This window comes from Mycobacterium sp. (genome assembly GCF_046330795.1).
GTDB lineage: Bacteria > Actinomycetota > Actinomycetes > Mycobacteriales > Mycobacteriaceae > Mycobacterium.
On sequence record NZ_JAXLSA010000002.1, the window covers coordinates 169720 to 226782 of the forward strand.

A 57063-nucleotide genomic window follows, 5' to 3' on the forward strand; every position below is an offset into this window, starting at 1 on the left:
CACACAACCAACACCAAACCCCCGGGCAGGCGGAGCACAGTAGTGAGGACAACGCCACGAACGACGGGATCGTGATGACCGGCAAACCTGGCTCCACCGCTCTGACCCGGCGCGGGTTTCTCGCTGCCAGCGTGCTCGGTGGTGCGGCCCTGGTCGCCTGCAGCCGCTCGACCACCGCCACCGCGCCCAACGGGAGCGGACCGGCCGATCCCATCGCCGCAGCCGAAGCCGCCCGCCCACACCGGAAAGACCGTCACCGCACGCCCTGGCCCCCGGCCCGGCCGACATCGACCTCGGAGGCACCCGGGCGCAGACCCTGGCCTACAACAACGCCGTTCCCGGCCCGATGATCCGCGCCAACGTCGGCGATGACATTGCGGTCACCGTCGACAACGGCCTGGACCACCCGACGTCGATGCACTGGCACGGACTGGCGGTCCGCAACGACATGGACGGCGCCGCACCCGCCACCCCAACGTTGATCCTGGAAAGTCGTTCACCTACCGGTTCAGCTCGCCCTACCCGGGCACCTACTGGGCCACCCGCACACCGGGCTGGACACCGACTACGGCCTGTACGTGCCGGTCATCATCGACGACCCGGCCGAACCAGGCCACTACGACGCCGAGTGGATCGTCATGCTCGACGACTGGACCTCCGGAGTCGGCAGCAGCCCCGAACAGATCTTCAACGGCCTGAAGTCCATGGGCGGCATGGGCGGCATGGGACACATGCCCGGCATGGGTGGCATGGGCGATATGGGACACATGCCCGGCATAGGTGGCATGGGTCAGATGCCCGGGATGGGCGGCATGGGGTCGATGCCCGGCACCCCAGGCGTGGAGCGGCCACGTCCACCAGCCCCCTGCTCGGCGGCGACGGCGACGTCACCTACCCCTACTACCGCGGCCGCATCCCCTCGGCGGCAACCACATTCACCGCCAAACCCGGTCAGCGGATCCGTATCCGCATCATCAACGCCGGCGCGGACACCGCGTTCCGGAGTGGCCGGCCGGTCGCCGCATGACCGCCACCCACACCGACGGATTCCCCGTCGTCCCCACCGATGTCGACGCCCTGCTGCTCGGCATGGGAGAGCGCTACGACGTCATTGTGACCGCCAAAGACGGGGTGTTCCCCCTGGTCGCCTCAGCCGAAGGCAAGAACGCCGTGGCCCGCGCTGTTGTCCGCACGCCGCCGGCAGCGCACCCGACCCGACGTTCCGGCCGACGGAGTTGACCGGGCTGGTGGGCACCGTGGACACCTTCTCCGCCACCCCGCAGGTCAGCTGCCCACCACCAGCGACCTGGACCTGCAAGCCAGGCTGACCGGCACGATGATGGCCTACGACTGGATGATCAACGGCCGGCCCTTCGATCAGACCAAGCCCCTGACCATCCACGAAGGCCAACACGCCACGCTCACCTTCACCAACAACACGATGATGTGGCATCCCATGCACTTGCACGGCCACACCTTCCAGGTCATCAAAGCCGACGGCACCCCGGGCCCGCGCAAGGACACCGTGATCGTCACACCGATGCAAACCGTGGCGGTCAGGCTGGTCACCGACAACCCCGGAATCTGGATGTTGCCTGCCACAACGCCTATCACATGGACGCCGGGATGATGACCACCCTCAACTACACCGGCTCCCACAGCTCACAGAGAGAACGAAGGAGAAGTTCCCGATGTTCCAGTCCGACCCGCATTGCGAGCGGATGAGGATACGCAGGCATGGTTATCGGAATGGTCTTGTTCTGGGCCCTCATCATCGTCGGCATCATCGCCCTCATCGATACCCGCCAGCGCACCCAAAGCGCAAGACGTCATGACCGGGTGCCGCCCTACCGCATTCTGAGTCACCCGAGCAGATGCTGGCGGCCAAGGTCGCCCGCGGGGAGATCGACGAGACCGAATACCGCCACCGCCTCGACGTTCTGCGGGCCACCGCACCGTGACCGCTCGGGCAGGGCAGCCGCGACGCACGAATCCTCGCCTACACCACCGTGCTGCGGCGCCCAGTGCGCCGCCACCGACCGCGTGCTGTCCACCAGCGACACCGATGGGCATCCGCCTCCGCGGAAATGACCTGGTCACCCTCGGTTCGGTCATGTACGTCATGACCGGCATACCTACTAAAAGCGCAGCATCGCCGCCAATGCAGCCTGCTCTACCTGGTGATTCCGGTGCCCGCAAGCTGCTATGGCCGATCCCGCCCGCGACGATCCAGCTGCGCGGCAGCGCGATCAATCCGCGACTGGACCGACACCGAGGGCACCGATCGCTACCAGCTTCCTGCTGGGCCGCCCGAATTTCTTCCGCGAGCTCCGCGACCGCGGCGAATCCACATCTGCTTCCTGCGGATCGAACTGGATCCGGTCATCCGCACCTACCTGCTCGTACCCCGATCTGGCGGGCTCGCCCGTCCGGCAGCGCCAGAGCAATTCGCCCGTGACGCCGCGCGCTCTCTCATCCGAGCGAATCTTCACAAAACCAATACGCAACCTGCCGCCACACGGGCGCGGGGTGGAGTCGAGCCCGCCACGAGGGCGGGACACAGGCAGTGTAAGGCCAACGCCGACTGTTCGAACGAACGCACCGGCCCAATTGCAGGAGGGAACAGCACAATGACCGAATCCCCAGAAGCCGCAACGATTGTCTCGCCGGTGGCCCCACCGAGGATGTCCACCGCAACGGTCGGCTCTACCGCGCCCTGGCATGGGGTCAGGATCGTTGCGGGCATTGTCTTCATCATCGCTGTAGTCTTTTTCTCCGGATTCTTCGCGGCCCGCGCGTCAAGCGGCTACGGGTGGCATCAGGGCTTACAGAGCGGCCAGATGCAGCCCGGCAGCCCCATGGGCCGCGGTGCCCGATGATGCAAATGCAGCAGGAGGCATGGGACAAGGCAGCATGGGCCCCGGAATGATGCCCGGCGGCATGGGTCAGGGCGGCGTGGGACCGGGAGGCATGAGGCGCGACCCCGAGCCCGACCACCCGACACCACCACAGGCCGGCCAGCGCTAAAGCTATTCAGCCGGCTTTGCTTCGCCGCGTAACGCTCTTGGACGTCCGTAGCCGGTAGGACTCCGTGCCCGTTTCAGGATGTGGGCGTTGAAAGTGATGCGGTCGACGATGGCGGCGACCCGAGGCGGGGGTCGGAGAACACCGCTCCCCATTCACTAAAGGGCAAATTGCTCGCCAGCGCGATACTGGCTCTTTCCTCCGTTCGGTGATGATGAAGGCAATTCCATCCGCGGTGGTCGATTTGGACGTACCCGACCTCGTCGAACAGCAGCAGATCCAGCCGGCCGTAGCGGGCCACCACCCGGGACAGGACACGTTCATCAGCGGCCTCGACGAGTTCGTTGACCAGCTGAGCACAGGTGATGTAGCGCACCCGACGGCGGCCTGCTCGCAGGCCGCAAGCCCCAGCCCGATGAGCAGATGGGTTTTGCCGGTGATGCCCACTGCACCGAGCAGGACCACCGGCTCGCCTGCACTCATGTAGTGTCCAGCTGCCAGGGTGGCCAGCTGGGCGGGCTGGATGGTTTTGACCGCGTCGACGTTGAACTCCGACAGACGTTTCGGGCGGGGGAATTTCGCGTCCGCGATGCGGCGGGCGCGGCGTCGCTCCGGTCCGCTCATCGACCTCGGCGGCCAACAACTCCGACAGGAAGACCAGGTATGACTGGTGTTCGCGGGTGGCGATCTCGGCTATTCGCGCCACCTCGGCGCAATGCTGGGCAGGCGGAGTTCCCTGGCGGCGGCTACGTCGCCGCCAGAGCGGCTTCATCACTGCGGGTAGTCATCGACAGGTCATCCCTCGCCAGTTAACAAGACGTCATAGCCGTGCGGCCAGAGTCGAACCCGGACGGTCATAACGCGTGCCCACCCCGATCCGGTACCGCACCAGCGGACCGGTCCTCGCCGTAGCTGTGGCGGCGTGCCTCGATGACCACCACTTGCGGATCGCATATCCCGGAACAGCCGCGGTGTTCATCGCCTCCTGGAGGAAGAGCGGGCAAGCTGCGATGGGCCAGCAGGACCTCGATCAACGCTCGTGTTCCGCGGCGTCCCCGCGGGAACGGCTTGAGCAACATCCCAAAAGCGTTGATGCCGATGTAAACGCCCCGCTATTTTTGGCCTGGGCCAGAGCCGTGGCCCAGGAAGGCTCCTGGTTTGACCGCGAGCACCTCCAGGTAGTGATCAACGCCAACACCTCGACATGCCGGCCGGCTGGGTCATGGGCTGCAACAAGTTTGGCGCCGTCATAGGCCTCCACCGTGGTGGCGCTGAGTCGTACGGTCACCCGTCGCCCTGCGTAGCGGCGGGCACCGAGTAGTAGCGGCGAACCGAGATCCGCGGCGTAGATCCACCCGCGCCCGCAACACCAGGGCGGGATCGAACTCCTCGACCGGAAGATCCTGCAGCTGAGCACTTCGGGCTAAACGCCTCGGCGATCAGCAGGGCCGGCCGGTGATCACACGGGTGTCATCGAGGAGATCGCGGCGGCGATGAATCGGTTCAGCTCAGCCAGCGAGGGCGACGTCAGCAGGTACCAGTACCAGGTGACGGCAGCGGAACCGACCGATCTCGCCTTCCACACCGCCCTTCTCGTGGGCGCCATCACCGCCCGGTCGACAAAGAAGCTTGTCGAAGCCGTAGTGGCTGCACCGTGCAGTGGCTTTCCTGATCCGACTCGGTGCAGTTCCGGCCCTTGAGCACCTTCACCGGCGGGCTTGAGATTGTCATATCGGATCCGGGCCGGCACTCCGCCGATGTGGTTGAACGCCAACACATGTCCCTGTAGGAAAGCTTCCTGGGCCTGGAGGTGGTGAACGCGACGTGGAAATACCCGCCCGGAGCACGAGAGCCGCATCACGAACATCCAGCACTTGATGAGTTCCCCGTGCGGGCCCAGAACTCCCCGAAATCCACCTCGGCCTCCGCGCCAGGCTCATGGTCACAGGGCACCGCAACCTCTACCCGCCGCATCCCCAACTCGCCGCGGCGGCCAGCCACCACCGGCGACACCGTCACCTCCGAACACGATGCGCCGTGTTCGGTGACCAGCCGCTGCCAAGATCCGCCGGGCTGTGTGACGCTGTTTGACCGGCGCGGTTTGATCGGCCGTCAGCCAGGTGTCGATGATCGCGGCATAGGGGTCGATCGCCGGGCGCGACCGCGACGGGTATTGCTTACGCGCCGGCGGCACCGCCGATGCCAACGCCTGGCGCACGGTGCGCCGATGCACCCCATGGCGATTCGCCAACTCCCGAATCGACAGCCCCTCGATTCGCCGATCCCGACGGATCTGCTCGAACACTTCCACCCGCGACCTCGCCACGCCCCGACCTCCGCATCACCAATTACCGACACGAAGATCGCAACCAGGGTGGGGCCAACATTGATGACGACACGCCGCCCCCACAAGCGGACTAGATCACCACCCCGGGGTGGGGCCGACATTCATGACGACAACCACCTCAACCGGGGCCAAGACAGGTGACCACACTCACTGGCAGGCAGATCACCCGTTGGCGGCAATCTTCGCAACCGCTGGCAGAGTGCTGGGAACAGTTCTACCGTGAGCAATTGGGGGTTGCTTTGTACCTCGTCAGAGCCGGTCCGCGGTCCAGGGCGACAGACTGGCCGGCGCCGAGGGGGAAGTAATGATTCGAAATCGAGTAATGGCGGCGTTCGCGATCGCCGTCGCAGTAATGGGGCTCACCGTCGCCGTGACGATGCCGGTGTCCCACGCCGACGTGCTGCCCAATGGGTACGACGTGTCCTGCAAGAAGGCCAATGATTCCCAGGTGGTGTGCACGATTGGAGGCTGCCCGCGGGTTTACGAGGACTATGCCGGGGACGTGGTGCACACCAGGGTCAACGCCCTCCCGCAGAGCGAGATCGGAAAGTCGTGCGGCGCGACCATAACCCAGACCGTCAACATGTCGTCCGGGTTCAACTACGCCGTCCAGGGCTGCCGCAAGCACATGACGAGCGGTGACGACTGTGGTGCGTGGTCGGACTACACGTACACCGCGCCGGCTGTCGCCGCGCCGCCTCCTGCAGCGCCGGCTCCGCCACCTCCGGCGCCTGCGCAGACGAAGCAATGTCCGGACGGTGGCCCCGTGATCCCGGTCAACGACGCCTGCCCGGTCAAGAAGGCCGCTCCTACCAACGCTGTGACGATGAACGTCCAGAGGGCCGGTCTGCAGGTGAACGTCACCGTGGGGAACACCTCCGATCTTGCGGCTCAGTGCACCTACGATGCGACCGAGGTCAATGGGTTGGGCTTGCCGGTCCATCGCGACTTCAGTCTTGCTGCCAGAGGAAGTACGACCCTGACCTTCCCCGCTCCGCTCATCGGCCAATCGTGGCGACTCGTGGCGGCCTGTACCGCTCCCTTCGACGGGCAGACTGTCGAGATCGGTCGTGCCACTGGGAACGCCTGATCGGCATCGGTGACCGTTCCCAACACGGCCGATCGGCACCGGTGGAAGTCCTGCGGCCGACTCAATGACGATGTGCGGCAAGGGATGTCATGACCGTGTCCTGGCTCTCTGAATCCGTTCGTTAGTCTGCAGCGATGGTGACAGCCATCGAAGCTCGTCCGTTCGTGGACGGAATCGTGTTCGGCGAAGGACCCCGGTGGCGATCCGGGCGGCTGTGGTTCACCGACAGTCCCGCGGGCACGGTGTACTCGGTCGGTGAGATTGGTGACCTCGCCACCGAGGTCGAGGTCGAGCGGCCGTCCGGCCTGGGTTGGCTGCCCGACGGGACATTGGTGGTGTCGAGCTTGTTCGCGCCGACGGTCCACTTCGTCGATGCCGGCGGAACAGTGATCGACACGGTGGACGTGAGTGACGCCGCGTGGTCGACGAACGATCTTGTCGTCACCGCGGACGGTCGGATCTTCGTCGACCTGTACCAGCACTACGGAACGGCGATGGGTGGTGGTATCGGCCTCCTTCAGCGCAACGGTGACCTGCGCGTGGTCGCGACGGATCTTGCGGTGCCCAACGGTCTCGGGGTGCTGCCCGATGGCTTGACGCTTGTGGTGAACGAGACCAACGGCTCACGGGTTCTTGCGTATTCGTTTCTATCCGACGGCGGACTGGGCGAGCAGCGGGTGTTCGCGGACCTACCGGGGGACTGTCATCCGGACGGGCTGTGCGTCGACGCCGAAGGAGCGGTCTGGGTCGGGTGTTATGACACCGGTGAGTTTCTCCGGGTCCGCGCCGGTGGCGAAGTAACCCATCGCATTTCGGTCGATCAGGGTTGGGCGGTCGCGCCATGCCTTGGTGGCGCCGATGGGCGCACCCTGTACATGGCGGTCAACGACACCACCCATGAGGGGCTGATGGCAGGCACGTCGACGGGGTGGATCATGCAGGCGCGCGTTGATGTGCCCGGTGCAGGATCGCCGTAGGACGAGCCGTCTGCGAGGACTGTTGCGATCGCCGTCGGCGCGTGCTTCGCCACCCGTAGCGCGTCGCGTCAGAAGGTGTTCACCAGGGCGCGCTCCTCGACCATCTGTCGCGACATCGAGTAGTGGTGGTAGTGCATCGCGCACTTGATAACGCAGATGAACAACACGGCGGGATCCGGTCGGCGGCGCAGTATGGTCGCCATCTCGCGGCGGTAGATCCGGCGCAGGTGCGGCTCCGGGATGGTCGTCATGAGCCGCAGGAACAACCCGGCCGCGCGCAGCGCGTCGAGGGATTTCGCCCGCCGCCTGTGCCAGCGGTGCCGCTTCCAGTATTCGGCGCGGGCCCGGGAGAAATTGAACTTCCTTGTGAGATAGAGATTTTCGAGACGCTCGAAATAGAAGTTCGGTTCGTAGAGATCGCGCATCAGTGCGACGTACCCGTCACGCAGCTGTTCGCGGGACATGCCGAGCGGGATCACGTTGGTGCCGAAGGGCTGCAGGTCCTCGAGATCGAGCCGGCCCTCGTCGTGCAGCCGGGCGTGCAGGGGCGTCTTGGGGATGGCCGAGAGCATGCCGACCATCGCATGCATGATGTCGGTCTGACGCATGAATTCGCGCTGGGCGGCGAAGATCTGGGTATCGTCGTGGTCGAATCCGACGATCATTCCGCACCACACCTCGAGTCCCGCGTCCTGGATCCGGCGGACCCGATCGACGGCGGTGTCCCCCTTGTGGACGTTCTGGTACTTCTTCGTCTCGCGCAGCGATTCCTCGTTCGGGCTCTCGATCCCGATGAACACGACCTGGATGTTGGCCGCGTCCATCAGGGCCATCAGTTCGTCGTCCTCGGCGAGGTTCAGCGACGCCTCGGTGAAGAACGAGAACGGATAACCCTCGGCTTCCTGCCAGGCCGCGATGTCCCGCAGCAGCACCTTCACCGCGGCCTTGTTGCCGATCAGGTTGTCGTCGACGATGAATGCGATGGTCAGATGTTGGCGGCGCAGCGCCTCGAGCTCGGCGATCACCTGCGCGCTGGTCTTGAGCCGCGGCCGGCGGCCGAACGTGACGATGATGTCGCAGAACTCGCACTGGAACGGGCACCCGCGGGAGAACTGGATGCTGCCGAACAGATATTCGCCGGCGTTCAGCAGGTCGTAGCGGGGTACGGGGACCTGCGTCATGTCCGTCCGTTCGGACTGCTCGTACCGCGGCTGATGGGCGCCGGCTGCCCAGTCCTCGAGGAACCGGGGCCAGGTGGTCTCGGCCTCGCCGACGAAGATCGCATCGACCAGGCCGTCGAAGTAGTCCTCCTGCACGCTCACCCACGGGCCGCCGACGACCGTGAAGGTCCCGCGGGACTTCAGTTCGCCCAGGATCTCCCGCATCCGGGCGCGCTGGACGGTCATTCCGGTGAGCCCGACGACGTCGGCCCGCGCGACGCGGTCATAGTCGATGGGCTCGACGTTCTCGTCGATGATCGTCACCCGGTGACCCGGCGGCGTCAGCGCGGCCAACAGTGGCAGGCATGCCGTCGGCAGATTGCACTTCTTGCCGACCAACGGCAGCGCTCGCTCGAGGCCCCAGTAGGACAACTCGAATCGCGGGTTGATGAGCACGATGTCGGCCATGATCGTCCGTTCGCTCGGATCGGTGGCCACGGTGCAATGGGCCGGATGGCCGCGTTCGTCACCTGGATCGTAGCCCTCGACGAGGCGGCCCGGCAGGGTGTTTTGGTCGTGCGCCCGAGGCCCCGCCCGTACGATTGGCGGCATGACGCAGGCCGCGGGGAGCGTAACGGCTCAGGATGTTCGCGAGGTCGTTCTCCCGAAGACGCCGGTGGGCAGGAGGGGGTACGACGAGAAGTCGGTCAACGACTTCCTGCAGCTGGTCGCCCGCCGGCTCGACGGCCGTGGTCACCTCAGCGCCGCCGACGTCCGTGGCATCAGATTCCCCAGGTCGTCGGTGCTCAAGCGTGGCTACGACATCGCGTCCGTCGATGAGTTGCTGACCCGGGTGGCGGCCGCGGTCGACGCGCTGCCCAGCTCGTAGTGATGTCCAATGGCGTTGGGGGACATCAGAATCCGTGACGGGAGGACGACGAGGTGGCCGAGTGGATAACCGCGCGTGCCGCCGAACTGTCGAACCTGTCGGTGTTCGCGGACTGCTTCCCCGCTGATCTGTATCCGCTGGCGGCGCTGCTCGAGCCGTTGCGCGCCGGTGACGGTGAGGTGCTCATGCGGCAGGGGGAGACGGCGCACTCGTTCCTGATCATCGCCACCGGCAGCGGCCTCGTCGAGCGCATCAACGCCGACGGCCAGACCCTGCGGATGACGATCGAGGCCGGTCAGCTGATCGGCGAGATCGCGCTGTTGCGGCGCGGACCGCGGGTCGCGACGGTCCTGGCGGCCGGTGAGGTCACGGGCTGGGTCGGCCGCGATGACGCCTTCGACACGCTGATCGAGCTTCCCGGTGTCCTCAACACGTTGGTGCGGACGGCGCGCCAGCGAATGGCCGCGTTCATCAATCCGATCCCGATCCATCTCGCCGATGGCACCATATTGCTGCTGCGTCCGGTGCTGCCCGGCGACAGTGCGCGGGCCGAGCGGGGCGCGGTCGAGTTCTCGGCGGAAACGGTGTTCCGCCGGTTCATGTCGCCGCGCGAATTGTCCTCGTCGCTCAAGGCGTATCTGTTCGAGGTCGACTATGTGAACCACTTCGCCTGGGTGCTCTGCGATCTCGAGGACGGTATGGTCGGTGACGTCCGCTTCGTCCGCGACGAAGACGATCGCACGGCCGCCGAGATCGCCTTCATCGTCGGGGACGAATACCAGGGCCGCGGCGTCGGTTCCTTCCTGATGAAGGCGCTGATGCTGGCCGCGAGCGTCGCGGGTATCGAGAAGTTCACTGCGCGTGTGCTTTCCGACAACCTGCCGATGCGCGCGATCCTGGACAAGTACGGTGCGAAGTGGGAGCGGGAGGACATCGGTGTGGTGACGACGGTGATCGAGGTGCAGGAGGTTCGCGAGGTCAGACTGCCCGCCGACCTCAAGGACCGCATCCGCGATGCCGCGCGGCAGGTGTACGGGGCGCTGAGCTGAAATGGGCCGACCCCCGCTGAACAAGGACACGACGTTGTGCATCTCGCTGGCCGCCCGGCCCAGCAACATCGGCACCCGGTTCCACAACTATCTCTACGACCAGCTCGGTCTGGACTTCATCTACAAGGCGTTCACCACCACCGACATCGCGGCCGCCATCGGCGGTGTGCGGGCGCTGGGTATTCGCGGGTGTTCGGTGTCCATGCCGTTCAAGGAGGCCGTGCTCGATCTGGTCGACGAGGTGGAGCGCTCGGCGCTGGCGATCCGTTCGGTGAACACGGTCGTCAATGACGGCGGCGTGCTGTCGGCGTCGAACACCGACTACATCGCGGTGCAGCGCCTCATCGTCGAACACCATCTCGATCCCGCTCGATCGGTTCTGATCCACGGTAGCGGCGGAATGGCCAAGGCGGTTGGTGCGGCCTTCCGGGACAACGGATTTCACGACGGCGTCGTGGTCGCCCGCAACCCGACCGCCGGTCCCGAACTGGCCGACCAGCTCGGCTATCACTGGCGGCCGCACGCCGGGGGTGCGGCGGCGTCGATCCTGGTGAATGTGACGCCGGTCGGAATGGCCGGTGGCCCAGAGGAATTCGACAGCCCATTTTCCGATGAGGCTGTGTCGCAAGCGGACACGGTGTTCGACGTCGTGGCGATGCCGGCCGAGACCCCGCTGATCGTGGCGGCCCGCCGGGCCGGCAAGCAGGTGATCACCGGAGCGGAAGTGATCGCGTTACAGGCGGCCGAACAATTCGAGCGCTATACCGGGGTGCGCCCCACCGCCGAGCAGGTCGCCGAGGCGTCGGCGTACTCGCGGGCCTGATCGACAGCGGGGCCGCTCCGTCAGGGGGTGATCTTGGTCTGCTTGTCGATGACGGTGGTGCCGTCCATCAGGACGGGCATGTCGCTCTCGAGGCCCTCGGCGTTCAGCTGGAACACGTACACGCCGCCGTCGGTCGGAATGACCGTGGTCTTCTGGGCCACCAGCCATGAGTCGCCGTTCTTGACGTAGCTGCCGCCGACCTGGGAAGCCTTGAACCCGCTCAGCTGGGCGTCACCGGGCGAGCCCAGCGCCTGGAAGTTCGGGAGACTCTTCAGTGCGGCCGGTGCCAGCTCCAGCACTTTTGCCTCGTCCACGTTGCCGGTGAGCTTGTAGAGGCTGGCCCGGATCCGCGGCGGCTTGTCCTTGCTGACCGCTCCGCTGTAGACCAGGCCGCCGTACGGGTCGTCGTCGCTGGGTTCGGCGACGGCCCAGCCCTGCGGGGTGGGCAGGTCGATCGTCGGGCCCGGTTCCCCGCGCCGGATGACGGTCTTCTGGATCCCGTTCTTGGCGATGTAGTCGTCGAGGGTCTCCCCGGCGGCGGCCGGAGCGCCCGATGTGGGCGCCGGGGACGTGGACTCGGGCGCGGGTGAGGGTGCGGATGTCGCCGACTCGGCGGACGTCGTGGAGGTCGCCTTCTCCTCGGTCTTGGTGTCCGAGCCGCAGGCGGCCAGGGTCAGCGTGAGGGCGACCGCAGCAATGCCTGCCCCGGACACCGCGGTGATTCGCATCATTCGGAACGTGTCTCCTTCCGGCGCACGCCTGGCGCGGGCGTTCGTGCCGCGAAGTCGCAGCCAGATGACAGTAACCGAATCCGTCGAGAGCCGGTTGGGCAAGCCACCCGGGAATCGCGCCCGGTGGGTATCGTGGGCCGTGTGCGCCGCACCTGCGCAAACTGTGGAAGGTTCCGATTCAGTTGGTGTCCTACGCCACGATATGTATAAAGTGCACGGAGTCTTGTCTTGCAGAATCGGAGTCCTGCGCCGAATCTGCGGTTGCCGGCAAACGCGCCGGTGCCGGACATCGAGTGGGGTGGAGGTCAGTCGAATGGTCGGTAAGGCATCGCGTGCCCTGATCGTCAACGGATTCGTGGGGACGTCGGTCATGGCGCTCATGTGGGCGCCGCCGGCCGCGGTCGGCGTCGGGCTCATGGGCACGACGGCGCTGATCATGGGTGGTACCGGACAGCCGTTCGTGAACCCCTACGTTCGGGATGCCGACGTCGACGGCCTGCCCAGCTACCCGTTCGCACAGTGGGGTCTGACCGACAGCAACGGTCAGCCCGCCGGCTACGTCAAGGACGTTCTCGACCACTACATCATCCCCAACCTGCCCGAGGGCGATGATGGCCTCACCACCAAGGTGGTGTGGAACCCCAACGAGATCTGGCCGTTCATCGGCAGCCGCACCTTCGATGCCTCCGTCGCGACCGGCGCCGCGCAGTTGACCAACTGCCTGACCAGCCCGTCGACCTGCGTCTCGCACATCTACCCCGACGGCGAGGCCGGCGACTCGAACAGCTTCTCGGTCTTCGGGTACTCGCAGAGCGCCACCGCCGCCTCGCAGGTGAAGGCCGCGCTGATCGAGAAGTACAAGGACAACCCCGAGTCCGCCCCGCAGGACATCAACTTCACGTTCATCGGTAACCCCAACCGGCCCAACGGCGGTCTGCTGGAGCGGTTCACCCCCTGGTACTTCCCGATCGCCAACATCAGCTTCAACGGGTCCAGCCCCACCGACAGCCCGGTCGTCGGCGACAAGTTCCTCTATCCCACCGCCGACATCGCCCGTCAGTACGACTTCTTCGCCGATTTCCCGAAGTACCCGCTGAACCTGCTGGCGGACTACAACGCCCTGATGGGCCTGCTGTTCCTGCACCTGGACTACTTCAACACGTCCGACGCCGGCACCGGCTACCTGGACCAGGGGCAGACCGGTGACACCCACTACTACATGATCTCGACGCCGGTCCTGCCGATGCTGATCCCGCTCGAGCTGTTCGTCCCGCTGCCGCTGCTGAAGGTCATCGACGCGCCGCTGCGCGTGCTGGTCGAGCTCGGCTACGACCGCGAGACCGACGCGGGCACGCCCACCACCGGCCAGATCTTCGGGCCGAACATCGACCTGTTCAAGGTCGCCGGCAACCTGATCAGCTCCGTCTTCGTCGGCATGGACGACGGCATCTCCACGCTGTTCAACAACCCCAACTTCCGGCCGTTCGGCACCACCGCCAACACGTTCGGTGCGGGCGGCATCACGCTCCCGACCGTGGACGTCGCGACGCCGGCAGTGCCGCAGACCACCAGCGATCTAACGGCGACGGCGAAGAGCTTCTCGCTGACATCCACCGACGAGAGCAGCGACTCCGCGCTTGCCGATAAGGCCGCCGCAGTGGCCTCGTCGCTGGTGGACACACCCACCACGGATGCCACCGCGGCTGCGGCCACCGAGACGCCGGCCGCCAGCACCGCGGCGCCCACCACTCCGGCCGCGTCCACCACCACGGATACGACGACGACCACCGACGACACCACGAAGGTCGACGACACGACCAAGACGGACGACACCACCACGTCTGACGACACGACCAAGTCCGACGACACGACGAAGTCTGACGACACCACGAAGTCCGACGACACCACGAAGTCCGACGACACGACGAAAACGGACGACACCACCACGTCTGACGACACGACGAAGGCCGCCGATCAGTCGACCACGGACAAGAGCGCTTCCACTCCGTCGTCATCCAGCAGCTCGAGCTCCACGTCCAGCAGCTCCAGCTCCTCGTCGAGCAGCAGCTCCAGCTCGGGCGCGTCCGCTGCGGCGTAGCCGGAGTTTCGCCGCAGCCGGATGCGGGTAGTGGTCGCACCATGCGCGCGTCCACGTTGATCGCAACGTCACTGGCCACCGCTGCTGCCGCCGTCGTCGGGAGCGTCAGCAGCGCCCAAGGTGTCAAGACCTGGTATCCGTCGCTGGTCAAACCGGGCTACGTACCGCCCGATGCCGTGTTCCCGGTGGCATGGACGGCGCTGTACGCCACCATCGCCACCACCTCGGCCGGCACGCTGGATCGGTTGGCGGACAACGGCGATGACGACGAACGTCGCCGCTACGGCGTGGCCCTGGGAACCAATCTCGCCCTCAACGCCTCCTGGAGCTGGCTGTTCTTCAAGGCGCACAAGCTCGGCCCGTCGACCGTCGCCGCGGCCGCGTTGGCACTCAGCAGCGCCGATCTGGCCCGGCGTACCGCACGCGCCAATCCTGTTGCGGGACTGGCACTTACCCCGTATCCGGCCTGGTGCACCTTTGCGACCGTCATGACCGCCGATATCTGGCGGCTCAACCGCCGCCGCAGCTCCGTCCGGTAGATTTGCTGCGTGCCCAGATCCGCAATGTTGCTCGCCGTCACCGCGGCGGCACTGTTGGCTGCCTGCTCGTCGGACGAGCAGACCGCCGACATCACCAAACTGTCCGACCTGAAGTCCTTCTTCGGTCCGCAATACCGCATCAGTGACATCCCGAAGTCCGGGATCGATCCCAAGACCATGACCGGGCAGAAGCTGCCGGACGGCATGACGATCGATCCCGCCAACTGCAGTGACTACGTCAAGACCCCACAGGTGCCCTCCGACGCCAAGGGCAACATGACCGCGGTCACCGCGGAAGGTGACGGGAACCGGTTCATCACCATCGCGATCGAGACCAATGAACCGCTGCCGGTCGTCGAACCCAGTGACGACTGCAAGAAGATCACCTTCACCGGCAACGGGATGAACGGTGTCGTCGAGACGGTGCCCACCCCGCATATCGAGGGTGCGCAGACCTTGGGCGTTCACCGGACCGTGAACATCCAACGCGACGGGCAGAACCAGACCGGCGAGCTGTACAGCTATCGCGCGTACTTCGGCAAGTTCCAGGTGATGGTGACCGCCAACCCCGTGCTGGCACCCAATCAGCCGGTGGCGCCGGTGGATTTCAAGCGCGCCGAAGACCTGCTGGTGGCCGCGGTGGACGCCATCCGCGGCAAGTCCTAACGCACGCCGCGCGGGCGGAACTGGATGCTGATCCGCGGCCCGCTGGGCCGCGCCGTCTTCGGGATCGCGTGCTCCCAGGTGCGCTGGCAGGAACCGCCCATCACCAGCAGGTCGCCGTGATGGTGGCGGATCCGCAGGGCCGTGCCGCCGCCCCGCGGCCGCAGCGCGAACGTGCGGGTGGCGCCCAGGCTCAGCACGGCCACCATGGTGTCCTCGACGGCGGATCGGCCGATGGTGTCGCCGTGCCAGGCCACGCTGTCGTTGCCGTCGCGGTACAGGCACAGCCCGGCGGTGGTGAACGGCTCGCCCAATTCGCCGGCGTAGATGTCGTTGAGCCGGCGGCGGATCTGCTTGAGCGCCGGATGCGGGGCCTCGTCGCGCAGCAGGTCGTGAAAGCTGACCAGCCGGGGGACGTCGAGCACCCGGTCGTACATCTGCCGACGCTCCGCGCGCCACGGGATGGCGGCCAGCAGTTCGTCGAACAGGGTCGGTGTCGTCAGCCAGCCGGAGCGCACGTCCACCCAGGCCCCGTGCCTGAGGTGGCGACGCTCGGAGTGGTCGAACAGCGACTCCTGGACCGGAAGCGACACACCCCACAGCTTATCGCACAGACGTTCGATTCCAAGGGGAGGAACGCGGTCACGCTACGGTGCTAGCTGTGACTGCTGAGCTGGGTGTGGATTCGGAGGTCGGTCGGCTGCGGGTGGCGATCCTGCACCGACCCGGTCCGGAATTGCAGCGGCTGACCCCGCGCAACAACGACCGGCTGCTCTTCGACGGTCTGCCGTGGGTGGCGCGCGCGCAGGAAGAACACGACAACTTCGCCGCACTGCTGCGCTCCCGGGGGGTCGAGGTCCTGCTGCTCGGCGATCTGGTGGCCGAAGCGCTGCACAGCGGCGCGGCCCGGATGCACGGCATTTCCGCGGCGGTGGACAGCCACCGGCTGGGACCGCCGCTGGCGCAGGAACTGTCGGCATACCTGCGCACCCTGGAACCGGCCGAGCTGGCACATGTCCTGATGGCGGGGATGACATTCGCCGAACTTCCGTTGCCGCACAACGAATCCTCGTTGGTGCGCCGATTGCACCACGGCGCCGACTTCGTCATCGACCCGCTGCCCAACCTGCTGTTCACCCGCGATTCGTCGTTCTGGATCGGTCCCCGGGTGGTGATCACCTCGCTCGCGCTCTCGGCGCGGATGCGGGAGTCGTCGTTGACCGACCTGGTGTACGCGCACCATCCGCGATTCCGCGGCGTCCGGCGCGCCTTCGAGTCACGGTCGGCGCCGGTGGAGGGTGGCGACGTGTTGCTGCTGGCCCCCGGAGTGGTGGCCGTCGGGGTGGGGGAGCGGACCACACCGGCGGGCGCGGAATCGTTGGTGCGCAGCCTCTTCGACGACCAATTGGCGCACACCGTGCTGGCGGTGGCCATCGGGCGCGGGCGCGAACAGATGCACCTCGACACCATCTGCACCATGGTCGACACCGACGCCGTCGTGATGAATCCCGACATCGCCGATTCCCTCACCGCGGTCACCGTGCACCGGTCGCAGGCCGGTCTGGACATCTCCGCGGAACGGCCGTTCGTGGCGGCGGCCGCCGAGGCCATGGGCATCCCCGAGCTCCGGGTGATCGGCACCGGACTGGATCCCGTCATCGCCGGCCGCGAACAGTGGGACGACGGCAACAACACCCTCGCGCTGGCCCCCGGGGTCGTCGTCGCCTATGAGCGCAACGCGCAAACCAATGCGCGCCTGGAGGATTCGGGTATCGAGGTGCTGCGGCTCGCGGCGTCGGAGCTGGCGACCGGTCGGGGCGGACCACGCGGAATGTCGTGCCCCATCGCCAGGGACGCGCTGTAACGGCGGGTCAACGCCAGGACGGCAGCCAGATCTCCATGTTCCAGGTCTGCTGCGAGATCGGCATTCCGGTCAGCACGGGGAACAGCCACACGAAATTCGTGATGACCAGCGCCACGTACAAACACACCGCGAGTGTGCCGAGGGTGCGCCGTTCCGGACCCTGGCCGGGCCGGTAGAGAATGTCGCCACAGATCAGGGCGATCGCCATCACCAGGAACGGCGCCATGGCCACGGCGTAGAAGAAATACATCTGACGGTCGATGTCGCCGAACCACGGCAACCAGCCGGCGCCGTAACCCACGAGCACCACCGCATATCGCCAATCCCGCCGCGCCACGACCCGCCAGGCGCTGTACAGCAGGACGGGCACCGCCAGCCACCACATTGCCGGAGTGCCCACCAGCAGCACGGCCTTCACGCAGGACTGCGCGCCGCAGCCGGCCACATTCTGCTGGTCGATCGCGTAGAGCACCGGCCGCAACGACATCGGCCACAGCCACGGTTTGGATTCCCACGGGTGGTGATTGCCGGCCGAATTGGTGAGCCCGGAATGGAAGTCGTAGGCCTTGGCCGTGTAGTGCCACAACGAGCGGATCGCGTCTGGCGGCTGGTACCAGGCGCGCGGGCCGATCGAGTGCCCCACCTCGTAGCGGTCCACCCCGGTCTCGGAGGCGAACCACATCGAGTACGACGCCAGATAGACCCCGAAGGGGATCAGCACGAGCGCGTACAGCGCCGGACCGACATCGCGGCGCAGTGCACCCAGCCAGGGCCGCGGCACCCGGTACTGGCGGCGCGCGACGACGTCCATCGCCACCGACATCAGGCCGAAGAACACCACGAAGTACAGACCGGACCACTTTGTGGCACAGGCCATTCCGAGCAGCACACCCGCACCGAAACGCCACCAGCGCACGCCGAGGCGCGGCCCCCAGTCGGTCTCGTCGATCCGGCCGTCGAGCAGAGCGATGTGCAGCCGGGCCCGGACGTCGTCGCGGTCCACGATCAGCGCGCCGAATGCCGCGACGATGAAGAACACCTGGACGCCGTCGAGCAGGGCGGTGCGCGACGCGACGAACGTGACGCCGTCGGCGATCAGCAACAGCCCCGCGATGCCGCCGATCAGCGTGGAGCGGCTGATCCGGCGCACCGTGCGGGCCACGATGGCGACCATGACCACACCGAGCAGCGCGACGCTGAACCGCCAGCCGAAGCCGTTGTAGCCGAAGACCGCCTCGCCGATCGCGATCAACTGTTTGCCCAGGGGCGGATGCACCACCAGGCCGAAGCCCGGGTTGTCCTCGATGCCGGAGTTGTGCAGCATCTGCCAGGCCTGCGGCGCGTAGTGCTTCTCGTCGAAGATCGGCGTGCCGGCGTCGGTGGGCGACTGCAGGTTGAGGAAACGGGTGACGGCGGCCAGCGCGCTCACGACGGCCGTCATGATCCAGCCATTGAGGCGATCGGTGGGCCCGAAATCGGCGACGGGGGCGAGCGGGCCGGGGCTGATCATCGGTGCGGCGCGCTCCGGGGCAGCGGTGGGAGCGGTCATCGGCGCCCATGTTACGGACCGTAGGCTTGCATTCCATGAATGCCGGCCGACTGTTGCTGGCTGCCACGCCGCTGGGCCAGCCGGGGGACGCCTCGCCCCGCCTCGTCGAGGCGCTCGGTGCGGCCGACATCGTGGCCGCCGAGGACACCCGCCGGGTGCGGACGCTGGCGCAGGCGCTGGGTGTGCGGATCACCGGCCGGATCGTGAGCCTGTTCGACCAGAACGAGGCCGCGCGGGTGCCCGTCCTGGTCGACGAGCTGACCACCGGTGCCACGGTCCTGGCGGTGACGGACGCCGGGATGCCGTCCATCAGCGACCCGGGCTACCGGCTGGTGGTGGCCTGCGTCGAGGCGGGCATCGGGGTGACGTGCCTGCCCGGGCCGTCGGCGGTGACGACGGCGTTGGCCGTGTCCGGGCTGCCCGCCGACCGGTTCTGCTTCGAGGGTTTCGCGCCCCGCAAGCAGGCCGCGCGGCGCAGCTGGCTGGAGTCGCTGGCCGGCGAACAACGCACCTGGGTGTTCTTCGAGTCGCCCCGGCGGCTGGCCGAGTGCCTGGGCGACGCCGTCGAGGTGCTCGGCGCCGAGCGGCGCGCTGCGGTTTGTCGGGAGCTGACGAAGACCCATGAGGAGATCGTCCGCGGCACGTTCGGTGAGCTGGCCGAATGGGCGGCCGGCGGCGTGCTCGGGGAGATCACCGTCGTGGTCGCCGGGGCCCAGCCCCGCGCCGACGTCGAGATGTTGGTGACGCAGGTTCAGGCATTGACCGACGAGGGGATGGGCGTCAAGGATGCGTGTGCGCGGGTGATCGCCGCGAATCCGGGTGCGCCGTCGAGGCGTGAGCTCTACGACGCGGTTCTGCGTTCGCGCCAGGGGTGAGCCCCACGGTGGCCGCGGCCTTGTCGAGGCATTCCTGCCATTCGGTGTCCGGATCGGAATCGGCGGTGATCCCGCCGCCCACCCCGAGCACCGCGCGGCCCGCCGCGTCGAATTCGACCGTGCGGATGGCGACGTTCAGCTCGGTGCCCGCGATTGGTGAGGTCAGCCCGACCGCGCCGCAGTAGACGCCGCGGGAGTGTGGCTCCCATTGTGAAAGAAGTTGGCGGGCACGGTGTTTCGGTGTTCCGGTGACGGATGCCGGTGGAAATGCCGCAGCCAGCACGTCGTGCATCGTCAGGTGGGGATCCACCCGGGCCGACACCGTCGACACCAGATGCCACACCCCGGGCGCGGGTTTGACGGCCAGCAGCTCGGGCACCGTGACCGATCCGATGTCCGCGACGCGACCCAAATCGTTGCGGACCAGGTCGACGATCATGATGTTCTCGGCGACGTCCTTGACGGAGGCCCGCAGCGTGGCCGGGTCGGCGTGCGCGGGCAGGGTGCCCTTGATCGGGCTGGAGGCCAGCGTCGCGCCCGCGCGCCGCAGGAACAGCTCGGGTGACAACGACGCGACCGCGCCCCAGGCGCCTGCCATGTAGGCACCGCGGGCCGGCCCGGTGGCCGCGACGGCGTCGGCGAAGAAGTCCAGGGACGAACCCGTGAGCAGTCCGGTGAACTGCGTGCAGACGCACGCCTGGTAGACCTCGCCCGTCTCGATGGCCGCCAGGCAGGCCCGCACCCCGGTCCGGTGGGCGGTGCGGTCGGGCGGTGTCCAGTCGATGTGCCACGGCCGGGGCCGGGCAGCGGTCTGCATGGCGGCGCGCAACCAATCGGGAATCGTTGCGCCGGTGAGGGATTCGTACCACCATGCGCCGTCCGAGTCGCACCGGAGCACGCAGTCCGTCCATCCGCCGGCCGCCTCGGGTATCCGGGCCCCCGCGCCGTCGGGGTAGGACAGGTAGCCGAACCAGCCACCGCCCACCGACCCGTCCGGGTTGCGCGAGGGTGCGTAGAAGTCCGCTCCGAGCGGAGTGTCGGCGGACCAACACGCACTCTCGGCGCAGGGCTGGGCGGACAGGCTGGGGGCGATGAGGGCCCGCGAGCCGAACCACTCACCGGTCAGGGCCGCCGGCGGTGGCAGACCCGCCCGGGCCGCGGCGGCGCCGACGGCGCGCACCACCCCGGCCGGGCTGCCGAGCAGGCCGAGGGCGTCGATGCGCATCGCATCAGCTTGGCAGATCAGCTCCTACCGGCGCACTCGGCGGGCGACCGTCACCCCCGCCAGCTTCTCCGGGTTGCGCATCGCGTAGAAGTTCGCGATCCGTCCGTCCACGATATCCACACTGACCACACCTTCGAGGTGATCGCCGAGGTAGAGCACCACCGCGGGCGCGTTGTTGTACACCGCGATCTCGGCGCGGCCATCGGGTCCGCCCAACCGGATCAGGCCCAATACCAGGCGGGCGACGTTGTCGGCGCCGGCGACCGGCCGCCGCGCCGCACTGACCTTGCCGTCGCTGTCGGCGGTCCACACCACATCCGGTGCCAGGAGCGCCAGCAGGCCGTCCAGGTCCCCGGTGGACGCGGCCGCGAAGAACCGCAGCGTCACCTCCATCGACTGTTGCGGGTCGGCGGGTGCGAAGCGTCGCCGCCGGGCCTGCACGTGCTCGCGGGACCGATGCGCAATCTGGCGCACCGCGGCGGTGGATTTCCCTACGGCCGCGGCGATCTCGTCGTAGTCGAATCCGAATACCTCGCGCAGGACGAACACCGCGCGTTCGTCCGGGCCCAGCGTCTCGAGCACCACCATCATCGCCATCGACACCGAATCGGCCAGCACCATGTCGTCGGCCGGATCGGATTCGTCGAGCAGCAACGGTTCGGGCAGCCACGGCCCGACGTACGTTTCGCGGCGACGCGCGGTCGCGCGCAGCGCGTTGAGCGCCTGACGGGTGACCAGCCGCGCCAGATACGCCTTGGTGTCCTGGACCTTCGACAGCTCGACGTCGGCCCAGCGCAGGTAGCTCTCCTGCAGCACATCGTCGGATTCGGTTGCGCTGCCGAGGATTTCGTAGGCGATGGTGAACAGCAGAGGGCGCAGCGCGGTGAACCGGCCCGCGTGTTCGTCGGGCGTCATCGCGCTATCGCTGTCGCACTGGGCGCCGCCAGTCGATCCCGCCGCCAGCCGCTCTTGAACCAGGTGTACGCGCCGGGTTCGGCGGCTTCGCGCCGCAGCGCCGCCACGGTGTAGTGGCAGATCTTCTCCTTGACGAAGGCCGCGGTTCGTCCGCCGAGGTACAGCGAGCGCGGGCGGTCATCGGCGTGGGCGAACTGAACGGTCCCAGCCGTGCGGCCCAGGCTGATGCATTGCGATGCGAACGCCTGGTTCAGCACCGCCGGTTCGGCGCCCGCGATGCGGGCGAGCACGGTCTGCGCGGCCTGGGCGCCCATCGGCATCGCGGCCTGGCAGCTCATCCGCAGTGGCAGCCCGGAGGGCGCCGCGGCATCCCCGGCCGCCACGATGCGTGGGTCGTCGATGCTGGTCAGCGTCTCATCGGTGCGCAACCGGCCCAGCTCATCGGTGCTCAGCCCGCTGACCGCGGCCAGACCAGGCACGCCGAAGCCCGCGGTCCACACCGTTGCCGCACTGGGCAGCGTCCGGCCGTCCGACAACGTCACGTGGCCGTCGGCGACGGTGCAGACCTCGACGGCGCCGACGACGTCGACCCCGAGAGCGTGTAGTCGCTTGGCCACCGACCGGCGCCCTGATGGCGCCAGCGAGGGCCCGAGCGTGCCGACCAGGCTGACCGTGCGGCCCTCGCCAGCGAGTTCGGCCGCGGTCTCGATGCCGGTCAGGCCGGCGCCGACCACGACGACGGGAGCCCCGGGCGGCAGTTCGGCGAGCCGGTCCCGCAGCCGCTGCGCGTCCTCGAGTTCGGAAAGGCCGTAGGCGAATTCGGGCACCGCACCGGTGCTGCCCACCGCGTAGATCAGATAGTCGTAGCCGACCTGGTCGCCCGAGGCCAACAGGATTCGCCGGCCCGGCACGTCGATCCGTTCGGCGGCGTCCATCACCAGGCGGACGCCGGGGCCCAGGACGTCGGCGTAGCGCAGCGTCGCGGTGTGATTGGCCGCGGCCAGCTGATGCAGCCGGATCCGCTCGACGAACTCGGGCCGCGGGTTGATCAGGGTGACATCGGCGCGGCGCTGCAACCGGTTGGCCGCCAGCACACCGGCATAACCCCCGCCGATGACGACGACGTGGGTGTTCTTCTCGGCCATGGTGTCTCCTTCTGTCGGGGTTGTGCCCTACAGACACCGCCGACCACCGCCGTGTGACAGAACCGCCCGCAAATGTGGTTCACATCACGCCGGGGCGTCAGATGACGCCCAGCGCCGCCATCGCGTCGGCCACGCGGATGAAGCCGGCGATGTTCGCCCCGACCAGGTAGTTGCCGGGCTGTTCGTACTCGTCGGCCACGGTCAGGCAGCGGTCGTGGATGCGCCGCATGATCTTGGCCAGCCGGTCCTCGGTGTCGCGGAACGTCCACGAGTCGCGGGAGGCGTTCTGCTGCATCTCCAGCGCGCTGGTGGCCACGCCGCCGGCGTTGGCCGCCTTGCCCGGCGCAAACGTCACTTTGGCGTCGGCGAACAGCTTGACCGCCTCCGGCGTGCACGGCATGTTGGCGCCCTCGGCCACGATCTGGCAGCCCTGCCGAATCAGCGATTCGGCATGGGCGGCGGTCAGCTCGTTCTGGGTTGCGCACGGCAACGCGATGTCGCAGCCCAATTCCCACACGCTACGGTCGGCCACGAAGATCGCGCTCTTCCGGGCGTCGGCGTAGTCGGCGATCCGCCCTCGGTTGATCTCCTTGATCTCCTGGAGCAGTTCCACGTCCACGCCGGACTCGTCGACGATGTAGCCCGTCGAGTCCGAGCAGCCGATCACCGTGCCGCCGAGTTTCTGGACCTTGTCGATGGCGTAGATCGCCACGTTGCCCGACCCGGACACCACCACCTTCTTGCCGTTGAAACTCTGCCCGGTGCTGTGCAGGATCTCCTCGACGAAGAACACCGTGCCGTAGCCGGTGGCCTCGGTGCGCACCTGTGAGCCACCCCAGGTGAGCCCCTTACCGGTCAGGGCACCGGATTCGTACTGGTTGGTGATCCGCTTGTACTGACCGAACAGGTAACCGATCTCGCGGGTACCCACGCCGATGTCGCCGGCGGGCACGTCGGTGTATTCGCCGATGTGCCGGTACAACTCGGTCATGAAGGACTGGCAGAAGCGCATCACCTCGCCGTCCGAGCGGCCCTTCGGGTCGAAGTCCGACCCGCCCTTGCCGCCGCCGATCGGCATGCCGGTCAGCGAGTTCTTGAAAATCTGTTCGAAGCCGAGGAATTTCACGATGCCCAGGTAGACCGACGGGTGGAAGCGCAGGCCGCCCTTGTACGGTCCGAGCGCGGAATTGAACTCCACCCGGAAGCCGCGGTTCACCTGGACGACGCCGGCGTCGTCGACCCATGGCACCCGGAAGATGATCTGCCGCTCCGGTTCGCACAACCGGCGGATGATCGCGCTGTCGGCGTACTCCGGGTGCTTGGCCACCACCGGTCCGAGGCTGTGCAAGACCTCGTAGACAGCCTGGTGGAACTCCACCTCGCCGCCGTTGCGGCGGATCACCTCGTCGTAGATGTTCTCCAGCTTCGGGTGCAAGGCGTCGTTCTCGGTATCCGCCATTGGTTCCTCGACTCACTCCGCCTGATACCGGGGGAACACCCCGGCGGGTTCGGGTAGCGCGGTGCCCGGTGTCAGGCGATTCCCCACCGCGCGGAAATCTCGTTGTGCGGCGGGCTGACCCAGCAGATCGAGCAGCTTGCCCGCCGACGTGGGCATCACCGGTTGCACCAGCAGGGCGGCGATCCGGACCGCCTCCAGCGTGGTGTACAGGACGGTGCCGAAGCGCTGCTGGGCGTCGGCGGCCTCCGACTTGCGCAGCACCCAGGGTTCCTGCGCCGAGAAGTACCGGTTGGCTGCCCCGAGCATTTGCCAGATGGCCTCCAGGGCCAGATGCATGGCCTGATTGTCGAAGTGGCCGCGCACCGTCTCCAGGAGTGCGTCGGCCTGCGCGAGCAGCGCGGCGTCGGCGTCGGTGAATTCGCCCGGGGCGGGGACGATTCCGTCCAGGTTCTTGGCCACCATGGACAGGCTGCGCTGGGCCAGGTTCCCGAACTCGTTGGCCAGATCGGCGTTGATCCGGCCGATGATCGCGTCCTCGCTGTAGCTGCCGTCCTGGCCGAACGGCACCTCGCGCAGGAAGAAATAGCGCACCGCGTCGAGGCCGAATGCATCGACCAGATCGACCGGATCGACGACGTTGCCCACCGACTTGCTCATCTTCTCCCCGCGGTTCAGCACGAAGCCGTGCACGAAAACCCTTCGGGGGAGCGCGATTCCGGCCGACATCAGGAAGGCTGGCCAGTACACGGTGTGGAACCGGATGATGTCCTTGCCGATCATGTGCAGATCGGCCGGCCAATACCGTTGGAACGCAGCGGAATCGGTGTCGGGGTAGCCCACTCCGGTGAGGTAGTTGGTCAGCGCGTCCACCCAGACGTACATCACATGATCGGGGTGGCCGGGCACCGGCACCCCCCAGTCGAAGGTCGTGCGGGAGATGGACAGATCGATCAGGCCACGGGAGACGAAGCTGACCACCTCGTTGCGGCGCACCTCCGGCGCGATGAACTCCGGGTGATCGCGGTAGTGCGCGAGCAGTCGATCGGCGTAGGCGGACAACTTGAAGAAGTAGGTCTGTTCCTCGGTCCAGGTCACCGCCGTGCCCGTCTCGGTGGCGATCCGGCTGCCGTCCGCGGTCACCTCCGTCTCGTCCTCGGCGAAGAACCGCTCGTCGCGTACCGAGTACCAGCCCACATAGCTGCCCAGATAGATGTCACCGGAATCCGACATCGCCTGCCAGATCGCTTTGGACGCCTCGTAGTGGTCCGCGTCGGAGGTCCGGATGAACCGGTCGAACGAGATGCCGAGCTTTTCCTGCAGACGCTGGAACACATCGGAGTTGCGCCGCGCCAGGTCGGCGGTGGGAATGCCCTCGGCCTCGGCGGTCTGGGCCATCTTCAGGCCGTGCACGTCCGTGCCGGTCAGGAAGCGCACGTCGAAGCCGTCGAGTCGCTTGAACCGGGCGATGGCATCGGTGGCGATGTATTCGTAGGCGTGCCCGACATGGGGTGCACCGTTGGGGTAGGCGATCGCCGTGGTCACGTAGAACTTCTGCTGGGTCATGAGGGCTACAACTCTATTGTTTCGTGGTGAGCTCCAAACGGCCCCCACCGCCCCCGCCCGAACCGCTGGGCCCGCTCGTCGACGCCCACACCCATCTGGATGCGTGCGGTGCCGTCGACGCCGCCGACGTGGCCACGATCCTGGACCGCGCCGAGTCCGTCGGGGTGACGGCGGTGGTGACGATCGCCGACGATCTGGACGCGGCGCAATGGGCGGTGCGGGCCGCGCACTGGGATCGACGGGTGTACGCCGCCGTCGCGCTGCATCCGACCCGGGCCGACGCGCTGGACGCCGACGCCGAGGCCACCCTGGCGGCACTGGCGACCGATCCGCGCGTCGTCGCGGTGGGGGAGACCGGGATCGACCTGTACTGGCCCGGACGACTCGACGGCTGCGCCGAACCCGCGCGTCAGCGGGAGGCCTTCGCCTGGCACATCGACCTGGCCAAGCGGGTCGGCAAGCCACTGATGATCCACAACCGCGACGGCGACGACATGGTGCTCGACGTACTGCGGGCCGAGGGAGCTCCCGACGCGGTGATCTTCCATTGCTTCTCGTCCGGGCCGGAGATGGCGCGGGTGTGCGTCGACGCCGGCTGGTACCTGAGCCTGTCGGGTTCGGTGAGCTTCCGGAACGCGCACGCGCTGCGCGAAGCGGCCCGACTGATCCCGGACGATCAGCTGCTGGTGGAGACGGATGCGCCGTTCCTGACCCCGCATCCGTACCGGGGTGCGCCCAACGAGCCGTACTGCCTGCCCTACACCGTGCGCGCACTCGCCGAACTGCGGGACCGGCCTGCGGGCGACGTTGCGGCCGCCGCTTCAGCAACCGCCCGGAAGGTGTATGCGCTGGATTAAGCGTGTGTTGAGAGTCGAGCCGCCAGCTTGCTGCGACACAGTCAACTTCTTTACCATCTTGTGATCAATCAAGAGGCCCCGGTGGGGCCGATACGCGCATGAAGAGCTGTGGGTACCGACGTTGAACATCATCACCAAACTGCACCAGTCCAGGTCGCCGCTCCTGCGGGCGGTGACCGCGGCGACGCTCGTCGCACTCGGTGCCTCCGGTGGGTACGCCGTCGGCGCGCACAAGACCGTGACGCTCGAGGTCGACGGCGCATCGCAGACCATCACCACCATGAAGTCCCGCGTGATCGACATCGTCCGGGAGAGCGGGTTCCAGGTGGGCGATCGCGACGACATCTACCCCGCGGCCGACCAGCAGGTCGGTGACAGTCAGACGATCGTGCTGCGGCGCAGCCGGCCGTTGGACATCTCGCTGGACGGACAGGGCACCAAGCAGGTCTGGACCACGGCCTCCACGGTCGACGAGGCCCTGGCGCAGCTGGCCATGACCGACACCGCTCCCGCCACCGCCTCGCGCGGCACCCGCGTCCCGCTGGCGGGGATGGCCCTGCCGGTGGTCAGCGCCAAGACCGTCTCGATCGACGACGGCGGCGTCGCCAGCACCGTGCGGCTGGCCGCCCCCGACGTCGGGGCACTGCTGGCCGCAGCCGGGGCGCCGCTGCTGCAGCAGGACACCGTCGTCCCACCGGCATCTTCCCCGGTCACCCCGGGTATGCAGATCCACGTGACCCGGGTGCGCGTGAACAAGGTGACCGAGCGTCAACCGCTGATCCCGAACGCTCAGCGCATCGAGGATCCGACGATGAACATCAGCCGCCAGGTGGTCGAGGACCCCGGCACACCCGGCGTCCAGGACGTCACGTTCAGCGTGGCCACGGTCAATGGCGTCGAAACGGGCCGGCTGCCGGTCGCCAACGTGGTGGTCACGCCCGCGCGGGATTCGGTCCTGCGGGTGGGCAGCAAACCCGGTACCGAGGTGCCGCCGGTGAGCAACGGCGGAGCCTGGGACGCCCTGGCGCAGTGCGAATCGGGCGGGAATTGGGCCATCAATACAGGTAACGGTTTTTACGGTGGCGTTCAATTTGACCAAAACACCTGGGAAAGACAGGGGGGCCTGCGCTATGCTTCTCGGGCAGACCTGGCAACCCGTGAAGAACAGATCGCGATCGCGACCGTGACACAAGCCAGCCAGGGTTGGGGAGCATGGCCAGTGTGTAGTGGAAGAGTAGGTGTGCGATGACGATCCGGCTGCTCGGGCGCACCGAGATCAGGAATCTGGCGCGGGAATTGGATTTCCGGCCGCGTAAGTCGTTGGGGCAGAACTTCGTCCACGACGCCAACACCGTCCGCCGGATCGTGTCGGCCTCGAGCATCAACAAGTCCGACTCGGTGATCGAGGTCGGGCCGGGCCTGGGGTCCCTGACACTGGGTCTGCTGGACCGGGGTGCCAACGTCACCGCCGTCGAGATCGATCCCGTTCTGGCGCAACGCCTTCCGCGTACCATCGCGGAGCATTCGCACAGCGAGATCCATCGCCTGACGGTGCTCAACCAGGACATCCTGACCCTGCGTCAGGCCGACCTGGAGACGCCGCCCACCGCTCTGGTCGCCAACCTGCCGTACAACATCGCCGTCCCGGCGCTGCTGCACCTGCTGGCCGAATTCCCGAGTATCCGGACCGTCATGGTCATGGTTCAGGCGGAGGTCGCCGAGCGGCTGGCGGCCGAGCCGGGCAGCAAAGAGTACGGCGTGCCCTCAGTTAAGGCCCGGTTCTACGGGCGGGTCCGCCGCTACGGAATGGTTTCACCGACCGTTTTCTGGCCGATCCCGCGCGTCTACTCGGGGCTGGTGCGCATCGACCGGTACGACACTTCACCGTGGCCCACCGAGCAAGGTTTCCGGGATCAGGTCTTCGAGCTCATCGACATCGCCTTCGCGCAACGCCGCAAGACGTCGAGGAACGCCTTCCTGGAGTGGGCGGGATCGGGCAACGAGTCGGCCAGCCGGCTGCTGGCCGCCAGCATCGACCCGGCCCGGCGTGGCGAAACGCTGTCGGTCGTCGAGTTCGTCCGGCTGCTGCAGCGTTCCGGTGAGTCCGAGCAGGCGCACCAGCACACGCCGTCGCTGTAATCGCGGTTCACCTGGACCGCATCCGTCGGCACCGCACGGTTAGTCTCGTGCGGTGACGGCGTCCGACGGCAATACCGCTCCCGAATGGGTGCCCACCGGGTCGGTGACGGTGCGGGTCCCGGGCAAGGTGAATCTGTATCTGGCCGTCGGCGACCGCCGCGACGACGGCTTTCACGAACTGACCACCGTCTTCCACGCGGTCTCGCTGTTCGACGAGATCACCGTGCGCACCGCCGACGTGATGTCACTGGACGTCGTCGGCGAGGGCGCCGGCGAGCTGCCCGTCGACGGGCGGAATCTGGCCTGGCAGGCCGCCGAGCTCATCGCCGACCACCTGGGCCGCGCTCCGGATGTCGCCATCACCATCGAGAAGGCGATCCCCGTCGCCGGCGGGATGGCCGGCGGCAGCGCCGACGCGGCCGCGGTGCTGGTGGCCATCAATGCGCTCTGGGAGCAGGGGGTACCCCGGCGCGATCTGCATGCGCTGGCCGCGCAGCTGGGCAGTGATGTGCCGTTCGCCCTGCACGGCGGCACCGCGCTGGGAACCGGCCGCGGTGAAGAGCTGGCCACGGTGCTGGCCCGCAACACGTTCCACTGGGTGCTGGCGTTCGGCCGCGGCGGCCTGTCGACCGCCAAGGTGTTCGCCGAGATCGACGAGCTGCGCGCCGCCGGTGACCCCCCGCGGCTCGCGGAGGTCGAGCCGGTGCTGGCCGCGCTGGCCACCGGGGATCCGACGGCGTTGGCCCCGCTGCTCGGCAACGAGCTGCAGGCCGCGGCCCTGAGCCTGGACCCGGAGCTGCGTCGCACGCTGCGCGCCGGCACCGAGGCGGGTGCCCTGGCCGGAATCGTGTCCGGGTCCGGTCCGACCTGTGCGTTCCTGTGTCCATCGGCCGCGGCGGCGGTGCAGGTGGGCTCGGAACTGGCCGGTGCCGGCGTCTGCCGAACGGTACGGGTGGCCAGTGGGCCGGTGCACGGCGCGCGCGTAGTGCCCGCTTCCGGCGCCTGAACCTGTCGCTCGCTCCCGCGAAGGTGCAGCCTTGTGTATTTCGCTCGCCGGAAAATGCATAACGGTGCACGCTCGCCGGTTCAGTTTGTCCAATACTTAAGAGGAGTTTAAGATGGCCGACGGTGAAGAGTCGCGTCGTAGTGAGTTCGTCCATCGGTGACACCGATGGCGCACAGCGTTGTGGCCGCAGTGGCGGCTCTGAGCCAATCCGATACCTAACCGCCGCTCAATTGTGTGCGCGCGCCTTCTTCTGGCAGCCCGGCTTCCGGCGGACCATGGAGAGCGGGATCGCGTCATCGCCCGTAGCAGCGTCGCTCCGGAATCCGAGGAGGTCCGCGTGAGCAGGTTCACGGACAAGATGTATTACAACGCCCGCAACAGCACGAGGGGCATGGTCACGGGAGAGCCGCACGAACCCGTCCGCCACACGTGGGGCGAGGTCCATGAACGTGCCCGGCGCATCGCCGGCGGTCTGGCGGCCGCGGGCATCGGCCCCGGCGACGCCGTCGGCGTCCTCGTCGGTGCTCCCGTGGAGATCGCCCCGACGGCGCAGGCGCTGTGGATGCGCGGCGCCAGCCTGACGATGCTGCACCAACCCACCCCGCGCACCGACCTGGCGGTCTGGGCCGAGGACACCATGAACGTCGTCGGCATGATCGAGGCCAAGGCCGTCATCATCTCCGAGCCGTTCACCGTCGCCGGCCCCGTGCTCGAGGAGAAGGGCGTCCTGGTGCTCTCGGTGCCCGAGCTGCTGGACTCCGAGCCCATCGACCCGGTGGAGACCGGCGAGGACGATCTGGCGCTGATGCAGCTGACGTCCGGTTCGACCGGATCTCCCAAGGCCGTGCACATCACGCACCGCAACATCTACTCCAACGCCGAGGCCATGTTCATCGGCGCGAAGTACGACGTCGACACCGACGTCATGGTCAGCTGGCTGCCGTGCTTCCACGACATGGGCATGGTGGGCTTCCTGACCATCCCGATGTACTTCGGCGCCGAGCTGGTCAAGGTCACACCCATGGACTTCCTGCGCGACACCCTGCTGTGGGCCAAGCTGATCGACAAGTACAAGGGCACCATGACCGCGGCGCCGAACTTCGCCTACGCGCTGTTCGCCAAGCGGCTGCGCAAGCAGGCCGAACCCGGTCAGTTCGACCTGTCCACCCTGCGCTTCGCGCTCTCGGGCGCCGAGCCCGTCGACCCGGCCGACGTCGACGATCTGATCGATGCCGGAAAACCGTTCGGCCTCAAGCCTTCCGCGGTCCTGCCGGCCTACGGCATGGCCGAGACCACGCTGGCGGTGTCGTTCTCCGAGTGCGACGCCGGACTGGTGGTCGACGAGGTGGACGCCGACCTGCTGGCCGCACTGCGCCAGGCGGTCCCGGCCACCAAGGGCAACACCCGCCGGCTGGCCAGCCTCGGCCCGCTGCTCACCGATCTCGAGGCGCGCGTCGTCGACGAGCACGGCAACGTGGCGGGCCCGCGCGGCGTCGGGGTCATCGAGCTCCGCGGCGAATGCGTGACGCCGGGATACACCACCATGGGTGGGTTCATCCCCGCGCAGGATGAGCACGGCTGGTACGACACCGGTGATCTGGGCTACCTGACCGATGCGGGTCACGTCGTGGTGTGTGGTCGCGTCAAGGACGTGATCATCATGGCCGGGCGCAACATCTACCCGACCGACATCGAACGGGCCGCCGGCCGGGTCGCGGGTGTGCGTCCCGGCTGCGCCGTGGCCGTCCGTCTCGACGCCGGACATTCGCGCGAAACCTTCGCTGTCGCAGTCGAATCCAACGACTGGAAGGATCCGGCCGAAGTTCGCCGGATCGAGCATCAGGTGGCGCACGAGGTGGTCGCCGAGGTCGACATGCGGCCCCGCAACGTCGTGGTCCTCGGCCCGGGCACCATCCCGAAGACCCCGTCGGGCAAGCTGCGCCGCGCCAACTCGGTCGCCCTGGTCACCTAGTCTTTCTTGCAGCCAGTTGACCGCTGAGCGTGCGTGTTGGTCCGCCGACACGCCGCCGCCGGTGGACTTCTACGCACACTCGTCGCAGGAGGAAGTACATGACCGTCGTCCGTCGGGCCTCCGTCGCCTTCGCCGCCGTGTTCGTCGCGGTGCTCACCGCTGGACCGGCGGCGGCCGGCGGCCCCGACGGTGTGGTCGAGGACGGCAACATCTCCCGGGCCGTCGGTTCCGGCCTCAGCGGTGGAACGCTCGTGGGTTTCACGGCCACCGGTCCCACCAATGACGCCGCGTCCGCCGCGCTGATCGCCGCCTGCCAGGATGCCGGTGCCCAGCAGTGCAGTTCCGACGAGGTGACCAACGACGTGTTCTGCGTGGTCTCGGTGGGCGCCGACGACGGCAGCGGCATCGTGGCCGGCGGCGCCGGACCGACCGTGGATGCGGCCCGCGACGATGCGTTCCGCAACGTCGGGCGCGCGAACCTGATGCTGGATCCGGCCGCCCGGGTTCTCGCATCGTCCTGCCCTTGAGGGGCGCTTCGAGTCAGGGAGTGAGATTGTGACCATCCGCAGTGCGTGTACGGCGGTAATATTGGCGACGAGTGTGGTTGCGGCTCCGCTGATTTCGTCCCCCGTTGCCGGTGCGCAGCCGACGTGCCAGGACGCCGGCAGCCACATCCGGTGCCAGACGAACGGAAGCGTTTCGATCAAGGCCGTCCCGACCACGCTGGCGCCGAATGTCGCGGACACCATCCCGCGCAACAACAACCGGTCGGGCATCGTCCTGTCCTGGTAGCCGCATGGCGTACTTCGAACGGCTCTCGGAGTCGATGTTCCGGGCGACCGAGCACGTCGGTGGGGCCTGGAACATCGCAGAGCAACACATTGCGCCGTCGTTCGGCCTGCTGGTGCACTGCATCGAGACGGACCGGGACATCCGGCGGTCCGACGGCTCGGTCGTCGGCCGGGTCAGCTTCGACATCCTCGGCACCGTTCCCGTCGGCGTCGTCGAGACCACCGTGGAGGTCCTGCGCGGCGGCCGGACCATCGAACTCGTGCAAGCGACCTTGCGCCACGACGGCAGGACCATCGTCATCGCGCGCGCCTGGTTGATGCAGACCCGGGACACCGCGGCGCTGGCCGGGTCACCGCTGCCCGCCATTCCCGGCCCCGGCGAGATGCCGTCGTGGGATCCCACCACGGTATGGCCGGGCGGCTACATCGCGTCGGCCGAGGTGCGTCGCCTGGACCTGGGGCCGGGCCGGGCGTCGTATTGGGTGCGGACCGCGCAGCCGCTGCTCGAGGGCGAACCGGTGAGCAAACTCGCCTCCGCGGCAACGCTTTTCGACATCGCCAACGGAATGGCGGTGCGGGTGGACCCCACCGAGGTGGCCTACCCCAACCTTGACCTGACCGTCCACCTCTTCGACGAGCCCCGCACCGAATGGCTGGGTTTCGACACCAGCGTTTCGTTCGGGCACAACGGGATCGGGCTCACCCACACGATCCTGCACGACGAACGCGGGCCCGTCGGCTCCGTCTCGCAGATCCTGACCGTCCGGCCCTGAGCCTTCCGCGGCGAGTGTGCATCCATATGTAGATCCGGGCCGAGTATTTGCATATGCATGCACGTTCACGCCGAGGGCGGAGTGAGTCACTACACCGAGAGCACGTGGCCCTCGGTCGCGGGAACCTTCCCGTCCAGCAATGCGGCATAACACTTTTCGATGGCGTGGGCGCCCTTTCCGCGAACCACCGTGAGCCAGGGATCCCGCTCCCGAGTGACCGGCTCCATGAACGCATCCCACGCCGCACCCAGGCGCTGCTGGAATCCGTCGGTGCCCCAGTCGGCCACCCGCTTGGCGCCCTGGGCCGGCGCGAAGAACAGCTCAGATGCGGGCCCGGGGAGGTCGGGCGCGCCGCCGAGGGTGTCCCAGTGGGTGGCGCCGACGGCGCAGTCGTACCGCAGCAGATCGTCCAGGCGCCCGTGCACGGCCTCGCGAACCGTTGCGCTGCCACTGAAATCGACGTAGACCGACTGTCCCAGCCGGACGTTCGCCGCGATCTCGTCATACGTGATGACGTCGTCGTAGCAGCCCAGCGAGCGGGTGAACGCGGCGTTGCCCGGTGAGGTCAGGCCGACGATGGACACCGCCTCGGGTGCGCCGCGCCGTCGGCCGAGGCAGAACGCGGTGCCGTAGGCGGTCTTGCTGGACGCGCTGGCCAGGATGACGGTGCGCGCGCCGAAGAAGTCGTTGTCGGCCAGGAAGTCGTCGATGAGGAACGCCGTGGCGAACAGTGGCCGCAGCAGCGCCTGTTGGGCCTCCCGGTCGGCGCGGTAGCCGGGATCGGTGGCGCAGCGGACGTATTCGTTGTAGATCGGCGGCAGGTCGCGCCGGTGGGCGGAGACGTCGGTGAACCCGCCGGGGTGCACCGGGCCGGCCTGCAGCACCACGTCGTCGGCGATCGGGTAGTAGCCGTAGAAGCGGTCACCCTCGGCGATATCCGCGTTGCGGGATTCGGTGACGGTCCCAAAGCCCCACACCGGGATGCAGCCGGTGGTGGCGTCACCGGTGGGGTAGAAGCGCCAGTAGTTCATGAGGTCGCCGAAGGCCGCGTAGGTGACGTTGTTCGACGTGAGCGCGAACGGGTCGATGCGCAGCCGCACTTGGCCGTCGGTCACGGGTTCGGCGGCCACATCCTCCCAGCGGGTCCGGTGTAGATCGTTGCGCTGGACGACGAGACGTGTGCTCATGTCCCCATCGTCACAGATGGGCACCCGGCTGCTGCCGAGTGTGCACAGAAGTACGTGCCACGCGGCGTGTCGGCGGACCGACACGCCCACTCGGCGGGAAGGCGCGGGTGTTACCAGGCGTGGACGGTGTTCTGGGCGGCCTCGATGCCGAGCTGCACCAGGATCTCGGTGGCGTCGGCGGCCTGCTCGACGATGGTCGGCAGCTCGGCGCGCTCGGTGGCGTTGAACGGCTGCAACACGAACGCCGCCGCATCCTGCCGGCCGGGCGGGCGGCCGATGCCGATCCGGACTCGCTGAAAGTCCTTGCTGCCCAACGCCGATGCCACCGAGCGCAGCCCGTTGTGGCCACCTTCGCCGCCGCCGATCTTCAGCCGGATGCGGCCGAAGTCGATGTCCAGCTCGTCGTGCAGGACGATCACATCACCCGGTGCCAACGAGTAGAACTTGGCCAGCGGTCCGACCTGACGGCCGGATTCGTTCATGTACGTCCGCGGCTTGGCCAGCACCACCGGCCGGCCGGCGAGCTGACCCGTCGCCACCTCGGCACCGGACTTCTTGTGCACCTTGAATGGCGCCCCCAGGCGCGCCGCCAGGACGTCGGCGACCATGAAGCCGACGTTGTGCCGCGTCTTGGCGTAGGTCGGCCCGGGATTACCCAGGCCGACCACCAGCAGCGGTTCGGCCACCGATGGGTGGACTACTCGGCGTCGGCGCCGGCGTCGGCGGCCTCGTCGGCGGCGGGCTCCTCGGCCTCAGCGGGCTCGGTGCCCTCATCGGCACCGGCGCCCTCGGCGTCGAGGTCCTCGGCGGTCGGCGCGACCACGACGTTGACCACCAGCAGCTCGGGATCGGACACCAGGGTGACGCCGGCGGGCAGCGTGAGCTGTCCGGCCAGGATCTGGGTGCCGGCCTCGACGTCCTCGACCGAGATGGTGAGGTGTTCGGGGATGGACAGCGCCTCGGCCTCGATCTCGACGGTGTTGGCGTCCTGGGTCACCAGCGTGCCGGCAGCGGCCTCACCCTCGACGGTGACGGTGACCTCGACGGTGACCTTTTCGCCGCGCCGCACGACCAGCAGGTCGGCGTGCTGGATGTTGCGGCGGATCGGGTGGATCTCGAGCGCCTTGGTCAGCGCCAGCTGCTCGGTGCCCTCGATGTCGAGGACGAGCACGGCGTTGGTGCCCGAGTTGCGCAGCACGGCGGAGAAGTCATGGGCCGGCAGCAGCAGGTGCTGGGGATCGGTGCCGTGGCCGTAGAGGACCGCGGGCACCTGGCCCTCGCGGCGGGCGCGACGGGAGGCACCCTTGCCAGTCTCGGTGCGGACCTTGACGGACAGGTTGTTGCTGGATGCGGCTTTGCTGGCCATTGTTGTTGCTCCTTCGAGGGCCGGTGGTCGATGCACGGCCAGAGCAGAATCCGCGTGACGCGGAAGTCTCCGTCGATAACGGTGGCAGGACCACCCTCGCCGTGACGCCCGATCAGGGTAGCCCACTGCAACGGGCAATCCGAAATCGTCGCCCGCGACAACGGGAGGTCTACAGGCCGAACGGAACCCCGGTGAGCTGCTCGGAGAGTTCCCAAAGGCCGCGGGCCGTGGTGCGGTTGCGGGCCAGCGGGCTGCGGCCGGTCGGACCGCTGGGCCCGACGTAGCCGAACCGCGGCCCGACGAAGGTGTTGCCGGGTATGTCCTGCGACGCCGCGTACAACGTCTGGCGGGCGCCGAAGTCGGCGGTGGTGGCCAGCTTGTTGCCGATCACCATGAGCCGGCCGGACAGGGTGGGGCCGGTGTGGGACTGCAACTCGGTGGCCGAGTACCCGGGGTGTGCGGCCACCGAGCGGACCCGCGATCCGGCCTGTTCGAGCCGACCCTGCAGCTCGCTGGTGAACATCAGGTTGGCCAGTTTGGACTGCCCGTAGGCGCCCCAGGCCGAGTACGGCCGGGCCCGCCAGTTCAGGTCGTCGAGCTTGACCCGGCCGATGTAGTGGGCGAACGACGACACCGTGACCACCCGGTCGGACACCTTGGGCAGCAGCAGGTTGGTCAGCGCGAAATGCCCGAGGTGGTTGGTGCCGATCTGGCTCTCGAACCCGTCCGACGTCACCGCATGGGGTACGGCCATGATGCCGGCGTTGTTGATGAGCACGTCGGCCCCGGTCACGCCGGCGGCGAACTCGCGGATCGAGTCCAGGCTCTGCAGATCGAGCTTCCGGACCTCCACGCCGCCGGAGCCGGGCATCCCCGCGGCGGCGGTGTCGCCCTTGGCGGTGTTGCGGCAGGCCAGGATGACGTGCGCGCCCGCCCGCGCCAGTTCGCGGGCGGTCACCTCGCCGAGGCCGCTGTTGGCGCCGGTGACGATGACGGTGCGCCCGTCGAACGATGGCAGATCGGCGGCGGTCCAGGAACTCACAGGATCTCCGTCACATTCTCGATCGGACGCGCCAGACGGGTGCCTTTGCCGGTGACCACCCAGGGGCGTTCGATCAGGATGGGGTGCTCTGCCATGGCGTCGAGCAACTGGTCGTCGGAGGCGTCGGCGAGATTCAGTTCGGTGTAGAGCGATTCACGCTTTCGCACCGCGGTCCGAACGTCGATGCCCGCATCCGAGATCATCTGCACCAGCTGCGCGCGCGTCGGCGGCGTCTTCAGGTACTGCACGATCTCGGGCTCGATCCCGTTGTCGCGCAACAGGTCGAGGGTCTTGCGTGAGGTGCTGCACTTCGGGTTGTGGTAGATGACAACGGACATCTAGGCGGATCCGTCGAACAGTTCGGTCACCGAGCCGTTGTCGAACACGGCCCGGATGGTGGACGCCAGCAGCGGCGCGATCGACAGCACGGTCAGCTGATCGAACTGCTTGTCGGCGCCGATCGGGAGCGTGTTGGTGACGATCACCTCGCGGGCGCCGCAGTCGGCCAGGCGCTGGGACGCCGGTTCGGACAGCACGCCGTGGGTGGCGGCGATGATCACGTCCTTGGCGCCGTCCTGGTGCAGGAGTTTCACCGCCCCGGCGATGGTGCCGCCGGTGTCGATCATGTCGTCGGTCAGGATGCACGTCTTGCCGCGTACGTCACCGACCACCCGGTTCGACTTGACCTGGTTGGGCACCAACGGATCCCGGGTCTTGTGGATGAAGGCCAGCGGGACACCGCCCAGCGCGTCGGCCCATTTCTCGGCGACGCGCACCCGGCCCGAATCGGGGGACACGACCACCAGGTCGTGGTCGCTGTAGTTATCGGCGATGTAGCCGCACAGCAGCGGCTGGGCGCGCATGTGGTCCACCGGCCCGTCGAAGAAGCCCTGGATCTGGTCGGTGTGCAGGTCGACCGACACGATGCGGTCGGCACCCGCGGTCTTGAGCAGGTCGGCGATCAGGCGGGCCGAGATCGGTTCGCGGCCGCGGTGCTTCTTGTCCTGACGGGCATAGGGATAGAACGGCATGATCGCCGTGATGCGCTTGGCGCTCCCGCGTTTGAGGGCGTCGATCATGATCAACTGCTCCATCACCCACTGGTTGAGCGGGGCGGGATGGCTCTGCAGGACGAATGCGTCGCAGCCGCGCACCGACTCGTCGAACCGGACGAAGATCTCGCCGTTGGCGAAGTCGCGTGCGGTCTGAGTGGTGACGTTGACGTCGAGTTCCTTCGCGACCTCTTCGGCCAGATCCGGGTGGGCCCGGCCGGAGAAGAGCATCAGGTTCTTACGGTTGTCGCTCCAGTCGTGGGTCACAGTGGACTGCCCTCGCCGCCGTCGGGGATCAATACGCAGGCAATGGTACGAGGCCGGTTGGGCTGTCGGATACCCGGCGTTCAGTCCCGGTTCTCCCGCGCCCGTCGCGCGGCGTCGGCGGCCGCGGTGCCCGGACGCTTGCGTTCCACCCAACCCTCGATGGTGTGCTGGGCGTTCTCCGAGATCGCGAGTGCACCCGGGGGAACGTCGTCGCGCAGGACGGTGCCCGCGCCGGTGTACGCGCCGTCGCCGACGGTCACCGGGGCGATGAACATGGTGTCCGAGCCGGTGCGCACATGGGAGCCGATGGTGGTGCGGTGCTTGTTCTCGCCGTCGTAGTTCACGAAGACGCTGGAGGCGCCGATGTTGGATTCCTCGCCGATATCGGCGTCGCCGACATAGGTCAGGTGCGGGACCTTGGTGCCCGCGCCGATGACGGCGTTCTTGGTCTCGACGAACGCGCCGAGTTTCCCGCGGTCACCCAGCACGGTGCCCGGCCGCAGGAAGGTGAATGGGCCGACGTCGGCGCCGGCCCCGACGGTGGCGTCCGACCCGTGCGTCCGCACCACCGAGGCCGCGTCGCCGACCTGCACGTCGGTCAGTGTGGTGTCGGGTCCGATGGTGCAGCGTTCGCCGATCCGGGTGCCGCCCAGCAGCTGGGTGCCGGGCCGGATGACGGTGTCGCGGCCGACGGTCACGTCGACGTCGATCCAGGTGGTCGCGGGGTCGATCACGGTCACCCCGGCCCGCTGGTGCCCGGCGACCACGCGCCGGTTCAGCTCGGCGCCCAGCGTCGCCAGCTGCACCCGGTCGTTGACCCCGGCCACCAGCGCGGCGTCGTCGATGTGGTTGGCGTGCACGACGCGCCCGTCGGACCGCACGATCGAGATCACGTCGGTCAGGTACAGCTCCTGCTGGGCGTTGTCGGCGGACAGCCGGCTCAGCGCCGAGCGCAGCGGGGCGATGTCGAACGCGTAGACACCGGTGTTGACCTCACGGATGTCCCGCTGCGACGGGGTGGCGTCGGCCTGTTCGACGATCGCGGTGACCTCGCGGTCCTGGGTTCGCAGCACCCGGCCATAGCCCGTCGGATCGTCCAGCGTGGTGGTCAGCACCGTGACGGCGGCCGGCTCCGCGCTGTGGGCGGCGATCAGCCCGGCCAGGGTGTCGGCGTCGAGCAGCGGGGTGTCCCCGGGGGTGACGGCCACGACACCGTCGAAGTCGGCGGGCAGCACGGCCAGCCCGCACAACACCGCGTCGCCCGTGCCGAGCTGCTCCTGCTGCACGGCCACCTCGATCGGCCGGCCGAGGGCGGCGGCCAGTGCAGCGACCTCGGGGGCCACCTGATCGCGCTGGTTGCCCAGCACCACGACGAGATGCTGCGGGGCGACCTTGGCGACGGCGTGCAGGACGTGCGCGATCATGCTGCGGCCGCCCAGCTGGTGCAGGACCTTCGGGGTGTCCGAGCGCATCCGGGTCCCCGATCCCGCGGCCAGCACGACAACCGCGGATTCCCCGTGTGACGTCATTGGGACAGCGTGACACCGTTGCGGCGGTCCGGGCAAACGGTCCTCGGGCACTAGCATCGCGGGCAGTGTCTGGACAATACGAAGCGGTCGATCTCGACCTCGCCCACCCGTACGCGGCCGATGAGTTCGCCGGTGCGGTCCTGGCCGAACTGCGGACCCGGGGCTACGCCGCCAGCCGGTTCGACGACACCGGGTTCGTGGTGGACCCGGGGGACGGCAGGCGACTGCTCCTCGACCGGTTGTACACCGCGGTCCAGGAGTTGTCCGACTCCGTCCGAGCCGATCGCATCGCGGCCGGCGTGGACGCCGCGCTGCGGCCGCCGCCACAGACGTGGGCGGAGGCGCAGCCGATGCTGCGCTCCGTGCCGCGGCCGTCGAGCTTCACCGCAGCGGTCACCGGCGCCGACGATCGGCCGTGGATCCGGCCGCTGTGGCCGTTCGTGCACGAACTGGCCGTCATCGATATCGGCGCCGCGCGGGCGGTGGTGACCGAGGCCGACACCGCGCGATGGGGCGTCTCCGGTGAGCAGATGTTCGCCGTCGCGCGGGGCAACATCGCGGCCCGCTATCCACCCCAGCCGCAGCAGGAACGCATCGGGCACCTGCGCGGGGACGGCCACAGCTACTGCGACTCGGCGGTCCTGGTGCCCGGCTGGTTGAGTTCGTTCGCGGACGGTTCGGGTGCGCCGCTGGTGTTCTTCCCGGGCGACGAGGTGCTGCTGGTCTGCACCGACGACCCGGATGTCGCGCCCGCGTTCTTCGCCGCGGCCGAGCGGATCTACCGGCAGGCCGCCGTGCCGATCTCGCCGCAGGGCTACACCATCGTCGGCCCCAGCATCGTCGGCCTCGACAGCACCGGCCGGTCGCCACTGCGGGCGCAGGCGGTGCGCGCCCGTTCGGTGCTCGCCGAACACGAGTACGCGGCGCAGACCCGGCGGCTGCGGCAGCACTTCGCCGAACAGGCGGTCGACATGTCGGTGGCCGAGGTGCAGGTGATCGAGACGCCGCGCGGGTCGTGCACCATGACCGTCTGGACGCAGGGCACGCCGCCGGTACCGTGCCTGCTGCCCGTCGCCGACTACGTGACGTTGCTCCCGGCCGACCGGACCGACCACGTCACCACGCCGTTCCCGGTGTTCGCCGACGTAATGGGCCTGACCCGGGACCAGAACCTGCTGCCGCGGCGCTATCCCGTCGCGGACTGGCCGTCACCGGCGGAGTTGAGCGTGCTGCGCGAGCATGCGGTGGCCCTGCCCGGAATCTGAGGAAGAGGGCTCCGTCGCCAGGACTCGAACCTGAACTATCTGAACCAAAATCAGAGGTGCTGCCGATTACACCACGACGGACTGCTGTTGCGGCTGGCAAGTCTATACGCTGTGGGAGTGGCAGCCCCGGACAAAGAGACGCGGCCCCCGCGGGCCCGGATGACCGGCACCGAACGCCGTCACCAATTGATCGACATCGCCCGCTCGCTGTTCGCCGAACGCGGCTATGACGCGACCTCGATCGAGGAGATCGCGCAGCGCGCCAACGTGTCCAAGCCGGTGGTCTACGAACACTTCGGCGGCAAGGAGGGCCTCTACGCCGTCGTCGTCGACCGGGAGATGTCCGCGCTGCTCGACGGCATCACGTCCTCGCTGACCAACAACCGGTCCCGGGTGCGGATCGAGCGGGTGGCGCTGGCGCTGCTGACCTACGTCGAGGAACGCACCGACGGATTCCGCATCATGATCCGCGACTCCCCGGCGTCGATCTCGTCGGGCACCTACTCCAGTCTGCTCAATGATGCTGTCTCCCAAGTGAGTTCGATCTTGGCGGGGGACTTTTCCCGCCGTGGCCTGGACCCGGACCTGGCGCCGCTGTACGCCCAGGCGCTGGTGGGTTCGGTGTCCATGACGGCCCAGTGGTGGCTGGACACGCGCGAACCCAAGAAAGAGGTGGTGGCCGCGCACCTGGTCAACCTGATGTGGAACGGTCTCACCCACCTGGAGGCCGACCCCCAATTGCAGGACGAGTAGCCGCCGCACCAACTCTCCCCAGAGGTGGGCTGCGGCGTTCCACTAGGATTGGTCGCATCATGACCGAACCGGGGAACAGCCATGTCCAGACCCCGATCGCGGGTCTGATCGAGCTCGCACTCACCGCACCCACGTTCGCCGAGCTGACCGAGCGTGCCGCGCAGCGCCCCGCCGAGCTGCGCCTGGTCGCGCCGGCGGCGGCCCGGGTGTTCGCCGCCACCGCGCTGGCGCGTGGAGGTCCGCTGCTGGTGGTCACCGCCACCGGCCGGGAGGCCGACGATCTGGTGGCCGAACTGCGCGGGGTGTTCGGCGCGTCCGCTGCGATGTTCCCGTCCTGGGAAACCCTTCCGCACGAACGGCTTTCGCCCGGCGTGGAAACCGTCGGGGCACGGCTGCTGCTGTTGCGCCGGCTCGCCTTCCCCGACGACGCCCGGCTCGGCCCGCCGCTGCGGGTGGTGGTGACCACGGCACGATCGCTGTTGCAGCCGATGACCCCCGAGCTGGCGCGGATCACGCCGGTCACGCTGGCCGTCGGCGTCGAGGCCGGCTTCGACGACGTCATCGAGCGCCTGGTGGAGCTCGCCTACACCCGGGTCGACATGGTGGGCAAGCGCGGCGAGTTCGCTGTCCGCGGCGGCATCCTGGATATCTTTGCGCCGACTGCCGAACATCCGGTGCGCGTGGAGTTCTGGGGCGACGAGGTCACCGAGATGCGGATGTTCTCGGTGGCCGACCAGCGATCGATCACCGAGATCGCGGTCGAGCACGTGGTCGCGGTGCCGTGCCGCGAGCTCCTGCTGACCGCGGATGTCCGGGCCCGGGCCGCGACGCTGGCCGTAGGCCGGACCTGCCCGGAAGACATCGCGAACACCGCCGCCGGCGGTATCGGGGACATGCTGGCCAAGCTGGCCGAGGGCATCCCGGTCGACGGGATGGAGGCGCTGCTGCCGGTGTTGGGGGCCGACGACCTGGTGCTGCTGACCGATCAGCTGGCCCCCGGAACCCCGGTGCTGGTGTGTGATCCGGAGAAGGTGCGCACCCGCGCGGCCGACCTGATCAAGACGGGCCGGGAGTTCCTGGAAGCGTCGTGGTCGGTGGCGGCCGTCGGCGGTGCGGCCCCCGTCGACATCGAGCAGCTCGGCGGTTCGGGGTTCCGGGAGCTCGACGACGTGCGGGCCGCGGCGGCGGCCGGTGAGCATCCGTGGTGGACGCTGAGCCAGCTGCCCGATGAGTCCGCCGTCGCGCTCGAGGTGCGGGCGGCGCCGTCGGCACGGAGTCAGCAGAGCCTGGACGAGATCTTCGCGATGCTGCGCGCGCACTGCGCGACGGGCGGGCTGGCCGCCGTGGTCACCCCCGGTGCCGGCACCGCGGCGCGCGTGGTCGAGCAGCTCGCCGAATCCGACACGGCGGCAATGGTTCTGGAACCCGGGGCGGAACCCAAGCCCGGTGTCGTAGGGGTGCTCAAGGGCCCGCTGCACGACGGGCTGGTGGTCGAGGGCGCCAACCTGGTGGTGATCACCGAGACCGACCTGACCGGCAACCGGGTGACCGCCACCGAGGGCAAGCGGCTGGCCGCCAAACGGCGCAACACCGTCGACCCGCTGGCACTGACCGCGGGCGATCTGGTGGTCCACGATCAGCACGGCATCGGCAAGTTCGTCGAGATGACCGAACGCACGGTCGGCGGCGCGCGCCGCGAGTATCTGGTCCTGGAATACGCGTCGGCCAAGCGCGGCGGTGGGTCCGACCGGTTGTTCGTGCCGATGGACTCGCTGGATCAGCTGTCCCGTTACGTCGGCGGCCAGGCGCCGACCCTGAGCCGGCTCGGCGGCAGCGACTGGGCCAACACGAAGACCAAGGCGCGCAAGGCCGTTCGCGAGATCGCGACCGAGCTCGTCGCGCTCTACGCCAAGCGTCAGGCCGCCCCGGGCCACGCGTTCGGCCCGGACACCCCGTGGCAGGCCGAGATGGAGGACGCGTTCGGTTTCACCGAGACGGTCGACCAGATGACCGCCATCGCCGAGGTCAAGTCCGATATGGAGAAGCCGGTCCCGATGGACCGGGTGATCTGTGGCGACGTGGGCTACGGCAAGACCGAGATCGCGGTGCGGGCGGCGTTCAAGGCCGTTCAGGACGGCAAGCAGGTGGCCGTGCTGGTGCCCACCACGCTGCTGGCCGACCAGCATCTGCAGACCTTCACCGAGCGGATGGCGGGCTTCCCCGTCGTGGTCAAGGGACTGTCCCGGTTCACCGACGCCGGCGAGTCCAAGGCCGTCATCGACGGGATGGCCGACGGCACAGTCGATATCGTCATCGGCACGCACCGGCTGCTGCAGACCGCGGTGCGCTGGAAGGACCTCGGGCTGGTGATCGTCGACGAGGAACAGCGGTTCGGTGTCGAGCACAAGGAACACATCAAGAGCCTGCGTACGCACGTCGACGTGCTGACCATGAGCGCCACCCCGATCCCGCGCACGCTGGAGATGAGTCTGGCCGGCATCCGCGAGATGTCGACCATCCTGACCCCGCCCGAGGAACGCTTCCCGGTGCTGACCTATGTGGGACCGCACGACGACAAGCAGATCGCGGCGGCGCTGCGCCGGGAGCTGCTGCGCGACGGGCAGGCGTTCTACATCCACAACCGGGTCCGGTCGATCGACGAGGCCGCCGCCCGGATCCGCGCGCTGGTGCCGGAGGCGCGGGTGGTGGTGGCGCACGGACAGATGCCGGAGGAACAACTCGAGCGCACCGTCGAGGGATTCTGGAACCGCGAGTTCGACATCCTGGTGTGCACCACCATCGTCGAGACCGGGCTGGACATCTCCAACGCCAACACCCTGATCGTCGAGCGGGCCGACACGTTCGGGCTCTCCCAGCTGCACCAGCTGCGGGGCCGGGTCGGCCGCAGCCGCGAACGGGGCTACTCCTACTTCCTGTATCCGCCCGAGGTTCCGTTGACGGAGACGGCGTACGACCGCCTGGCGACCATCGCGCAGAACAACGAACTGGGCGCGGGCATGGCGGTCGCGATGAAGGATCTCGAGATCCGCGGCGCGGGCAACGTGCTCGGTGTCGAACAGTCCGGCCACGTGGCCGGCGTCGGGTTCGACCTGTACGTGCGGCTGGTCGGGGAGGCGGTGGAGGCCTATCGGGCGGCCGCCGACGGGCAGACCGTCACCACCGCCGAGGAACCCAAGGACGTGCGGATCGACCTGCCGATCGACGCGCACCTGCCGCCGGAGTACATCGGCAGTGACCGGCTGCGGCTGGAGGCCTACCGGCGGCTGGCTGCGGCCGCCTCCGATGGTGACGTCCGTTCGGTGGTGGACGAGCTCGTCGACCGGTACGGGCCGCTGCCGGAGCCGGCGGCGCGGCTGGTGGCGGTGGCGCGGCTGCGGTTGTTGTGCCGGCACTACGGCGTCACCGAGGTGTCGGCGACGGGCTCGGCCGGGCAGCCGTCGACGCTGCGGCTGGCGCCGCTGACGCTCGCCGATTCGGCGCAGATCCGGCTGAAGCGGATGTATCCGGCGGCGAACTACCGGGCGACGACGGCCACCGTGCAGGTTCCGATCCCGCGGATCGGCAACGCCATGGGTGCACCGCGGCTCCGTGACCTGGAACTGGCCCAGATGGTCGCCGATCTGCTACTCGCGCTGGACGGCCGGCCGCAGGGTGAGATCGACGTAACGGCCACCCCGGAGCCCGCGGGATAGAGGAGGATCGATCCGATGACCGTCATCCTGATGGACCCCAGACGTCCCACCCTGGTGCCGGTCGCCGCCGTCGGATTTCTCGGCGGCGATGTGCAGTACACCGAAGAACTGCCCATTGCGGTGGCCTGGTCACTGCCCGGGGCCCGGCCGGTGCTATTGGCCGATGGGGCCAACGAGAACCCGGCACCGGTGCTGCTGTCATCGGATCCCGGCCATCCGGCCGTCGCCGAGCGGGTGGCGGCCGGTGAGCGGGTGCTCGGCCCGCAGCCTGGGGCGCCCGGTGAGCGATTGCTCGACGCGGTGGCCATGATGGACAAACTGCGGACCGATGGCCCGTGGGAGAGCGAGCAGACACACGAGTCGCTGCGCCGTTACCTGCTCGAGGAGACGTACGAACTGTTCGACGCGGTGCGCAACGGCGACGCCCAGGAGCTGCGCGAAGAGCTCGGAGATGTGTTGCTGCAGGTGCTCTTTCACGCCCGCATCGCCGAGGACGCGCCCGCGCACCCGTTCGGCATCGACGATGTCGCCGATGCGCTGGTGCGCAAGTTGGACAACCGCGCTTTCGGCGTGCTCGCCGGGGATCGGATCTCGCTGGAGGAGCAGTTGGCCCAGTGGGAGGAGCGCAAGTCCGCGGAGAAGTTGGCGAAGGCCAGGAACTCGTGCACCGACGATGTGCCCACCGGTCAGCCGGCGCTGGCGTTGGCCCAGAAGATCCTGGAACGCGTATCGGCGGCCGGTCTGCCCGACGATCTGGTGCCCTCGGCCGTGCGCAAGGTGCGGATCAAACCTGGCGGCGACGCCGAGAACGACTTGCGCAGTGCAACTCTGGAATTCATCGATACCGTGCGCAGGGCCGAGCTGGACGTCGCGGCCGCCCGCCGCGGTGATGCCATCGGCGACGCACCACCTGCGCCCATCACCGAGCAGGAGTGGCGCGCGCACTGGCCCAGCGGCGATTGACGGCGCACCGATCGGGTGGGAAGGGTCACTCGAACAGCGTCGAGCCCCAGTAGGCCTGCGTGTCGCCCTCCCGGATTCCCGGGGGCACCGCGAATATCCCCGAGCCGTTGTGGGTGATGTACTCGTTGAGCAGGTCACGCCGCGACAGTTCGGTCTGCATGGGGATGAAGTGCGTGGTCGGGTTGCGAACGAACGCGATGAAGAACAGCCCGGCGTCCAGATGGCCGAATCCGTCTGTGCCGTCGGTGAAGTTGTAGCCGCGGCGCAGGATCTCGATGCCGTTGTTGAGTTCCGGTGAGGCCAGTCGGACGTGGGAGAGCTTGTCGATCGCGGGCTCGCCCTCGGCGTTCTTCAGCTCGAAGTTCAGCGCATCGAACTCGTCGGACTGACCCAGCGGCGCACCGCTGCCCTTCTGCCGGCCGATGACCCGCTCTTGTTCGAGAAGCGTTGTACGGTCCCAGGATTCGATCCGCATCCGGATGCGGCGGGTCACCATGTAAGTACCGCCGGCCAGCCAGTCCGGGCCGTCGCCGTCGGCGACCCAGATGTTGTCGTCGAGAACCTGGGTCTCGTCGGACTTGATGTTGTTGGTTCCGTCCTTGAACCCGAACAGGTTCCGCGGGGTCGCCTGCTCGCGGGTGGTCGATGAGGTGCGACCGAAACCGAGCTGCGAGTAGCGCACCGACGCCGTGCCGAAGCCGACGCGGGCCAGGTTGCGGATCGCGTGCACCGCAACCTGCGGATCGTTCGCACACGCCTGCACGCAGATGTCGCCACCGGTACGGCCCGGATCCATCGTCTCGTTGGGGAATTTCGGCAGATCCCGAAGCGGCTCCGGGCGCTTGCCCGCGATGCCGAACCGGTCCTTGCCGTCCTTGTCGAACAGGCTCGGGCCGAAGCCGATGGTCAAGGTCAGTTGTGAGGGCGCCAGCCCGAGCGCTTCGCCGGTATCCGACGGTGGGGCATAGGGATTCAGGCCGACCGCGCCGTCCTTGGCCGCCTCCTCGCCGCGCGTCATCCGCTCGGCCATGTGCGTCCAGTCCATCAGCATGGCGATCAGATCGGCCTTGCTGTCGGTGGTGACGTCGAAGGTGGCGAAGTGCATCCGGTCCTGGGCCGCGGTGATGATCCCGGCCTGACGTTCGCCACGGAACGGCACGGGTAACTGCAGGTGTTCGTGGGTGGCCCCGGCGGCCGATGCCCGGCCGGCCCATACCCCGGCACCCGCCGCGCCGGCGACGGCGGCCCCGACGCCCGCGGCACCGAGCAGTCGGCGCCGGGAGACCCCGGACGCCGGGCGCTCGGTCACCGCGGCTCGGTCCGCGTCACTGTCGACGTCACTGGTGGGCGATGACACCTTGCACCTGGCTGACTTCCTTGCTCAACGCGTCGATCGCGTCGGAGAGCGCCTTACGCTCGGGGTCGGTGACCTTGTCGTACAACACGAAGCCGTCGCCGTCGCGGTACTTCTCGAGCAGTTTCTCGACCGCGGCGAAGCGGTCGTCGACCCGCTTGCCCAGGTCGGGGTTGCGCTCGTCGAGGATCGGGCGGACCGAGGCGACCGCGGTCTGGGAACCCTGGACGTTGGCGTTGAAGTCCCACAGGTCGGTGTGGCTGAAGATGTCTTCCTCACCGCTGATCTTGGAGGAGGCCACCTCGTCGAGCAATCCCTGTGCGCCACCGGCGATCTGGGTGGAATCGATGGTCCACTTGGGGTCCTTGACCCCGGCGTCGAGTTCCTTGACGTCAGCGAGCAGCTGATCGGCCAGCGCGTTGGCGTCAGGTTGCAGGCCGGTGACCCACAGCTGCTTCTCGAGGGCGTGGAAGCCGGTCCACTTCTGGCCGGGCTCGAGGTCGGCCTCGCGCAGGTCGATGCGGGGGTCCAGGTCGTCGGGGAAGCTCTCGGCGACCGGCTCGATGCGCTCGTAGTAGGTGCGCGCGATCGGGAACTGGGCCTTGGCCGCGGCGACGTCACCCTTCTTGACCGCGTCGACGAACACCTGGGTGGCCGGGATCAGGGCGTCGGTCTGGCTGTTGACGTAGCGCTTGTAGGAATCGGCGGCTTCCTTGAACTTGCCCTCGGTGTCGATCTTGACCGCCTCGCCGGTGACGGTGAAGTCGCCGCGGATGCCGTCGCCGACCATGCCGGGCTTGCACGCGGTCTGGTAGGTGCCCGGCTCGGTGAGCTGGACGATCAGCTTGCGGGACAGTCCGGGGGAGATGTTCTCGACCTCGCCCATCACCCGTTCGCCCTCGCCGTAGACGTAGAACTCGGTGACCTTGTTGCCGTTGTTGGTGATCTGGAAGGTGTTGGCGCCGGTGGTGCCCTGGGTGGCCGACAGCTCACAGGTGGTGTCGGTGGCCGTCACCGTCAGCTCGGCCGGCGCCCCGGCGGCGTTGGTGCCGCTGGTGGTTGTCGCGGCGTTGTCCTTGGCGGTGCAGCCCGCCAGGGTGGCGCCGGTGATCAGGGCGGCCGAAGCAGCGATGAGCGGAACAGAGCGGTTCACGTAGTTGACCTTTCACTTTCCTGGGTGGGTTCGGGTGCCGGAGCGGATCCGGAGGTGCGGGCGCCACGGCTGGGGCCCAGGAAGAGGACGAGCACGACGACGAGGTAGGTGAGCCAGCCCGCGAACTGCAGCACCGTCGGGGTCGGGGTGACGTTGAAGATGCCCTGGATGGCTTCGCCGTACCAGGACGACCAGTTGAACCAGGACGTGATGTCGAACGCCTTGTGCGCCAGGCCGGGCAGCCACCCGACGGTCTGCAACGCCCCGATGCCGTAGGACAGGATCCCGGCGGCGACCACGATCAGGAAGATGCCGGTGTACGTGAAGAATTTCGCCAGGTTCATCCGGACGGCACCCTTGTACATGCCGTAGGCGACCGCGACGGCGATCAGTACGCCGACGATCAGCCCGGCCAGCGGCCAGAAGGTGGATGCTTCGGCGTAGCCGACCATGAACAGCGCGGTCTCGACGCCCTCGCGGCCGACCGCGAGGAACGACAGCGTGACGACGGCGAGGGCACCGGCTTGCAGGGCATCGGCCATCTCGGCCCGCAGCTGCCCGGAGATGCCGGCGGCGGCCTTCTTCATCCAGAGGACCATGGTGGTGACGATGGCGACGGCGACCAGTGAGGCGATCCCGGCGATGGCCTCGGCGCCCAGCCCGGAGATGGTGTTCTCGCCGAATTGGATCACCAGGAACACGCTGATGGTCATTGCCAGGGCCGCACCGACCCCGAGCCACACCCATTTCAGCGCGTCGCGCCGGTCGGACTTCACCAGGAAGGCGACCAGGACCATGACGACGATGGAGGCTTCGAGGCCCTCGCGCAGACCGATCAGGAGGCTGCCGAAGAACTGCGACGATGTCGAGGGTCCCGCGGCCAGGACCGTTATCGGAAGGTCCCCGACGAACGCCATGACATTCCTTCTGAGGTCCAGACCGGGTGTTAGCCCAGCCAAAGGTAGGTGTGGCTCACCTTAGCAGCGGGCCGATCAGGACGTTACACGTTCGACGCCACACCCCGGCCAGGGACCAACGGCTCCGAACACATGGCACGATGGCCCTAACCGAAGTGGGGTGTTAGGGAGTCTTGTGGCGGATCGTTGGCTGCGGGCTGTGGGCGTCGTCGGCGCCACAGCCCTGCTGATGGTTTTGCTGTTGGCCGGCTGTTCCTGGCGAACCAGCGCGCCCATCCCGGAGGGCGTGCCCCCGCCCGCGGGTGACCCCGTGCCGGCCATCGACACGTATGCCAAGGGCCGGCCGGCCGATCAGCTGCACGACTGGGCCTCGGCGCGGGCACCTGCGCTCGGCATTCCCTTGACCGCGCTGGAGGCCTACGCCTATGCCGCCCGGGTGGCCGAGGTGGAGAACCCGAAGTGCAAGTTGAAGTGGACGACGTTGGCCGGGATCGGCCAGGTCGAGAGCCACCACGGCACCTACAACGGAGCGTCGATCGCGCCGAACGGTGATGTCGGTCCGCCGATCCGCGGGGTCCAGCTCGACGGCACCGACGGCAACCAGCACATCGCCGACACCGACAAGGGCAAGCTCGACGGCGACCCCGATCTGGACCGCGCGATGGGCCCGATGCAGATCATCCCCGAGACGTGGGAGCTCTACGGCGTCGACGCCAACAACGACGGGGTGGCCAACCCGGACAACATCGACGACGCGGCGCTCACGGCCGCCGGGTATCTGTGCTGGCGCGGTAAGGACCTGTCCACGGCCGACGGCTGGATGGATGCGTTGCACGCCTACAACCACTCCAATCAGTACGCCCGGTTGGTCCGGGACTGGGCCACCGCGTACGCCAACGGCCATCCGCTCTGACATCTCACGTCTGTTCAGCGCCGGCTGCGACGACGTTCGAGTGCGATTCGCAGTGGCCGCTGAGCAGATGGGGTTCGGCCACCCGCCATCCACTGTGAGCCGACTCCGCACCCTTTAGGCTGAGCACCGAACAGCTCAACCCCGACATAAGGAGACGGCAGTGCCCATCATCGAGCAGGTCGGCGCCCGGGAGATTCTCGATTCGCGCGGCAACCCGACGGTCGAGGTCGAGGTCGCACTGATCGACGGAACATTCGCTCGCGCCGCGGTTCCCTCCGGTGCATCCACCGGCGAGCATGAGGCCGTCGAGCTGCGCGACGGCGGATCCCGCTACGGCGGCAAGGGTGTCGAGAAGGCCGTGGAGGCCGTGCTCGACGAGATCGCGCCCGCGGTCATCGGCATCTCCGCCGACGAGCAGCGCGTGGTCGACCAGACCCTGCTGGATCTCGACGGCACCCCGGACAAGAGCCGGTTGGGCGCCAACGCGATCCTGGGTGTTTCCCTGGCGGTGGCCAAGGCGGCCGCCGACTCCGCCGAACTGCCGCTGTTCCGCTACATCGGCGGCCCCAACGCGCACATCCTGCCGGTCCCGATGATGAACATCATCAACGGCGGTGCCCACGCCGACACCGGGGTGGACGTGCAGGAGTTCATGATCGCCCCGATCGGCGCGCCGTCGTTCAAGGAGGCGCTGCGGTGGGGTGCCGAGGTCTACCACTCGCTGAAGTCGGTGCTCAAGAAGCAGGGCCTGGCCACGGGCCTGGGTGACGAGGGCGGTTTCGCGCCGGATCTGGCCGGCACCAAGGCCGCGCTGGACCTGATCGCAACGGCCATCGAGGGCGCCGGCCTGAAGCTGGGCGCCGATGTGGCCCTGGCGCTGGACGTGGCCGCCACCGAGTTCTACACGCAGGGAACGGGTTACGCGTTCGAGAAGGAGACCCGGACCGCCGCGCAGATGACCGCCTTCTACGAGGATCTGATCGGCGGCTACCCGATCGTCTCGATCGAGGACCCGCTGTCCGAGGACGACTGGGACGGCTGGGTGGCGCTGACGTCGGCGATCGGCGACAAGATCCAGATCGTCGGCGACGACCTGTTCGTCACCAACCCCGAGCGCCTCGAGGACGGTATCGAGAAGGGCGCCGCGAACGCGCTGCTGGTGAAGGTGAACCAGATCGGCACACTGACCGAGACGCTCGACGCGGTGGCGCTGGCCCACAACGCCGGCTACAAGACGATGATGAGCCACCGGTCCGGCGAGACCGAGGACACCACCATCGCCGACCTGGCCGTCGCGGTCGGCAGCGGGCAGATCAAGACGGGCGCCCCGGCCCGCAGCGAACGCGTCGCCAAGTACAACCAGCTGCTGCGCATCGAGGAGACCCTCGGCGACGCGGCTCGGTACGCCGGCGACCTCGCCTTCCCCCGGTTCGCCGTCTAACCCCCCCTCGGCGAGTGTGCGTGTTGGTCCGCTGACACGCCGTCACGGGCGTACCTCTGCGCACGCTCGTCGGGGCAGCAACGCCCGGTACCTTTGACAGCGATGTCTGATGCGAAACGGCCCGACCCGAAACGGCGGTCTCCGACCTCCCGACCGGGGAAGCCCGGCGAGGCGAAAGGCCGTGCGCGCCGGGCCCAGCAGCCGCCGTCGTCGCCGACGACGCAGCGCCGCGAACCGAGGCCGGCCGATGCCCAGAATGAGAATCGGGCGCTACCGGTGCCGATCGAGGCGGTTCGGCAATCGATCACCGACTCCGCCGAGCAACGCTCCGAAGAGCGGTTGGGGTTCACCGCGCGGCGGGCGGCCATCCTGGCGGCCGTGGTGTGCGTCCTGACGCTGACCATCGCCGGGCCGGTCCGGACGTATTTCGCGCAGCGCACGGAGATGAAACAGCTGTCGGCCACCGAGGCCGCGCTACGCAAACAGATCGCCGACCTCGAGGGCCAGAAGACGAAGCTCGGCGACCCGGTTTTCATCGCCGCACAGGCCCGCGAGCGCCTCGGGTTCGTGATGCCCGGCGACATTCCCTATCAGGTGCAGCTCCCGCCGGGCGCCCTCGTTCCCGCCGACCCCGAGGAGCATCCCGGCATCACGCCGAGCAACGAACCCTGGTACACGGCGCTGTGGAAGACCATCGCCGACACCCCGCACGGGCCGCCCCCGCCCCCGGCCGCACCCCCGCCGGCACCTCCGGTCGATCCGAACGCGCCGCCGATTCCCGACACCCCGCCGCCGGGTCCCGGTGGTTGACCCGGCCGACCTCGACGCGGTTGCCCGCCAACTCGGGCGCGAACCGCGTGGGGTACTCGCGATCGCCTACCGGTGCCCCAACGGCGAGCCGGGTGTCGTACGCACGGCGCCGCGGCTGCCCGACGGCACACCGTTCCCGACGCTGTACTACCTGACCCACCCGGCTCTGACGGCTGCGGCCAGCCGGCTGGAGTCCGCCGGTTTGATGCGGGACATGACCGAACGGCTCAGCGGTGACCCGGATTTGGCGGCGGCCTACCGGCGCGCACACGAGGACTACCTGAGCGAGCGCGACTCCATCGAACCGCTGGGCACCACCTTCACGGGCGGCGGGATGCCTGATCGGGTCAAGTGCCTGCACGTCGTCATGGCCCATTCGCTGGCAAAAGGTCCCGGCCTCAACCCATTCGGCGACGAGGCATTGGCCGTCCTGGCCGCGGAACCGGGAATGGCCGGCATCCTGGACCCTGCCGTGTGGATCGGAGCCGACGAATGACCGACCGGGTCGCCGCGATCGACTGCGGGACGAACTCGATCCGCCTCCTGATCGCCGATATCGACAACGTCCTCGACGGCGCCGGCGACGGGACCCGGGTGCGCGATGTGCATCGGGAGATGCGCATCGTCCGGCTCGGACAGGGCGTCGACGCCACCGGCAAATTCGCACCGGAGGCCATCGCCCGGACCCGCGACGCGCTGGCCGACTACGCGGATCTGTTGCGGCAGTGCGGCGTTGACCGCGTCCGGATGGTCGCGACGTCGGCAACCCGCGACGCGGCCAACCGCGACGAGTTCTTCGACATGACCGCCGACGTGCTGGGTGCGGTGGTCCCGGGCGCGGTGGCCGAGGTGATCACCGGGGCCGAGGAGGCCGAGCTTTCGTTCATCGGCGCGGTGGCCGAACTGGACACGGCGGCAGCACCTTTCGTCGTCGTCGATCTCGGCGGCGGGTCCACCGAGGTGGTTGTCGGCAGCCGTCGCGCCGACACCGGTTACTCCGCGGACATCGGCTGTGTCCGGATCACCGAACGATGCCTGCACTCCGACCCGCCGACCGCCGGTGAGATCGAGGCCGGCCGCGCCATGGTGCGCACGCGCCTCGGCGCCGCACTGCGGGCCGTTCCGGTGGAGGGGGCCCGGACGTGGGTGGGGGTGGCGGGCACGTTCACCACCCTCGCCGCGCTGGCGCAACGGATGACCACCTACGACTCCGAGGCGATCCACCTGTCCACCGTCGGGTTCGCCCAGCTGCTGCCGGTGTGCGACGAGCTGCTCGCGATGACCCGCCGACAGCGGGCCGCGCTGGGGCCGATGCACGAGGGCCGGGTCGATGTGATCGGCGGGGGTGCCATCGTCGTGCAGGAACTCGCTCGCGAACTCGGCGACCGGGCCGGCATCGCTGCGCTGACGGTCAGCGAACACGACATCCTCGACGGCGTGGCGCGCTCGCTGGTCGGCGCGCGCTGAGCGATGCGCCGGGTGCTGGCAGCGCTGCTCGGCGCTCTGGTGGTGATCGCGGTGGCCGGGCTTCCGGTTTACGTTCGGCCGCAACTGGATCCACTGCGCGCCGCCGATGCCGTGGTGGTGCTCGGCGGCTCGCACAGCGGGGCCCGCTACCAGCGGGGGCTGGAGCTGGCGCACGCCGGCTGGGCGCACGATGTGGTGCTGTCGAACCCGTACGGCGGGGCCGACCCGGTCCTCGACCGGTTGTGCGCCACCCCGCAGCCCCGCTTCCGGGTGCACTGCTTCGACCCCGATCCACACTCGACGCTGGGCGAGGCGCGGGAGATCCGGGACCTGGCCGCCGCCGAGCACTGGCACACCGTGATCGTCGTGACGTCCGTGCCCCATGTCTCACGGGCGCGCTACATCATCGGGAAGTGTTGGGAGGGAGCACTTGTCATGCAGGGCACGCCGGCCCATCTGGGGCCGCTGGGATGGGCGGCGATGTACGTGTACCAGAGTGCGGGATACCTGAAGTCCGTGCTGCACGGCACCTGCTGAATACCCCCACCGCGATGAGTTCTGCCCGCCGGTGCAGTCTGACCTGCATGGGCAAACTCATCTACGGCTTCACCGTTTCGGTGGACGGGTACATCGCGGACGCTCGCGGCAGCATCGACTGGTCCGAACCGAGCGAGGAACTGCACCAGTACTGGAACGACTTCGAGCGGGAGACCGCCCTGTCGTTCTACGGCCGGCGGCTCTACGAGCTGATGTCCGCGTACTGGCCGACCGCCGACCAGGCGCCGGACGCCACCCCGTTGATCGTCGACTTCGCCCGCATCTGGCGCGACATGCCAAAAGTGGTGTTCTCGCGCACCCTGGAGTCCGTCGACTGGAACTCCCGACTGGAACGCGGCGACCCGGTCGAGGTGGTGCGGAAGCTGAAGGCCGAAACCGAGGGCAGCTTGGAGGTGGCCGGCGCGACACTGGCCGCACCGATCGTGCGGGCCGGACTGGTCGACGAATACCGCATCGTGATCGCGCCCACCGCCGTGGGTGGGGGCACCCCGTTCTTCCCGCCGCTGCCGTCGTGGATTTCGTTGCGACTGTTGGAGAACCGCACCTTCCCGGGCGGCACGGTGCTGCTGCGCCACGAGGTGGAGCGCGACTGATATCAGTCAGGGGCCGTCGGCAACTCCTCGCCGCGGGCACCGGTCGGCACCCGTGACCCGGCCAGCGTCAGCGCCAGGATCACCATGGCGAGCCCGGTCCCGAAGTGCAGCCACGCATCGGCCGACTCGCCGGACACCAGCGGTCCGGTGATCAACGCGCGCAGCCACAGTCCGAGTAACAGCGCCCCGCCGGCCAGCAGGTAGGTCCGGGACCGGCCGTAGCTGCGCGCCATCAGCAGCCCGCACAGACCCAATGCGATGTGAAAGAGGTTGTGCAGCACCGAGACCGCGAAGATTCCGAACAGTGCGACGCCGGGCCGGTAGGCGACCAGCTGCATCGCGTGGGTGCCGTCGGTGACGGTGGGGATGAATCCCAGCAGCCCCCAGGCGATCAGCAGCGAGCCGACCAATAGTGCGGCGCACTGTACGGCGAGGAAGGTGAATCCCGGACGGGTCAACCGGCGCGTTCTGGGTGTTGTCATCACGGCCTCCTAGCACGCCGTTGCGGACGGCGTCCGCAAGAGCCGGGATACCCGTCGGACCGGCGGCCTAAGCGGACGTCGGGGCCAGGTTCTCGATCGCCTTCGCGGTGTACACCCGGTAGCCGGCGTCGGGCTGGTAGCCGTGCACCTCGGGGGTATCAAGATCGCGGATGAACGCCAGGATCTCGCGGCTGAACAGCTGGCCCGGCACCAGCACCGGGAAGCCCGGCGGGTAGGGCGTCACGAAGGTGGCCGAGACGACGTCGGCCCCGGCGTCCAGGGCGGCCTCGATCTCCTCGGTGGTGCGGTATTCGCAGTTGCCGTCCTGGTAGGACAGATAGAACGCCCGCCGGACGTCGCCCTCCGGGGTCGGATCGTCACCCGAGAGATCCCGGAACGCCGGGTGGAAGCCGCTGAAGTCCGGCATGTACGTGGACTCGGCCGTCAGCCGATGCACCCGCTCCTCGAAGCGGGCCCGTTCGCCCAGACCCATCTCCGAGATCCGTTCGTCCAGATCGCGGGCGATCTTGACCAGCACTTCCACCAGGAACGCCACCGAGCTGCGAGTGGTGCCGATATTGGTCATGAACAACACGGTGTTGCGGGACGTCTTGTTGATCTGCACGCCGTAGCGGTCCATCAGTTGCTCGCGTTTGAACTCGTCCCCGTCGAATCCGGTGGGCCCGATCGACAGTGTGATCCGCGACGGGTCGAG

The 57063-nt window shown here is 68.3% G+C and carries 53 protein-coding genes, 1 tRNA gene and 4 pseudogenes (1 of these 58 only partly in view); 31 read left to right on the forward strand and 27 right to left on the reverse strand.

Features of this window, described 5'->3' with window-relative positions; translation table 11 throughout:
- The first annotated feature begins 74 nt into the window (after positions 1 to 74).
- Both U0R18_RS08050 and U0R18_RS08055 read left to right on the forward strand, forming a co-directional pair.
- Positions 75 to 1725 (forward strand): annotated as a pseudogene (locus tag U0R18_RS08050) (multicopper oxidase family protein).
- Positions 1726 to 1737: 12 nt separating this feature from the next.
- A pseudogene (locus U0R18_RS08055) lies at positions 1738 to 1961 on the forward strand (SHOCT domain-containing protein).
- Here U0R18_RS08055 and U0R18_RS08060 read toward each other — a convergent pair.
- The 5 genes and pseudogenes from U0R18_RS08060 to U0R18_RS08080 form a co-directional block, all read right to left on the reverse strand.
- Positions 1863 to 2063, reverse strand: coding sequence for a hypothetical protein (locus tag U0R18_RS08060; RefSeq protein WP_526368315.1), 201 nt, complete (start codon positions 2061 to 2063; stop codon positions 1863 to 1865). The pseudogene U0R18_RS08055 and the gene U0R18_RS08060 overlap by 99 nt on opposite strands.
- 970 nt (positions 2064 to 3033) lie before the next feature.
- Positions 3034 to 3812 (reverse strand): annotated as a pseudogene (istB, locus tag U0R18_RS08065) (IS21-like element helper ATPase IstB).
- A gap of 242 nt (positions 3813 to 4054) precedes the next feature.
- The gene (locus tag U0R18_RS08070; protein ID WP_526367694.1) at positions 4055 to 4441 is read right to left on the reverse strand and encodes a Mu transposase domain-containing protein; all 387 of its coding nucleotides are present in this window, start codon (positions 4439 to 4441) and stop codon (positions 4055 to 4057) included.
- A 42-nt stretch (positions 4442 to 4483) separates the two neighbouring features.
- Positions 4484 to 4798, reverse strand: coding sequence for a hypothetical protein (locus U0R18_RS08075; RefSeq protein ID WP_526367695.1), 315 nt, complete (start codon positions 4796 to 4798; stop codon positions 4484 to 4486).
- A gap of 168 nt (positions 4799 to 4966) precedes the next feature.
- Positions 4967 to 5335 (reverse strand): hypothetical protein, encoded by a 369-nt coding sequence (locus U0R18_RS08080; RefSeq protein ID WP_526367696.1) that lies wholly within the window; start codon positions 5333 to 5335, stop codon positions 4967 to 4969.
- Between the two features lie 358 nt (positions 5336 to 5693).
- On the opposite strand from U0R18_RS08080, the gene U0R18_RS08085 reads away from it, so the two are divergent.
- A complete protein-coding gene (locus tag U0R18_RS08085; RefSeq protein ID WP_526367697.1) occupies positions 5694 to 6461 on the forward strand; it encodes a hypothetical protein in 768 nt (255 codons plus the stop codon).
- Positions 6462 to 6595: 134 nt separating this feature from the next.
- A complete protein-coding gene (locus tag U0R18_RS08090; protein WP_526367698.1) occupies positions 6596 to 7438 on the forward strand; it encodes an SMP-30/gluconolactonase/LRE family protein in 843 nt (280 codons plus the stop codon).
- Between the two features lie 68 nt (positions 7439 to 7506).
- On the opposite strand, the gene U0R18_RS08095 is transcribed toward U0R18_RS08090, so the two are convergent.
- Positions 7507 to 9096, reverse strand: coding sequence for a B12-binding domain-containing radical SAM protein (locus tag U0R18_RS08095; RefSeq protein ID WP_526367699.1), 1590 nt, complete (start codon positions 9094 to 9096; stop codon positions 7507 to 7509).
- A gap of 112 nt (positions 9097 to 9208) precedes the next feature.
- On the opposite strand from U0R18_RS08095, the gene U0R18_RS08100 reads away from it, so the two are divergent.
- From U0R18_RS08100 to U0R18_RS08110, 3 genes are read left to right on the forward strand one after another with little or no spacing between them, the layout of a single operon-like run.
- Positions 9209 to 9487, forward strand: a complete 279-nt coding sequence (locus U0R18_RS08100) for a DivIVA domain-containing protein (protein WP_526367700.1) — start codon at positions 9209 to 9211, stop codon at positions 9485 to 9487.
- Between the two features lie 53 nt (positions 9488 to 9540).
- Positions 9541 to 10536: an acetyltransferase Pat gene (gene pat / locus U0R18_RS08105; protein ID WP_526367701.1), complete on the forward strand. Its 996-nt coding sequence runs from the start codon at positions 9541 to 9543 to the stop codon at positions 10534 to 10536.
- Between the two features lies 1 nt (position 10537).
- Positions 10538 to 11359, forward strand: coding sequence for a shikimate 5-dehydrogenase (locus U0R18_RS08110; protein ID WP_526367702.1), 822 nt, complete (start codon positions 10538 to 10540; stop codon positions 11357 to 11359).
- Positions 11360 to 11379: 20 nt separating this feature from the next.
- On the opposite strand, the gene lpqN is transcribed toward U0R18_RS08110, so the two are convergent.
- Positions 11380 to 12090: an envelope biogenesis lipoprotein LpqN gene (gene lpqN / locus U0R18_RS08115; RefSeq protein ID WP_526367703.1), complete on the reverse strand. Its 711-nt coding sequence runs from the start codon at positions 12088 to 12090 to the stop codon at positions 11380 to 11382.
- Positions 12091 to 12403: 313 nt separating this feature from the next.
- Between lpqN and U0R18_RS08120 the strand changes: the two genes are divergently transcribed.
- From U0R18_RS08120 to U0R18_RS08130, 3 genes are read left to right on the forward strand one after another with little or no spacing between them, the layout of a single operon-like run.
- Entirely contained in the window at positions 12404 to 14188 is a 1785-nt protein-coding gene (locus tag U0R18_RS08120; RefSeq protein ID WP_526367704.1) for a PE-PPE domain-containing protein, read from the forward strand.
- Between the two features lie 41 nt (positions 14189 to 14229).
- Positions 14230 to 14727: a TspO/MBR family protein gene (locus U0R18_RS08125; RefSeq protein WP_526367705.1), complete on the forward strand. Its 498-nt coding sequence runs from the start codon at positions 14230 to 14232 to the stop codon at positions 14725 to 14727.
- Positions 14728 to 14751: 24 nt separating this feature from the next.
- Entirely contained in the window at positions 14752 to 15393 is a 642-nt protein-coding gene (locus U0R18_RS08130) for a DUF5642 family protein (protein ID WP_526368255.1), read from the forward strand.
- Here the strand turns inward: U0R18_RS08130 and U0R18_RS08135 are convergent.
- Positions 15390 to 15983, reverse strand: a complete 594-nt coding sequence (locus U0R18_RS08135; RefSeq protein ID WP_526367706.1) for an alpha-ketoglutarate-dependent dioxygenase AlkB — start codon at positions 15981 to 15983, stop codon at positions 15390 to 15392. The two genes, U0R18_RS08130 and U0R18_RS08135, sit on opposite strands and share 4 nt — an antisense overlap.
- 68 nt (positions 15984 to 16051) lie before the next feature.
- Between U0R18_RS08135 and U0R18_RS08140 the strand changes: the two genes are divergently transcribed.
- On the forward strand, positions 16052 to 17254 hold the full coding sequence (locus tag U0R18_RS08140; RefSeq protein WP_526367707.1) for an arginine deiminase: 1203 nt from the start codon (positions 16052 to 16054) through the stop codon (positions 17252 to 17254).
- Between the two features lie 7 nt (positions 17255 to 17261).
- Here U0R18_RS08140 and U0R18_RS08145 read toward each other — a convergent pair whose 3' ends face one another.
- On the reverse strand, positions 17262 to 18803 hold the full coding sequence (locus U0R18_RS08145) for a dolichyl-phosphate-mannose--protein mannosyltransferase (protein ID WP_526367708.1): 1542 nt from the start codon (positions 18801 to 18803) through the stop codon (positions 17262 to 17264).
- A 35-nt stretch (positions 18804 to 18838) separates the two neighbouring features.
- Between U0R18_RS08145 and rsmI the strand changes: the two genes are divergently transcribed.
- A complete protein-coding gene (gene rsmI, locus U0R18_RS08150; protein WP_526367709.1) occupies positions 18839 to 19678 on the forward strand; it encodes a 16S rRNA (cytidine(1402)-2'-O)-methyltransferase in 840 nt (279 codons plus the stop codon).
- Here rsmI and U0R18_RS08155 read toward each other — a convergent pair.
- The 5 genes from U0R18_RS08155 to metG form a co-directional block, all read right to left on the reverse strand.
- Complete coding sequence (locus tag U0R18_RS08155) at positions 19584 to 20903, reverse strand: aminodeoxychorismate synthase component I (protein ID WP_526367710.1); 1320 nt, start codon at positions 20901 to 20903, stop codon at positions 19584 to 19586. The two genes, rsmI and U0R18_RS08155, sit on opposite strands and share 95 nt — an antisense overlap.
- Before the next feature lie 24 nt (positions 20904 to 20927).
- On the reverse strand, positions 20928 to 21818 hold the full coding sequence (locus U0R18_RS08160; RefSeq protein WP_526367711.1) for an RNA polymerase sigma-70 factor: 891 nt from the start codon (positions 21816 to 21818) through the stop codon (positions 20928 to 20930).
- Positions 21815 to 22963, reverse strand: coding sequence for an NAD(P)/FAD-dependent oxidoreductase (locus U0R18_RS08165; protein ID WP_526367712.1), 1149 nt, complete (start codon positions 22961 to 22963; stop codon positions 21815 to 21817). The genes U0R18_RS08160 and U0R18_RS08165 overlap by 4 nt, the downstream gene beginning before the upstream one ends.
- A 97-nt stretch (positions 22964 to 23060) precedes the next feature.
- Positions 23061 to 24422 (reverse strand): NADP-specific glutamate dehydrogenase, encoded by a 1362-nt coding sequence (gdhA, locus tag U0R18_RS08170; RefSeq protein WP_526367713.1) that lies wholly within the window; start codon positions 24420 to 24422, stop codon positions 23061 to 23063.
- A gap of 12 nt (positions 24423 to 24434) precedes the next feature.
- Positions 24435 to 25985, reverse strand: coding sequence for a methionine--tRNA ligase (gene metG, locus U0R18_RS08175; RefSeq protein WP_526367714.1), 1551 nt, complete (start codon positions 25983 to 25985; stop codon positions 24435 to 24437).
- A gap of 26 nt (positions 25986 to 26011) precedes the next feature.
- On the opposite strand from metG, the gene U0R18_RS08180 reads away from it, so the two are divergent.
- The 8 genes and pseudogenes from U0R18_RS08180 (at position 26012) to U0R18_RS08215 (ending at position 33523) form a co-directional block, all read left to right on the forward strand.
- Positions 26012 to 26842: a TatD family hydrolase gene (locus U0R18_RS08180; protein WP_526367715.1), complete on the forward strand. Its 831-nt coding sequence runs from the start codon at positions 26012 to 26014 to the stop codon at positions 26840 to 26842.
- Between the two features lie 121 nt (positions 26843 to 26963).
- Complete coding sequence (locus tag U0R18_RS08185) at positions 26964 to 28091, forward strand: transglycosylase family protein (protein ID WP_526367716.1); 1128 nt, start codon at positions 26964 to 26966, stop codon at positions 28089 to 28091.
- A pseudogene (gene rsmA / locus U0R18_RS08190) lies at positions 28088 to 29024 on the forward strand (16S rRNA (adenine(1518)-N(6)/adenine(1519)-N(6))-dimethyltransferase RsmA). Before U0R18_RS08185 ends, rsmA begins: the two are co-directional and overlap by 4 nt.
- A 9-nt stretch (positions 29025 to 29033) precedes the next feature.
- Entirely contained in the window at positions 29034 to 29987 is a 954-nt protein-coding gene (locus U0R18_RS08195; RefSeq protein WP_526367717.1) for a 4-(cytidine 5'-diphospho)-2-C-methyl-D-erythritol kinase, read from the forward strand.
- Positions 29988 to 30324: 337 nt separating this feature from the next.
- On the forward strand, positions 30325 to 31959 hold the full coding sequence (locus U0R18_RS08200; RefSeq protein WP_526367718.1) for a fatty acyl-AMP ligase: 1635 nt from the start codon (positions 30325 to 30327) through the stop codon (positions 31957 to 31959).
- A gap of 98 nt (positions 31960 to 32057) precedes the next feature.
- Positions 32058 to 32486, forward strand: coding sequence for a hypothetical protein (locus U0R18_RS08205; protein WP_526367719.1), 429 nt, complete (start codon positions 32058 to 32060; stop codon positions 32484 to 32486).
- A gap of 28 nt (positions 32487 to 32514) precedes the next feature.
- Positions 32515 to 32751, forward strand: a complete 237-nt coding sequence (locus U0R18_RS08210; RefSeq protein ID WP_526367720.1) for a hypothetical protein — start codon at positions 32515 to 32517, stop codon at positions 32749 to 32751.
- 4 nt (positions 32752 to 32755) lie between these two features.
- The gene (locus U0R18_RS08215; protein ID WP_526367721.1) at positions 32756 to 33523 is read left to right on the forward strand and encodes an acyl-CoA thioesterase domain-containing protein; all 768 of its coding nucleotides are present in this window, start codon (positions 32756 to 32758) and stop codon (positions 33521 to 33523) included.
- An 89-nt stretch (positions 33524 to 33612) separates the two neighbouring features.
- Here the strand turns inward: U0R18_RS08215 and U0R18_RS08220 are convergent, their stop codons facing one another.
- The 7 genes from U0R18_RS08220 to glmU all read right to left on the reverse strand — a co-directional run bounded on the left by U0R18_RS08220 (position 33613) and on the right by glmU (position 39966).
- Positions 33613 to 34710 (reverse strand): DUF2855 family protein, encoded by a 1098-nt coding sequence (locus tag U0R18_RS08220; RefSeq protein ID WP_526367722.1) that lies wholly within the window; start codon positions 34708 to 34710, stop codon positions 33613 to 33615.
- Positions 34711 to 34820: 110 nt separating this feature from the next.
- Complete coding sequence (gene pth, locus U0R18_RS08225) at positions 34821 to 35396, reverse strand: aminoacyl-tRNA hydrolase (RefSeq protein ID WP_526367723.1); 576 nt, start codon at positions 35394 to 35396, stop codon at positions 34821 to 34823.
- Between the two features lie 11 nt (positions 35397 to 35407).
- Positions 35408 to 36076 carry a 50S ribosomal protein L25/general stress protein Ctc gene (locus U0R18_RS08230; RefSeq protein WP_526367724.1) on the reverse strand — a complete coding sequence of 223 codons (669 nt, stop codon included), beginning with the start codon at positions 36074 to 36076 and terminating at the stop codon, positions 35408 to 35410.
- A 169-nt stretch (positions 36077 to 36245) separates the two neighbouring features.
- Positions 36246 to 37118 (reverse strand): SDR family oxidoreductase, encoded by an 873-nt coding sequence (locus tag U0R18_RS08235; protein WP_526367725.1) that lies wholly within the window; start codon positions 37116 to 37118, stop codon positions 36246 to 36248.
- A complete protein-coding gene (gene arsC, locus U0R18_RS08240) occupies positions 37115 to 37456 on the reverse strand; it encodes an arsenate reductase (glutaredoxin) (RefSeq protein ID WP_526367726.1) in 342 nt (113 codons plus the stop codon). The genes U0R18_RS08235 and arsC overlap by 4 nt, the downstream gene beginning before the upstream one ends.
- A complete protein-coding gene (locus U0R18_RS08245) occupies positions 37457 to 38437 on the reverse strand; it encodes a ribose-phosphate diphosphokinase (protein ID WP_526367727.1) in 981 nt (326 codons plus the stop codon).
- An 80-nt stretch (positions 38438 to 38517) separates the two neighbouring features.
- Complete coding sequence (gene glmU / locus U0R18_RS08250) at positions 38518 to 39966, reverse strand: bifunctional UDP-N-acetylglucosamine diphosphorylase/glucosamine-1-phosphate N-acetyltransferase GlmU (RefSeq protein ID WP_526367728.1); 1449 nt, start codon at positions 39964 to 39966, stop codon at positions 38518 to 38520.
- Between the two features lie 65 nt (positions 39967 to 40031).
- On the opposite strand from glmU, the gene U0R18_RS08255 reads away from it, so the two are divergent.
- A complete protein-coding gene (locus U0R18_RS08255) occupies positions 40032 to 41231 on the forward strand; it encodes a DUF1444 domain-containing protein (RefSeq protein WP_526367729.1) in 1200 nt (399 codons plus the stop codon).
- Between the two features lie 9 nt (positions 41232 to 41240).
- On the opposite strand, the gene U0R18_RS08260 is transcribed toward U0R18_RS08255, so the two are convergent.
- A tRNA-Gln gene (locus U0R18_RS08260) sits at positions 41241 to 41312 on the reverse strand.
- A gap of 78 nt (positions 41313 to 41390) precedes the next feature.
- Here U0R18_RS08260 and U0R18_RS08265 point away from each other — a divergent pair.
- From U0R18_RS08265 to U0R18_RS08275, 3 genes are read left to right on the forward strand one after another with little or no spacing between them, the layout of a single operon-like run.
- A complete protein-coding gene (locus tag U0R18_RS08265; RefSeq protein WP_526368256.1) occupies positions 41391 to 41984 on the forward strand; it encodes a TetR/AcrR family transcriptional regulator in 594 nt (197 codons plus the stop codon).
- 59 nt (positions 41985 to 42043) lie between these two features.
- Entirely contained in the window at positions 42044 to 45697 is a 3654-nt protein-coding gene (gene mfd, locus U0R18_RS08270; RefSeq protein ID WP_526367730.1) for a transcription-repair coupling factor, read from the forward strand.
- A 15-nt stretch (positions 45698 to 45712) separates the two neighbouring features.
- A complete protein-coding gene (locus U0R18_RS08275; protein WP_526367731.1) occupies positions 45713 to 46660 on the forward strand; it encodes a nucleoside triphosphate pyrophosphohydrolase in 948 nt (315 codons plus the stop codon).
- Positions 46661 to 46685: 25 nt separating this feature from the next.
- Here U0R18_RS08275 and efeB read toward each other — a convergent pair whose 3' ends face one another.
- From efeB to efeU, 3 genes are read right to left on the reverse strand one after another with little or no spacing between them, the layout of a single operon-like run.
- Positions 46686 to 48017, reverse strand: coding sequence for an iron uptake transporter deferrochelatase/peroxidase subunit (efeB, locus tag U0R18_RS08280; RefSeq protein WP_526367732.1), 1332 nt, complete (start codon positions 48015 to 48017; stop codon positions 46686 to 46688).
- On the reverse strand, positions 47998 to 49167 hold the full coding sequence (efeO, locus tag U0R18_RS08285) for an iron uptake system protein EfeO (RefSeq protein ID WP_526367733.1): 1170 nt from the start codon (positions 49165 to 49167) through the stop codon (positions 47998 to 48000). The genes efeB and efeO overlap by 20 nt, the downstream gene beginning before the upstream one ends.
- Entirely contained in the window at positions 49164 to 50084 is a 921-nt protein-coding gene (gene efeU, locus U0R18_RS08290; protein WP_526367734.1) for an iron uptake transporter permease EfeU, read from the reverse strand. Before efeU ends, efeO begins: the two co-directional genes overlap by 4 nt.
- Before the next feature lie 229 nt (positions 50085 to 50313).
- On the opposite strand from efeU, the gene U0R18_RS08295 reads away from it, so the two are divergent.
- The 7 genes from U0R18_RS08295 to U0R18_RS08325 all read left to right on the forward strand — a co-directional run bounded on the left by U0R18_RS08295 (position 50314) and on the right by U0R18_RS08325 (position 55866).
- Complete coding sequence (locus U0R18_RS08295; protein WP_526368257.1) at positions 50314 to 50997, forward strand: lytic transglycosylase domain-containing protein; 684 nt, start codon at positions 50314 to 50316, stop codon at positions 50995 to 50997.
- A 160-nt stretch (positions 50998 to 51157) separates the two neighbouring features.
- Positions 51158 to 52438: a phosphopyruvate hydratase gene (gene eno, locus U0R18_RS08300; protein WP_526367735.1), complete on the forward strand. Its 1281-nt coding sequence runs from the start codon at positions 51158 to 51160 to the stop codon at positions 52436 to 52438.
- A gap of 102 nt (positions 52439 to 52540) precedes the next feature.
- Positions 52541 to 53248, forward strand: a complete 708-nt coding sequence (locus tag U0R18_RS08305; RefSeq protein ID WP_526367736.1) for an FtsB family cell division protein — start codon at positions 52541 to 52543, stop codon at positions 53246 to 53248.
- Positions 53241 to 53744 (forward strand): DUF501 domain-containing protein, encoded by a 504-nt coding sequence (locus tag U0R18_RS08310; protein WP_526367737.1) that lies wholly within the window; start codon positions 53241 to 53243, stop codon positions 53742 to 53744. Before U0R18_RS08305 ends, U0R18_RS08310 begins: the two co-directional genes overlap by 8 nt.
- Positions 53741 to 54715 carry a Ppx/GppA phosphatase family protein gene (locus U0R18_RS08315; protein ID WP_526367738.1) on the forward strand — a complete coding sequence of 325 codons (975 nt, stop codon included), beginning with the start codon at positions 53741 to 53743 and terminating at the stop codon, positions 54713 to 54715. The genes U0R18_RS08310 and U0R18_RS08315 overlap by 4 nt, the downstream gene beginning before the upstream one ends.
- A gap of 3 nt (positions 54716 to 54718) precedes the next feature.
- Complete coding sequence (locus U0R18_RS08320; protein WP_526367739.1) at positions 54719 to 55252, forward strand: YdcF family protein; 534 nt, start codon at positions 54719 to 54721, stop codon at positions 55250 to 55252.
- 47 nt (positions 55253 to 55299) lie between these two features.
- Positions 55300 to 55866 carry a dihydrofolate reductase family protein gene (locus tag U0R18_RS08325; protein WP_526367740.1) on the forward strand — a complete coding sequence of 189 codons (567 nt, stop codon included), beginning with the start codon at positions 55300 to 55302 and terminating at the stop codon, positions 55864 to 55866.
- Between the two features lie 2 nt (positions 55867 to 55868).
- Here the strand turns inward: U0R18_RS08325 and U0R18_RS08330 are convergent, their stop codons facing one another.
- Together U0R18_RS08330 and U0R18_RS08335 are read right to left on the reverse strand one after the other, a co-directional pair.
- A complete protein-coding gene (locus U0R18_RS08330) occupies positions 55869 to 56348 on the reverse strand; it encodes a DUF4383 domain-containing protein (protein ID WP_526367741.1) in 480 nt (159 codons plus the stop codon).
- Positions 56349 to 56415: 67 nt separating this feature from the next.
- Positions 56416 to 57063: the 3' portion of an aminotransferase class I/II-fold pyridoxal phosphate-dependent enzyme gene (locus U0R18_RS08335; RefSeq protein ID WP_526367742.1), read on the reverse strand. 2091 nt of this gene lie beyond the right edge of the window; the window shows 648 of its 2739 coding nt (coding positions 2092-2739); its start codon lies beyond the right edge, outside the window — the gene reads right to left on this strand; it ends in the stop codon at positions 56416 to 56418.

What these genes read in the sequence shown, in the direction of transcription:
- U0R18_RS08265 (WP_526368256.1), top strand. Translation starts at nt 41,391, where the DNA reads ATGACCGGCACCGAACGCCGTCACCAATTGATCGACATCGCCCGCTCG.
- U0R18_RS08320 (WP_526367739.1), top strand. Translation starts at nt 54,719, where the DNA reads ATGCGCCGGGTGCTGGCAGCGCTGCTCGGCGCTCTGGTGGTGATCGCG.
- U0R18_RS08165 (WP_526367712.1), bottom strand. Translation starts at nt 22,963, where the DNA reads ATGGCCGAGAAGAACACCCACGTCGTCGTCATCGGCGGGGGTTATGCC.
- mfd (WP_526367730.1), top strand. Translation starts at nt 42,044, where the DNA reads ATGACCGAACCGGGGAACAGCCATGTCCAGACCCCGATCGCGGGTCTG.
- glmU (WP_526367728.1), bottom strand. Translation starts at nt 39,966, where the DNA reads ATGACGTCACACGGGGAATCCGCGGTTGTCGTGCTGGCCGCGGGATCG.
- U0R18_RS08125 (WP_526367705.1), top strand. Translation starts at nt 14,230, where the DNA reads ATGCGCGCGTCCACGTTGATCGCAACGTCACTGGCCACCGCTGCTGCC.
- U0R18_RS08205 (WP_526367719.1), top strand. Translation starts at nt 32,058, where the DNA reads ATGACCGTCGTCCGTCGGGCCTCCGTCGCCTTCGCCGCCGTGTTCGTC.
- U0R18_RS08130 (WP_526368255.1), top strand. Translation starts at nt 14,752, where the DNA reads ATGTTGCTCGCCGTCACCGCGGCGGCACTGTTGGCTGCCTGCTCGTCG.
- U0R18_RS08275 (WP_526367731.1), top strand. Translation starts at nt 45,713, where the DNA reads ATGACCGTCATCCTGATGGACCCCAGACGTCCCACCCTGGTGCCGGTC.
- arsC (WP_526367726.1), bottom strand. Translation starts at nt 37,456, where the DNA reads ATGTCCGTTGTCATCTACCACAACCCGAAGTGCAGCACCTCACGCAAG.
- U0R18_RS08145 (WP_526367708.1), bottom strand. Translation starts at nt 18,803, where the DNA reads ATGACCGCTCCCACCGCTGCCCCGGAGCGCGCCGCACCGATGATCAGC.
- metG (WP_526367714.1), bottom strand. Translation starts at nt 25,985, where the DNA reads ATGACCCAGCAGAAGTTCTACGTGACCACGGCGATCGCCTACCCCAAC.
- efeU (WP_526367734.1), bottom strand. Translation starts at nt 50,084, where the DNA reads ATGGCGTTCGTCGGGGACCTTCCGATAACGGTCCTGGCCGCGGGACCC.
- U0R18_RS08155 (WP_526367710.1), bottom strand. Translation starts at nt 20,903, where the DNA reads ATGCGCATCGACGCCCTCGGCCTGCTCGGCAGCCCGGCCGGGGTGGTG.
- U0R18_RS08100 (WP_526367700.1), top strand. Translation starts at nt 9,209, where the DNA reads ATGACGCAGGCCGCGGGGAGCGTAACGGCTCAGGATGTTCGCGAGGTC.
- U0R18_RS08215 (WP_526367721.1), top strand. Translation starts at nt 32,756, where the DNA reads ATGGCGTACTTCGAACGGCTCTCGGAGTCGATGTTCCGGGCGACCGAG.
- U0R18_RS08325 (WP_526367740.1), top strand. Translation starts at nt 55,300, where the DNA reads ATGGGCAAACTCATCTACGGCTTCACCGTTTCGGTGGACGGGTACATC.
- lpqN (WP_526367703.1), bottom strand. Translation starts at nt 12,090, where the DNA reads ATGATGCGAATCACCGCGGTGTCCGGGGCAGGCATTGCTGCGGTCGCC.
- U0R18_RS08330 (WP_526367741.1), bottom strand. Translation starts at nt 56,348, where the DNA reads ATGACAACACCCAGAACGCGCCGGTTGACCCGTCCGGGATTCACCTTC.
- U0R18_RS08230 (WP_526367724.1), bottom strand. Translation starts at nt 36,076, where the DNA reads ATGGCCAGCAAAGCCGCATCCAGCAACAACCTGTCCGTCAAGGTCCGC.
- U0R18_RS08305 (WP_526367736.1), top strand. Translation starts at nt 52,541, where the DNA reads ATGTCTGATGCGAAACGGCCCGACCCGAAACGGCGGTCTCCGACCTCC.
- U0R18_RS08110 (WP_526367702.1), top strand. Translation starts at nt 10,538, where the DNA reads ATGGGCCGACCCCCGCTGAACAAGGACACGACGTTGTGCATCTCGCTG.
- U0R18_RS08085 (WP_526367697.1), top strand. Translation starts at nt 5,694, where the DNA reads ATGGCGGCGTTCGCGATCGCCGTCGCAGTAATGGGGCTCACCGTCGCC.
- gdhA (WP_526367713.1), bottom strand. Translation starts at nt 24,422, where the DNA reads ATGGCGGATACCGAGAACGACGCCTTGCACCCGAAGCTGGAGAACATC.
- U0R18_RS08120 (WP_526367704.1), top strand. Translation starts at nt 12,404, where the DNA reads ATGGTCGGTAAGGCATCGCGTGCCCTGATCGTCAACGGATTCGTGGGG.
- U0R18_RS08160 (WP_526367711.1), bottom strand. Translation starts at nt 21,818, where the DNA reads ATGACGCCCGACGAACACGCGGGCCGGTTCACCGCGCTGCGCCCTCTG.
- U0R18_RS08220 (WP_526367722.1), bottom strand. Translation starts at nt 34,710, where the DNA reads ATGAGCACACGTCTCGTCGTCCAGCGCAACGATCTACACCGGACCCGC.
- U0R18_RS08090 (WP_526367698.1), top strand. Translation starts at nt 6,596, where the DNA reads ATGGTGACAGCCATCGAAGCTCGTCCGTTCGTGGACGGAATCGTGTTC.
- rsmI (WP_526367709.1), top strand. Translation starts at nt 18,839, where the DNA reads ATGAATGCCGGCCGACTGTTGCTGGCTGCCACGCCGCTGGGCCAGCCG.
- U0R18_RS08295 (WP_526368257.1), top strand. Translation starts at nt 50,314, where the DNA reads ATGGTTTTGCTGTTGGCCGGCTGTTCCTGGCGAACCAGCGCGCCCATC.
- U0R18_RS08315 (WP_526367738.1), top strand. Translation starts at nt 53,741, where the DNA reads ATGACCGACCGGGTCGCCGCGATCGACTGCGGGACGAACTCGATCCGC.